The 56,151-nt window shown below is 71.1% G+C and carries 56 protein-coding genes (1 of these 56 cut by a window edge); 39 read left to right on the top strand and 17 right to left on the bottom strand.

Annotation, left to right across the window (positions count from 1 at the left end):
• Positions 1-104: 104 nt before the first annotated feature.
• Positions 105-749 (bottom strand): O-methyltransferase, encoded by a 645-nt coding sequence (locus ACH54P_RS24115; protein WP_489905647.1) that lies wholly within the window; start codon positions 747-749, stop codon positions 105-107.
• Positions 750-939: 190 nt separating this feature from the next.
• Between ACH54P_RS24115 and sigE the strand changes: the two genes are divergently transcribed.
• From sigE to ACH54P_RS24090, 5 genes are all read left to right on the top strand, one after another.
• Entirely contained in the window at positions 940-1,557 is a 618-nt protein-coding gene (gene sigE, locus ACH54P_RS24110) for an RNA polymerase sigma factor SigE (protein ID WP_489905646.1), read from the top strand.
• The gene (locus ACH54P_RS24105) at positions 1,554-2,204 is read left to right on the top strand and encodes an anti-sigma factor family protein (RefSeq protein ID WP_489905645.1); all 651 of its coding nucleotides are present in this window, start codon (positions 1,554-1,556) and stop codon (positions 2,202-2,204) included. Before sigE ends, ACH54P_RS24105 begins: the two co-directional genes overlap by 4 nt.
• 371 nt (positions 2,205-2,575) lie before the next feature.
• Positions 2,576-4,093, top strand: a complete 1,518-nt coding sequence (locus ACH54P_RS24100; protein WP_489905644.1) for a S1C family serine protease — start codon at positions 2,576-2,578, stop codon at positions 4,091-4,093.
• A 76-nt stretch (positions 4,094-4,169) separates the two neighbouring features.
• Positions 4,170-4,601, top strand: coding sequence for a Sec-independent protein translocase protein TatB (tatB, locus tag ACH54P_RS24095; RefSeq protein WP_489905643.1), 432 nt, complete (start codon positions 4,170-4,172; stop codon positions 4,599-4,601).
• A gap of 15 nt (positions 4,602-4,616) precedes the next feature.
• Entirely contained in the window at positions 4,617-5,096 is a 480-nt protein-coding gene (locus ACH54P_RS24090; RefSeq protein WP_489905642.1) for a GNAT family N-acetyltransferase, read from the top strand.
• A 681-nt stretch (positions 5,097-5,777) separates the two neighbouring features.
• Here ACH54P_RS24090 and ACH54P_RS24085 read toward each other — a convergent pair.
• Genes ACH54P_RS24085 through ACH54P_RS24070 form a run of 4 tightly spaced genes read right to left on the bottom strand, consistent with a single transcriptional unit; the run spans position 5,778 to position 9,626 of the window.
• Positions 5,778-6,923: an Mrp/NBP35 family ATP-binding protein gene (locus ACH54P_RS24085; protein WP_489905641.1), complete on the bottom strand. Its 1,146-nt coding sequence runs from the start codon at positions 6,921-6,923 to the stop codon at positions 5,778-5,780.
• A 10-nt stretch (positions 6,924-6,933) separates the two neighbouring features.
• Positions 6,934-7,434 carry a DUF1003 domain-containing protein gene (locus ACH54P_RS24080; protein WP_489905640.1) on the bottom strand — a complete coding sequence of 167 codons (501 nt, stop codon included), beginning with the start codon at positions 7,432-7,434 and terminating at the stop codon, positions 6,934-6,936.
• The gene (locus ACH54P_RS24075) at positions 7,427-8,704 is read right to left on the bottom strand and encodes a magnesium transporter MgtE N-terminal domain-containing protein (RefSeq protein ID WP_489905639.1); all 1,278 of its coding nucleotides are present in this window, start codon (positions 8,702-8,704) and stop codon (positions 7,427-7,429) included. The genes ACH54P_RS24080 and ACH54P_RS24075 overlap by 8 nt, the downstream gene beginning before the upstream one ends.
• A gap of 10 nt (positions 8,705-8,714) precedes the next feature.
• Positions 8,715-9,626, bottom strand: a complete 912-nt coding sequence (locus ACH54P_RS24070) for an aminoglycoside phosphotransferase family protein (RefSeq protein ID WP_489905638.1) — start codon at positions 9,624-9,626, stop codon at positions 8,715-8,717.
• A 92-nt stretch (positions 9,627-9,718) separates the two neighbouring features.
• Here ACH54P_RS24070 and ACH54P_RS24065 point away from each other — a divergent pair, with 92 nt between their 5' ends.
• The gene (locus ACH54P_RS24065; RefSeq protein WP_489905637.1) at positions 9,719-10,603 is read left to right on the top strand and encodes a slipin family protein; all 885 of its coding nucleotides are present in this window, start codon (positions 9,719-9,721) and stop codon (positions 10,601-10,603) included.
• Here ACH54P_RS24065 and ACH54P_RS24060 read toward each other — a convergent pair.
• Positions 10,600-11,322 carry a DUF4190 domain-containing protein gene (locus tag ACH54P_RS24060; RefSeq protein WP_489905636.1) on the bottom strand — a complete coding sequence of 241 codons (723 nt, stop codon included), beginning with the start codon at positions 11,320-11,322 and terminating at the stop codon, positions 10,600-10,602. The genes ACH54P_RS24065 and ACH54P_RS24060 overlap by 4 nt on opposite strands.
• A gap of 164 nt (positions 11,323-11,486) precedes the next feature.
• Between ACH54P_RS24060 and ACH54P_RS24055 the strand changes: the two genes are divergently transcribed.
• The 6 genes from ACH54P_RS24055 to ACH54P_RS24030 all read left to right on the top strand — a co-directional run bounded on the left by ACH54P_RS24055 (position 11,487) and on the right by ACH54P_RS24030 (position 17,879).
• Positions 11,487-12,683, top strand: coding sequence for an acyl-CoA dehydrogenase family protein (locus ACH54P_RS24055; RefSeq protein ID WP_489905635.1), 1,197 nt, complete (start codon positions 11,487-11,489; stop codon positions 12,681-12,683).
• A 111-nt stretch (positions 12,684-12,794) separates the two neighbouring features.
• Positions 12,795-13,319 carry a YflT domain-containing protein gene (locus tag ACH54P_RS24050; protein ID WP_489905634.1) on the top strand — a complete coding sequence of 175 codons (525 nt, stop codon included), beginning with the start codon at positions 12,795-12,797 and terminating at the stop codon, positions 13,317-13,319.
• A 244-nt stretch (positions 13,320-13,563) separates the two neighbouring features.
• Positions 13,564-14,886, top strand: a complete 1,323-nt coding sequence (locus ACH54P_RS24045; protein ID WP_489916327.1) for an ABC transporter substrate-binding protein — start codon at positions 13,564-13,566, stop codon at positions 14,884-14,886.
• Positions 14,883-15,854: a carbohydrate ABC transporter permease gene (locus tag ACH54P_RS24040; protein WP_489916325.1), complete on the top strand. Its 972-nt coding sequence runs from the start codon at positions 14,883-14,885 to the stop codon at positions 15,852-15,854. The genes ACH54P_RS24045 and ACH54P_RS24040 overlap by 4 nt, the downstream gene beginning before the upstream one ends.
• Entirely contained in the window at positions 15,854-16,693 is an 840-nt protein-coding gene (locus ACH54P_RS24035; protein ID WP_489916323.1) for a carbohydrate ABC transporter permease, read from the top strand. Before ACH54P_RS24040 ends, ACH54P_RS24035 begins: the two co-directional genes overlap by 1 nt.
• 4 nt (positions 16,694-16,697) lie before the next feature.
• Positions 16,698-17,879, top strand: coding sequence for an ABC transporter ATP-binding protein (locus tag ACH54P_RS24030; RefSeq protein ID WP_489916321.1), 1,182 nt, complete (start codon positions 16,698-16,700; stop codon positions 17,877-17,879).
• A 40-nt stretch (positions 17,880-17,919) separates the two neighbouring features.
• Here ACH54P_RS24030 and ACH54P_RS24025 read toward each other — a convergent pair whose 3' ends face one another.
• Positions 17,920-18,825, bottom strand: coding sequence for a hypothetical protein (locus tag ACH54P_RS24025; protein WP_489916319.1), 906 nt, complete (start codon positions 18,823-18,825; stop codon positions 17,920-17,922).
• A gap of 253 nt (positions 18,826-19,078) precedes the next feature.
• Between ACH54P_RS24025 and ACH54P_RS24020 the strand changes: the two genes are divergently transcribed.
• Positions 19,079-19,273 (top strand): PspC domain-containing protein, encoded by a 195-nt coding sequence (locus tag ACH54P_RS24020; protein WP_489916317.1) that lies wholly within the window; start codon positions 19,079-19,081, stop codon positions 19,271-19,273.
• Between the two features lie 103 nt (positions 19,274-19,376).
• The gene (locus tag ACH54P_RS24015; protein WP_489916315.1) at positions 19,377-19,541 is read left to right on the top strand and encodes a hypothetical protein; all 165 of its coding nucleotides are present in this window, start codon (positions 19,377-19,379) and stop codon (positions 19,539-19,541) included.
• A gap of 277 nt (positions 19,542-19,818) precedes the next feature.
• On the opposite strand, the gene ACH54P_RS24010 is transcribed toward ACH54P_RS24015, so the two are convergent.
• A complete protein-coding gene (locus tag ACH54P_RS24010; protein WP_489916313.1) occupies positions 19,819-20,484 on the bottom strand; it encodes a TetR/AcrR family transcriptional regulator in 666 nt (221 codons plus the stop codon).
• Between the two features lie 119 nt (positions 20,485-20,603).
• On the opposite strand from ACH54P_RS24010, the gene ACH54P_RS24005 reads away from it, so the two are divergent.
• The 3 genes from ACH54P_RS24005 to ACH54P_RS23995 all read left to right on the top strand — a co-directional run bounded on the left by ACH54P_RS24005 (position 20,604) and on the right by ACH54P_RS23995 (position 23,415).
• Positions 20,604-22,103 carry an MFS transporter gene (locus ACH54P_RS24005; RefSeq protein WP_489916311.1) on the top strand — a complete coding sequence of 500 codons (1,500 nt, stop codon included), beginning with the start codon at positions 20,604-20,606 and terminating at the stop codon, positions 22,101-22,103.
• 65 nt (positions 22,104-22,168) lie between these two features.
• Positions 22,169-22,663 (top strand): SigE family RNA polymerase sigma factor, encoded by a 495-nt coding sequence (locus ACH54P_RS24000; protein WP_489916309.1) that lies wholly within the window; start codon positions 22,169-22,171, stop codon positions 22,661-22,663.
• A complete protein-coding gene (locus tag ACH54P_RS23995) occupies positions 22,663-23,415 on the top strand; it encodes a hypothetical protein (protein WP_489916307.1) in 753 nt (250 codons plus the stop codon). The genes ACH54P_RS24000 and ACH54P_RS23995 overlap by 1 nt, the downstream gene beginning before the upstream one ends.
• On the opposite strand, the gene ACH54P_RS23990 is transcribed toward ACH54P_RS23995, so the two are convergent.
• From ACH54P_RS23990 to corA, 3 genes are all read right to left on the bottom strand, one after another.
• A complete protein-coding gene (locus ACH54P_RS23990) occupies positions 23,401-24,240 on the bottom strand; it encodes a chromosome partitioning protein ParB (RefSeq protein WP_489916305.1) in 840 nt (279 codons plus the stop codon). The two genes, ACH54P_RS23995 and ACH54P_RS23990, sit on opposite strands and share 15 nt — an antisense overlap.
• The gene (locus ACH54P_RS23985; protein WP_489916303.1) at positions 24,237-24,887 is read right to left on the bottom strand and encodes a metallophosphoesterase family protein; all 651 of its coding nucleotides are present in this window, start codon (positions 24,885-24,887) and stop codon (positions 24,237-24,239) included. Before ACH54P_RS23985 ends, ACH54P_RS23990 begins: the two co-directional genes overlap by 4 nt.
• A 271-nt stretch (positions 24,888-25,158) precedes the next feature.
• Complete coding sequence (gene corA / locus ACH54P_RS23980; protein ID WP_489916301.1) at positions 25,159-26,241, bottom strand: magnesium/cobalt transporter CorA; 1,083 nt, start codon at positions 26,239-26,241, stop codon at positions 25,159-25,161.
• A 320-nt stretch (positions 26,242-26,561) separates the two neighbouring features.
• Here corA and ACH54P_RS23975 point away from each other — a divergent pair, with 320 nt between their 5' ends.
• Both ACH54P_RS23975 and ACH54P_RS23970 read left to right on the top strand, forming a co-directional pair.
• Complete coding sequence (locus ACH54P_RS23975; RefSeq protein WP_410675195.1) at positions 26,562-27,065, top strand: MaoC family dehydratase; 504 nt, start codon at positions 26,562-26,564, stop codon at positions 27,063-27,065.
• 7 nt (positions 27,066-27,072) lie between these two features.
• On the top strand, positions 27,073-28,164 hold the full coding sequence (locus ACH54P_RS23970) for a DUF2332 domain-containing protein (RefSeq protein ID WP_489916299.1): 1,092 nt from the start codon (positions 27,073-27,075) through the stop codon (positions 28,162-28,164).
• Positions 28,165-28,203: 39 nt separating this feature from the next.
• Here ACH54P_RS23970 and ACH54P_RS23965 read toward each other — a convergent pair whose 3' ends face one another.
• The gene (locus ACH54P_RS23965) at positions 28,204-28,617 is read right to left on the bottom strand and encodes an NUDIX hydrolase (protein ID WP_489916297.1); all 414 of its coding nucleotides are present in this window, start codon (positions 28,615-28,617) and stop codon (positions 28,204-28,206) included.
• Positions 28,618-28,812: 195 nt separating this feature from the next.
• On the opposite strand from ACH54P_RS23965, the gene ACH54P_RS23960 reads away from it, so the two are divergent.
• From ACH54P_RS23960 to ACH54P_RS23930, 7 genes are all read left to right on the top strand, one after another.
• Positions 28,813-28,977, top strand: coding sequence for a hypothetical protein (locus tag ACH54P_RS23960; protein WP_489917163.1), 165 nt, complete (start codon positions 28,813-28,815; stop codon positions 28,975-28,977).
• A 20-nt stretch (positions 28,978-28,997) separates the two neighbouring features.
• Complete coding sequence (locus ACH54P_RS23955) at positions 28,998-29,558, top strand: PH domain-containing protein (RefSeq protein ID WP_125307077.1); 561 nt, start codon at positions 28,998-29,000, stop codon at positions 29,556-29,558.
• A gap of 58 nt (positions 29,559-29,616) precedes the next feature.
• Positions 29,617-30,480: a PHP domain-containing protein gene (locus tag ACH54P_RS23950; RefSeq protein WP_489916295.1), complete on the top strand. Its 864-nt coding sequence runs from the start codon at positions 29,617-29,619 to the stop codon at positions 30,478-30,480.
• A 1-nt stretch (position 30,481) separates the two neighbouring features.
• Positions 30,482-31,111 carry a MarC family protein gene (locus ACH54P_RS23945; RefSeq protein WP_489916293.1) on the top strand — a complete coding sequence of 210 codons (630 nt, stop codon included), beginning with the start codon at positions 30,482-30,484 and terminating at the stop codon, positions 31,109-31,111.
• Positions 31,112-31,245: 134 nt separating this feature from the next.
• Positions 31,246-33,717, top strand: a complete 2,472-nt coding sequence (locus tag ACH54P_RS23940) for an alpha-L-rhamnosidase-related protein (RefSeq protein WP_489916291.1) — start codon at positions 31,246-31,248, stop codon at positions 33,715-33,717.
• Positions 33,718-33,799: 82 nt separating this feature from the next.
• Entirely contained in the window at positions 33,800-34,651 is an 852-nt protein-coding gene (locus ACH54P_RS23935; RefSeq protein WP_489916604.1) for a RecB family exonuclease, read from the top strand.
• 12 nt (positions 34,652-34,663) lie between these two features.
• A complete protein-coding gene (locus ACH54P_RS23930) occupies positions 34,664-35,440 on the top strand; it encodes a hypothetical protein (RefSeq protein WP_489916289.1) in 777 nt (258 codons plus the stop codon).
• Between the two features lie 8 nt (positions 35,441-35,448).
• Here ACH54P_RS23930 and ACH54P_RS23925 read toward each other — a convergent pair whose 3' ends face one another.
• Positions 35,449-36,795, bottom strand: a complete 1,347-nt coding sequence (locus ACH54P_RS23925; protein ID WP_489916287.1) for an Rv3212 family protein — start codon at positions 36,793-36,795, stop codon at positions 35,449-35,451.
• Positions 36,796-36,819: 24 nt separating this feature from the next.
• A complete protein-coding gene (locus ACH54P_RS23920; protein ID WP_489916285.1) occupies positions 36,820-38,295 on the bottom strand; it encodes a DEAD/DEAH box helicase in 1,476 nt (491 codons plus the stop codon).
• Between the two features lie 555 nt (positions 38,296-38,850).
• Here ACH54P_RS23920 and ACH54P_RS23915 point away from each other — a divergent pair.
• A complete protein-coding gene (locus ACH54P_RS23915; protein ID WP_489916283.1) occupies positions 38,851-39,504 on the top strand; it encodes a ferritin-like fold-containing protein in 654 nt (217 codons plus the stop codon).
• Between the two features lie 119 nt (positions 39,505-39,623).
• Positions 39,624-39,854 carry a DUF3107 domain-containing protein gene (locus ACH54P_RS23910; protein ID WP_013223016.1) on the top strand — a complete coding sequence of 77 codons (231 nt, stop codon included), beginning with the start codon at positions 39,624-39,626 and terminating at the stop codon, positions 39,852-39,854.
• 230 nt (positions 39,855-40,084) lie between these two features.
• Here ACH54P_RS23910 and ACH54P_RS23905 read toward each other — a convergent pair whose 3' ends face one another.
• Together ACH54P_RS23905 and ACH54P_RS23900 are read right to left on the bottom strand one after the other, a co-directional pair.
• Positions 40,085-40,402 (bottom strand): DUF4873 domain-containing protein, encoded by a 318-nt coding sequence (locus ACH54P_RS23905; protein WP_489916281.1) that lies wholly within the window; start codon positions 40,400-40,402, stop codon positions 40,085-40,087.
• Positions 40,399-41,169, bottom strand: coding sequence for a TetR/AcrR family transcriptional regulator (locus ACH54P_RS23900; protein WP_489916279.1), 771 nt, complete (start codon positions 41,167-41,169; stop codon positions 40,399-40,401). Before ACH54P_RS23900 ends, ACH54P_RS23905 begins: the two co-directional genes overlap by 4 nt.
• Before the next feature lie 54 nt (positions 41,170-41,223).
• On the opposite strand from ACH54P_RS23900, the gene ACH54P_RS23895 reads away from it, so the two are divergent.
• Complete coding sequence (locus ACH54P_RS23895; RefSeq protein WP_489916277.1) at positions 41,224-42,132, top strand: AurF N-oxygenase family protein; 909 nt, start codon at positions 41,224-41,226, stop codon at positions 42,130-42,132.
• Positions 42,129-43,049, top strand: coding sequence for an alpha/beta fold hydrolase (locus ACH54P_RS23890; protein WP_489916275.1), 921 nt, complete (start codon positions 42,129-42,131; stop codon positions 43,047-43,049). The genes ACH54P_RS23895 and ACH54P_RS23890 overlap by 4 nt, the downstream gene beginning before the upstream one ends.
• Before the next feature lie 60 nt (positions 43,050-43,109).
• Here the strand turns inward: ACH54P_RS23890 and ACH54P_RS23885 are convergent, their stop codons facing one another.
• Positions 43,110-43,736, bottom strand: coding sequence for a TetR/AcrR family transcriptional regulator (locus ACH54P_RS23885; RefSeq protein ID WP_364556813.1), 627 nt, complete (start codon positions 43,734-43,736; stop codon positions 43,110-43,112).
• A gap of 113 nt (positions 43,737-43,849) precedes the next feature.
• On the opposite strand from ACH54P_RS23885, the gene ACH54P_RS23880 reads away from it, so the two are divergent.
• From ACH54P_RS23880 to nirD, 9 genes are all read left to right on the top strand, one after another.
• On the top strand, positions 43,850-44,827 hold the full coding sequence (locus ACH54P_RS23880) for an alpha/beta fold hydrolase (protein WP_489916272.1): 978 nt from the start codon (positions 43,850-43,852) through the stop codon (positions 44,825-44,827).
• A gap of 80 nt (positions 44,828-44,907) precedes the next feature.
• Positions 44,908-46,062, top strand: a complete 1,155-nt coding sequence (locus ACH54P_RS23875; RefSeq protein ID WP_489916270.1) for a DUF3152 domain-containing protein — start codon at positions 44,908-44,910, stop codon at positions 46,060-46,062.
• A 92-nt stretch (positions 46,063-46,154) separates the two neighbouring features.
• Positions 46,155-47,330 (top strand): adenylyltransferase/sulfurtransferase MoeZ, encoded by a 1,176-nt coding sequence (moeZ, locus tag ACH54P_RS23870; RefSeq protein WP_364463537.1) that lies wholly within the window; start codon positions 46,155-46,157, stop codon positions 47,328-47,330.
• A gap of 130 nt (positions 47,331-47,460) precedes the next feature.
• Positions 47,461-48,258, top strand: coding sequence for a TIGR02569 family protein (locus ACH54P_RS23865; RefSeq protein ID WP_489916268.1), 798 nt, complete (start codon positions 47,461-47,463; stop codon positions 48,256-48,258).
• Between the two features lie 283 nt (positions 48,259-48,541).
• Positions 48,542-50,590, top strand: coding sequence for a molybdopterin oxidoreductase family protein (locus tag ACH54P_RS23860; protein WP_489916266.1), 2,049 nt, complete (start codon positions 48,542-48,544; stop codon positions 50,588-50,590).
• A complete protein-coding gene (locus tag ACH54P_RS23855; protein WP_489916264.1) occupies positions 50,587-52,014 on the top strand; it encodes an FAD-dependent oxidoreductase in 1,428 nt (475 codons plus the stop codon). The genes ACH54P_RS23860 and ACH54P_RS23855 overlap by 4 nt, the downstream gene beginning before the upstream one ends.
• Positions 52,011-53,405, top strand: a complete 1,395-nt coding sequence (locus ACH54P_RS23850; protein ID WP_489916262.1) for a nitrate/nitrite transporter — start codon at positions 52,011-52,013, stop codon at positions 53,403-53,405. The genes ACH54P_RS23855 and ACH54P_RS23850 overlap by 4 nt, the downstream gene beginning before the upstream one ends.
• A 1-nt stretch (position 53,406) precedes the next feature.
• Complete coding sequence (gene nirB, locus ACH54P_RS23845; protein WP_489916260.1) at positions 53,407-55,911, top strand: nitrite reductase large subunit NirB; 2,505 nt, start codon at positions 53,407-53,409, stop codon at positions 55,909-55,911.
• A protein-coding gene (gene nirD / locus ACH54P_RS23840; protein ID WP_489916258.1) for a nitrite reductase small subunit NirD crosses the window boundary here: on the top strand, positions 55,908-56,151 show its 5' portion. The gene runs 101 nt beyond the window's last position; the window shows 244 of its 345 coding nt (coding positions 1-244); its start codon is at positions 55,908-55,910; its stop codon lies beyond the right edge, outside the window. The genes nirB and nirD overlap by 4 nt, the downstream gene beginning before the upstream one ends.

The following is a 56,151-nucleotide window of genomic DNA, read 5'->3' as shown; positions in this document are numbered from 1 at the left end:
TGCCTGCGACTGGGGGCGTAAGTCATCCCGGGCCCACCGCCGCCCCCGGCGAAACCGGCGCCGAACAGCCGGTTGTCCACAGGCGAACCACCCTGTGGACAACTTCAGATCGCGGCGGCCACCAGCAGGCCGCCACCTACCGGCAGCAGGGCCGGGACCAGGCGTTCGTCCTCCCGGAAAGCCCGCGCCACCTCGCGCAGCGCCAGCGTCTCCGGATCCCGGTGCGACGGGTCGATCACCCGCCCGCCGGCCAGCACGTTGTGGAACGCGATGATCCCGCCGCGCCGCAGCAGCGACACGCCCAGCTCGTAGCACCCCGGGTACTCGATGTGCGCCGAATCGACGAACACCAGGTCGTAGCCACCCGGCGTGAGCCGCTGCAGCACGTCGAGGGCCCGTCCGATGATCAGCCGCGTCCGGCCCGGCGGGAAGCCGGCCTCGCGGAACGTCGCGCGCGCGGCCCGCTGGTACTCCGGCTCGACGTCGATCGACGTGAGGATGCCGTCGGGCGCCATTCCGCGCAGCAGGCTCAGCCCGCTGACCCCGGCACCCGTGCCGACCTCGACGACGGCCTTCGCGCACAGCGTCGCGGCCAGGAACCGCAGGGTCGCTCCCGCACCCGCGCTGAGCGGGGTGCAGCCCAGGTCCTCGGCCCGTGCCCGCGCCGAAGACAGCACCTCGTCGTCGGGCAAGTACCCGTCGACGAACCCGGAATCGGCCGGTGCGGCCGCAGGGGTGGGCGTGTTCACGCACGGAGGTTAGCGTTGGTTGTCGATAAATCCGCGCAGGCTCCCTGGTAAGCACCCGGGAAGAAGTTCTCAGCCTGCTCTCAGTCCAGTCTCACTAGAACCATAAGGAACCCGGACAGACTGAAATCCGAACACACGGGAACACCGTGCCGACGACCCGCGTTGGGTGGAGCAGACAGGAGATACGCAGATGGAGGTGCCTGCTCCCGCGATGCAGAACGCCGTTGCCGACGACGACGCCGCGGTTCAGCCCGTGACCCTGGACGAAGCGGCCTGGACGCCGCCGTCCTGGGACGAGGTCGTGCGCGAACACGGTGACCGCGTCTACCGGCTCGCCTACCGCCTGACCGGCAACACCCACGACGCCGAGGACCTGACGCAGGAGACGTTCATCCGCGTGTTCCGGTCGCTGGCGTCCTACAAGCCCGGCACCTTCGAGGGCTGGCTGCACCGGATCACCACCAACCTGTTCCTGGACATGGCCCGCCGCCGCTCGCGCGTGCGGATGGAAGGCCTGCCCGACGACACCGACCGCATCGTGGGCGACGACCCGAGCCCCGAGCAGGTCTACACCGACACCCACCTGGACCCCGACCTGCAGGCCGCGCTCGACGAGCTGCCCCCGGAGTTCCGCGCCGCCGTGGTGCTGTGCGACGTCGAAGGTCTCTCGTACGAGGAGATCGGCGCGACGCTGGGTGTCAAGCTGGGCACCGTCCGCAGCCGCATCCACCGCGGGCGTCAGGCGCTGCGCGCTTCACTCGAGCGCCGGCGCGCTTACGCACCGCAGTCTGCGAAGGTGTCGGTATGACCGCACCGCGAGGCTGGGGACTCCCCGAGTCGCACCTGCTGCCGGACGTCGTGGTGGCGTTCGTGGACGGCGAGCTTTCGCACGGCGCCCGCGACCGCGCGGCGTCGCACATCACCCGCTGCGCGGCGTGCGCCGCCGAGGTCCGCGCGCAGCGGCAGACCGTCGACGCGATCCGCCGCGCGGGCGCGCCGTCGATGTCGGCCGGCTTCCTCGCGAGCCTCCAGTCCATCCCGGAGCACACGGAGCTGCCGAGCAGCCCCGACAACCTGGCGATCACGGCCGACGGCCAGCTGGTCGCGGTCCAGCGCCCCGACCGGGTCGCGGGCCTGCGCGACTCGGGCGTCCTGGGCGGCGTGGCGCCGCTGGGATCGTCGGCACCGCTGGGCCAGTCCCCGAACGTCCTGGGCGGCGGCCGCTTCAAGCGCCGCGCGGCGCAGGGCGCGGGCGTGGTGGTGTCCGGGCTGGTGCTGAGCGCACTGGCCCTGGTGGGAACCTCCGCGGACGGCGACGGCACCCCCGAGACGGGCGGCGGCACACCGGCGAACGCGAACCTGCTGCCCGCCCAGATGGCGGTGCCGCAGCCGTTGGCGCCGACGTCGACCCCGGCGAGCACTACGCCTGCCGCGGTTCCGGCCGGGATCCGCTGAGCTTCGACCCCGGCGAGCGCTACCCCTGCCGCGGTTCCGGTCGGGATTCGCTGAGGTTCGACCTCGGCGAGCACTACGCCGGCCGCGGTTCCGGTCGGGATTCGCTGAGGTTCGACCTCGGCGAGCGCTACCCCTGCCGCGGTTCCCGCCGGGAACCGCTGAGGTTCATCTGGCTTTGAAGGCCGCGCGGCCTTCGGTGTGTGGGGGCCGGGGGCGAGCTGGGCGCGTGGTGGCCGAGCCGGTCTGCGGGCAACCCGGACAAACCCCGCCCCGCGCCGCAAGAAACAGCCATTTCACTGGCGGACCGGCAGACTCCCAGCACTGGGCTTGGGTATCGTCACGCCCAGCCACCTGATCTTCTGCACCGGGGAATGATGACCGAGCCGAACGTGAATCCCGAGGAGCCCGGCGCGCGCGATGCCGACCGGCTGGCGCCGCGGCCGCTCGCGCGGCCGGTCGTCGATCCGGCGCAGGCCGCCGTGTTCGGGAGGCCGCAGGGCGTCGACGGGGCGTTCGACAAGCTCTACACCCCGCACAAGACCAACGGCGTCAACCTCGCGCCACCCGCGCCCGAATCGCTGGCCGAGGCCTTCCGACGGCCGCCCGGGGCCGAGGGTGTGCTGCTCGAACGGCCTCGCGAGGCCACCGGTGAGCCGCCGCAGGCCGATCCGCCGCTCTGGACCGGGACCAGTGACCCGTGGCGCGATCCCGGCGCCGGGGCCGTCCTCGCCGGGCCCGCGGTGCCCGCCGAGGACGAAGAAAAGCCCGCCAAGAGGCCACCGGGTGCCCTGCTCAGCCTGCCCGAGGTGCTGTTCGGGCGTCGCGTGCAGACGAAGGCGCTCGTGCTGCTCGGCGTCGTCGCGCTGCTCGTCGGCGCGGCCGGCGGCCTGGTCGGCTGGTGGGTCGCCGACACCGGCACCGAGCTCACCGGTTCCGCGACGATCTCCGAAGCCGAGGCGGGCAAGGAACGCCCGGCCGGCTCGGTCGCCGAAATCGCCAAGCGCGTCGCCCCGGCCGTCGTCTCGCTCGAGGTGTTCAAGCCCGGCGCCGAGTCCGGCGAGCAGGGCTCCGGCGTGATGATCGACCCCCAGGGCTACATCCTCACCAACGAGCACGTCATCGCGTCCGCCGCCGCGGACCCGGGCGTCAAGGTCACGGCGGTCTTCATCGACGGCACCCGCACCGAGGCGAAGCTCGTCGGCGCCGACCAGAAGACCGACCTCGCCGTCGTCAAGGTCAACGTCACCAACCCGACCGTCCTGCAGGTCGGCAAGTCCTCGGAACTGCAGGTCGGCGACACCGTGATGGCGATCGGCTCGCCGCTGGCGCTGCAGAACTCCGTGACCGCCGGGATCGTCAGCGCGCTGAACCGCCCGATCACCGCGGGCGGCGACAACGGCGCCCCGCCGGTCACCTACGAGGCCATCCAGACCGACGCCGCGATCAACCACGGCAACTCGGGCGGCGCGCTCGTCGACTCGACCGGCGCGCTGGTCGGGATCAACTCGTCGATCCGGTCGTCCAGCGCGGACGGCGGCAGCATCGGCATCGGCTTCGCCATCCCGAGCGACTACGCGATCAAGATCGCGAAGGCGCTGATCAAGGACGGCAAGGTCAAGCACGCCGACATCGGCATCAACGCCTCCTCGACGGTCGCCGGCTCGTCCACGATGGGCGCGCAGGTGAAGAACGTCGCGCCCGGCGGCCCCGCCGCGAACGCGGGCATCAAGGAGGGCGACGTGATCACCAAGATCGGCAACCGGCTGGTCCGCGACTCCTCGGAACTGACGGTCGCGGTGCGCGCCCACGACGTCGGCGAAGTGGTCCCGGTGCAGCTGGCCCGCGACGGCGCGAGCTTCGTCGTCGACGTAACCCTGGCTTCCGACTGAGTTCCCGTGTTCGGCCTGCCGGAACGCGGCGGGCGGCGGGTACCCTGGGCGGGTAGGTTCCGAGCGGAGGTAGACGGTGTTCGACAGTGTCGGATGGGGGGAAATCCTCGTCCTCATCATCGCCGGTCTTTTCATCCTCGGCCCGGAACGGCTTCCCGAAGCGGCTTCCTGGCTCGCGAAGAGCGTGAAGAAGGTCCGCGACTTCGCGACGGGTGCGAAGGAGCAGCTCCGCGAGGAGATGGGCCCGGAGTTCGACCAGCTGCGCAAGCCGCTGGAGGACCTGCGCGGGCTGCGCAACTTCGACCCGAAACGCGTGGTGACGCAGCACCTGTTCGACGGCGACGCGGACCCGCTCGGCCTGAAGGGCATCACGAACGGCAGCCCTTCCGTCGCGAACGGGACGAACGGAACCAACGGCTCGAACGGCTACACGGTCGGCCAGACGCAGTCCCAGCCCGAGCCGCTGAAGCCCGGCGAGCGCCCGCCGGTCGACCCGGACGCCACGTAACCGCCGCAGCGGTCGATGGTGGAGATCAGCTTCCTGACGGAGTCGGACCGCGCGCGCTGGGAAGAACTGGCCCGCGGCAAGGACACGCACTTCGACGTCGAACGCGGCGACGACGCCTACGAACGGACCTGGCGGCGCCTGCTCGACGACGAGCGGATCCGCGGGATCGCCGCCCGGCTGGATGGCGAGATGGTCGGCGTCGCGCACTACTTGTTCCACGCGAGCATCTGGTACGCCGGAAAGTGCTACCTGGCGGACTTGTTCGTGGACGCGAAAGTCCGGCGGCGGGGTGTCGCGTCGGCGATGATCGCGTGGGTGGCCCGGGACGCCGAGGAGCACGGCTTCCCCAGCCTCTACTGGAACACGCTGGAAGACGCCCCGGCCCGCGCGCTGTACGACAAGGTGGGCAAGTTCCACGACGGTTTGATCCACTACAGCTACCGGCGTGACGCCCACGGCGGCTCCGGAACAACCGACGGAGTGCCCCCCACGTGAGGTGACTCAGACCGGTTGTCCACAACCCGGCGGCGGTGTGGACAACCGAGCCGGACGGCCCCCTTTTTCGGCTTTCCGTCGGGCAGTTCCGATAAAATGGACACGGGGGGACCCCCGGAGAGGGTGGGCTGTTTGGGGACGGCGGCTGGCTGGGTGGGCTCCACGCGAAAGCCAGGACCGCCACGGCCGGCCCGATGATCGGCCCCCCGATAGCCGACGTGACGGGATGGTCGCGGTGGATGTTCGGGATCGGCAGGTGCCGCGCGGCGAGCTCGCCGCGCTGTTCGTACTCGTTGAGCAGCTCCCGCGAGCGGCGTCGCATGTCGGCGAAGACAACGGAGATGCCGCCGTGCCACAGCACCGCGGCCGGTGGCACGTTGCCGATCGAGCGGGAGCCGGCGGCTGCCCGAGATGCGGAGCTGCTTGGGGGTGGCAGTTTGGGCGCGGCGGCTACTCGGGGGCAGGAGCGGCTTGGCGGCGGCTGATTGAGAGCGCAGGGGGCCGGGGACGGCTGCCTCGAGGGCGGTGAGGGGTTCCGGGCGCACGGAAGCCCACTTCGCAGGCCCCGGAAACACGGAAGGTCACCCCGTAGGCGCCGGGCACACGGCGGCTGAGAGCGGCGAGGCCCCGGACACACCGAAGGCCAACCCCGCAGGGTGGCCTCCAGCGACAAACCCAGGCTCAGCGACCCGCAGGGGTCACGTTCAGCATCATCCCCGCCAGCCCGCGGGCCCGGACCGTCAGCTTCTTCGCCGCTTCCTTCAGCACCAGCGAAGCCGGCGCGTCCGGCGCCGCCAGTACCAGCGGCTCACCAGCGTCGCCCTGCTCGCGGAGGCGGGGGTCCAGCGGTACCTGACCCAGGAGCGGCACCTCGGACCCGATCGACTTCGTCAGCGACGCGGCCACCGACTCGCCGCCGCCGGAACCGAAGATCTCCAGCCGCGAGCCGTCCTCCTGCTCCAGCCACGACATGTTCTCGATGACCCCGGCCACGCGCTGACGCGTCTGCAACGCGATCGCCCCCGCGCGCTCGGCCACCTCGGCCGCCGCCTGCTGGGGGGTGGTCACCACCAGGATCTCCGCGTTCGGGATCAGCTGCGCCACCGAGATCGCGATGTCGCCCGTGCCCGGCGGGAGGTCCAGCAGCAGGATGTCGAGGTCGCCCCAGAACACGTCCGCCAGGAACTGCTGCAACGCCCGGTGCAGCATCGGGCCGCGCCACACCACCGGGGTGTTGCCCGGGGTGAACATGCCGATCGAGATCACCTTCACGCCGTGCGCCTGCGGCGGCATGATCATCGTGTCGACCTTGGTCGGCTTCTCGCGGGCGCCCAGCATGCGGGGGATCGAGTGGCCGTAGATGTCCGCGTCCACCACGCCGACCGAAAGGCCGCGCTGGGCCATCGCCGCGGCCAGGTTCACCGTGACCGACGACTTGCCGACGCCGCCCTTGCCCGACGCCACGCAGTACACCCGCGTCATCGAGCCCGGCTGCGCGAACGGGATCACCGGCTCCGCCGCGTCGCCGCGCAGGGACTTCCGCAGCTCCGTGCGCTGCTCGTCGCTCATCACGTCCAGCTCGACGCGGACGTCGACCACGCCCGGGAGCTTCGAGACGGCCGCCTGGGTGTCGTTGGTCAGCGTCGCCTTGAGCGGGCAGCCGGCCACCGTGAGGTAGATGCCGACCGTCACGACGCCGTCGTCGCCGACGACCACGTCCTTGACCATCCCCAGGTCCGTGATGGGTTTCCGGATCTCCGGGTCTTGCACGCTCTTCAGCGCGCTGCGGACGTCGTCGACGCTGGGGAGCTGCTGGGTGCTGGTCACCCCGTCCATGTTACGAGCCGGTAGGAGTGCGCGGCTTCCTGGGCTTCACCGCGAGGTCCTCCCGCAGCCGGTCCAGCTCGCTGCGCAGGTAGTCCCGCGTCGCCACCTCGCCGATCGCCAGCCGCAGCGCCGCCAGCTCCCGGGCCAGGTACTCGGTGTCGGCCTTCGTCTGCAGGGCCCGGTTCCGGTCCTCCTCCAGGGAGACGCGGTCGCGGTCGTCCTGCCGGTTCTGCGCCAGCAGGATCAGAGGCGCCGCGTACGCCGCCTGCGTCGAAAACGCCAGGTTGAGCAGGATGAACGGGTACGGGTCCCACTGCAGGGACACCGCCGTGATGTTCAGCACGACCCAGACGATGACGAGCAGCGTCTGCCAGAACAGGTACTTCCCGGTGCCGAGGAACCGCGCCAGCCGTTCGGACAGCCTGCCGAACGTGTCCGGGTCGATGTTCAGCCTGAACCGGTTCTGGCCGCGGGGCTGGTCGAGCCGCCGTCCCGAAGTCGGCTCAGGCACGGTCTTCCTCCAAGGTGTCGTGCAGCCCGGTTTCGCGCCAGTCCTCCGGCAGCAGGTGGTCGAGGACGTCGTCGACGGTGACGGCGCCGATCAGGTGGTCCTCGGCGTCGATGACCGGCCCGCAGGTCAGGTTGTACGCCGCGAAGTACCGCGTGACCTCGGCCAGCGAAGCGCCCGGTTTCAGCGGCGGCAGCCCGGTGTCCACGGCGCTCGCGACCAGCTCGGCCGGCGGTTCCCGCAGCAGCCGCTGGAAGTGGACGACACCGACGTAGCGCCCAGTCGGGGTCGCCGTCGGAGGCCGGCAGACGAACACCATGCTGGCCAGCGCCGGCGGCAGCTCGGCGTTGCGGATGTGCGCCAGCGCCTCGGCGATCGTCGTGTCCGGGGTCAGCACCACCGGCTCCGGTGTCATCAGGCCGCCCGCGGTGTCCGACGAGTACTCCAGCAGCCGCCTGACCGGCGCGGACTCCTCCGGCTCCATCAGCTCCAGCAGCCGGCTCTGGTCGGCCGGCGCGAGCTCGGCCAGCAGGTCGGCGGCGTCGTCGGGGTTCATCGCCTCGAGGACGTCCGCGGCGCGCTCCTCGGCCAGGTACGCCAGCAGCTCCTTCTGGTCGTCGTCGGGCAGCTCCTCGATGACGTCGGCGAGGCGCTCGTCGTCCATCGCGTCGGCGACCTCGTGCCGCCGCTTCAGCGGCAGGTCCCGGACGGTCGCGGCGACGTCGGCCGGGCGCATGGTGTCGAACAGCATGAGCAGCTGCCCGGCGCCCTGGGGCTGGCCGGTGAGGTCGGTCAGGCTGAGCCCGGCCACCTCCGACCACGGCAGCACCTGCATCGCCGAGCGGCGGCGGCCGAGCCCGATCCGGCGTTCCCGGATGGCCAGCTTCGCCAGCACCCAGTCGCGGGTCCGGGTCGGCTCCATCCCGGCGTCGACGACGGTGATCCGGGTGTCGGACCCGGCCAGCGTGGCGTGCGCGTCGAGCAGCTGGCCGAGCACCAGGACCTCGTTGGGCCGCTGGTTGAACTGGCGCATGTTGACCGAGCCGGTGGCGAGCGTCACGGCGGTGGGCTCGATCGAGGTGACGCGCAGCATGGGCACGAAGACGCGGCGCCGCGTGGTCAGCTCGACGACCAGGCCGAGGATCCGCGGCGGCTGCGCGTCGAGGCGCAGCCCGGCGACCAGGTCGCGGACCCGGCCGATGGACTCGCCGTCCGGGCCGAAAACCGGCAACCCGGACAGCTGAGCTGCGAAAACCCTGTTGACCGCGGCCATGCCGCTGACACTATCGGCTGGCTGCCCAGACAGCGATTTCCGGCACTGTGATGAAGGCCGGGTCGTCGCTGTCTTCGCCGGACTCCTCGTGCTCCTCGAGCATCCAGATCCAGTTCTGCACGGCTCGCACGAGCGTCCAGGCGCGGGCCTTCGCAGCGTCCAGCTCCTGCGAAGCCACGACCACCGCGAACCGTTCGTCCAGTGTGGACTCGGTGAAGCGGTTCCAGAACAGCGGGATGACGCCCCATTCGAGGTCGCCGGCCAGGGGCTTCGGGTCGATGACCAGCCACGGCTCGCGCGTGCCGGCCAGGACGTTCTGGAAGTGCAGGTCCTCGTTCACCAGCACGTCACCCGCCGCCGGGCCCAGTTCGCGGCAGATCGCGACGGCGTCGTCGACCAGCCGCCGCTCGAACGGCTCGCCCAGCTCGGCCCACCGCTGCGGCAGTTCCTCGACCGACGCCGCCGCCTCGGCACGCAGGTGCCGGGCCAGCGACGGCGGCGCGGGGACGGCGAGGCGCCGCGCCAGCCCGCCGATGAGCGGGATCGCGTCGCGCAGCGGCAGGTCGTCGAGGGTGCGCCCGGCGTCGAGCCGCTCGAGCAGCAGGACGCCGTCGTCCGGCGCGGAGTCCAGCAGCAGCACCGCACCCCGACCGGCCCATGTGGACAGTGCGAGCGGCTCGTCGGCGGACTCCTCGTCGCGCCAGCCCAGCTTCAGCGCCACCGGCGTGCCGTCGGCGAGGCGCGCGGGCTGCACCACGCCGACGTAGCCGTGCATCGCCTCACCCTCGAACGTCAGGCCCCACTTCCGCGCATATCGCGCGGCGAGCGACGGCAGGGCGGCCAGCCAGGGGACGGCGTCGGCGCCGAGCACCCGCGGCGCGCGGGTGGCGAAGAGCGAAGGGACGCGAAGATCGGTCACCACCCCAGGCTGACAGCGACGTCCAGCGCATTTCTTCGGGGTCCGCACGGGCGTACGCTGGGATTTCAGGGGAAACGCCAACCCCGGGAGCAGCCATGGTGGTGGAGATTCTCAGCGCCGTCGTCGTCGCGGGTGGAGCCTGGCTCGCCGCCGGCGTGCGCGTGGTGAAGCAGTACGAACGCGGCCTGATCTTCCGGTTCGGCCGCGTGCGGGGACACGTCGCGGATCCCGGCCTGAAGCTGCTGGTGCCGTTCGTGGACCGGATGCAGAAGGTCAACATGCAGATCGTGACCATGCCGGTGCCCGCCCAGGACGGCATCACCAGGGACAACGTCACGGTCCGGGTCGACGCGGTCGTCTACTTCAAGGTGATCGACCCGGTCCTCGCGGCGGTCAACGTGCAGGACTACCGGTCCGCCGTCGGCCAGGTCGCGCAGACGTCCCTGCGGTCGATCATCGGCAAGAGCGACCTCGACGACCTGCTCTCCAACCGGGAGCGCCTCAACGAGGGCCTGGAGCTGATGATCGACAGCCCGGCGCTGGACTGGGGCATCCACATCGACCGCGTCGAGATCAAGGACGTCGCCCTGCCGGAGGCGATGAAGCGCTCGATGTCGCGGCAGGCCGAGGCCGAGCGGGAACGGCGCGCCCGCGTCATCTCCGCCGACGGCGAGCTGCAGGCGTCGTACAAGCTCTCCCAGGCCGCCGCGCAGATGGCCGACACCCCGGCGGCGCTGCAGCTGCGGCTGCTGGAGACGGTCGTGCAGGTGTCGTCGGAGAAGAACTCGACGCTGGTGCTGCCGTTCCCGGTGGAGCTGCTGCGGTTCCTCGACGCGCAGACGCCGAAGCAGGCCGCCGCCCCGCCGGCCGCCCCCGCGCCCGAAGCGGTCGAGACGGCGGAGGCGAAACCCGAGGCGAACGGCCACGCGACGCCGTCTCCGCGCAGCCCCGGCGACGCCGTGCTGCCGGCCGCGGACTAGTCCAGGTAGCCGTTCACGCCGAGGATGATCAGGGTGGTGAAGAAGCCGACCCAGAGCGCGACCACGACGTAACCGACGATCACGGCGGCCGTGGCGAGCCCGCGGCCGCCCGCTTCGCCGCGGTTGGTCTTGCTCAGCGCGATGTGGCCCATGACGACCCCGGCGAGTGCGGTGACTCCGGAGCAGAAGCCGAGGATCGAGCAGACCAGCGCGCCGATCGCCAGTGCGTTGTCCTGCTTCTGCGGCGGCATGGCGTAGGGCCGCCCGTACGCCGCCGGCGCCGCGAACGGCTGCTGGTGGCCGGGCGGCTGGTACATCGGGTGCTGGTACACCGGCTGCGGCCGGCCGGGAGCGGCGTACGGCGTGCCGGGGATGTGCGCGGCGGGCGTCTCGAACGCGCCGGGCGGCAGCTGACCGGGCTGCGGCGGGGCGAAAGTGGTGTCGGCGACGGTCGTGTCCCCGGCTCCGGGAGCGGTGACGGTCGTGTCCCCGGCTCCCGTAGCGGTGACGGTCGTGTCCCCGGCTCCCGTAGCGGCGACCGTGGTGTCGGCCGCGGAGGTCGTGTCCGCGATCGTCGTGTCGGAGACCGTGGTGTCCGCGGTGGCCGGCGGGTCGTAGTTCTCCGGCGCGTAGGGCGCCGGGTCCGCGGTCGGCGGCGGGTCGTACGACACGGCCGGATCGGCGGCCGGACGGTCCTTGTCCCCGGACGGGTCGGTCATGACGGATCCCCTCGGTGCGTGCTGGACCTCAACCTAGTGGACGACGCCCCGAAGCCGGGACACCGGAGCGTGAGCGCCCTCATAGCAGGGTGGCGCGTTTGGGGTCATACTCACCGGTAACCCAGCGCCGGGAGCCGGCGTCGAACTCCGGAAAGGGAGCCGTGATGGCCCGTCTCGCCCAGACCGCCGGCCTCACCGACGTGCAGTCGGAGATCCTCGCGACCGTCCGCCAGTTCGTGGACAAGGAGGTCATCCCGCACGCCCAGGAGCTCGAGCACGCCGACGCGTACCCGGCCGACATCGTCGAGGGCATGAAGGAGATGGGCCTGTTCGGGATCACGATCCCGGAGGAGTACGGCGGCCTCGGCGAGTCGCTGCTGACCTACGCGCTGGTCGTCGAGGAGATCGCGCGGGGCTGGATGAGCGTCTCGGGCGTGATCAACACCCACTTCATCGTGGCGCACATGATCTCCCGCCACGGCACCGAAGCGCAGAAGCAGCACTTCCTGCCGCGGATGGCCACCGGCGAGGTCCGCGGCTCGTTCTCCATGTCGGAGCCCGACCTCGGCTCGGACGTCGCCGCGATCAAGACCAGGGCGAAGCGGGACGGCGACGGTTACGTCATCGACGGCTCGAAGATGTGGCTGACCAACGGCGGCTCGTCGAACCTGATCGCGCTGCTGGTGAAGACCGACGAGGGCGCGGAGAAGCCCCACCAGAACCTGACGACGTTCCTCGTCGAGAAGCCGGAGGGCTTCGGCGAGGTGGCGCCCGGCCTCACCATCCCCGGCAAGATCGACAAGATGGGCTACAAGGGCGTCGACACCACCGAGGCGGTCTTCGACGGCTTCAAGATCGGCGCGGACATGGTGCTCGGCGACGCGCCGGGCAAGGGCTTCGCGTACATGATGGACGGTGTCGAGGTCGGCCGGGTGAACGTCGCGGCGCGCGCGTGCGGCATCGCGATCCGGGCGTTCGAGCTGGCGGTGGAGTACGCCCAGCAGCGCAAGACGTTCGGCAAGGCGATCGCCGAACACCAGGCAGTGGCGTTCAAGCTGGCCGAGATGGCGACCAAGGTCGAGGCGGCCCACCTGATGATGGTGAACGCGGCCCGCCTCAAGGACTCCGGCGCGCGCAACGACGTCGAGGCCGGCATGGCCAAGCTGATCGCGTCCGAGTACTGCGCGGAGGTCACGCAGGACGCCTTCCGCATCCACGGCGGTTACGGCTACTCCAAGGAGTACGAGATCGAGCGCCTCATGCGCGAGGCGCCGTTCCTGCTGATCGGCGAGGGCACCAGCGAAATCCAGAAGACGATCATCAGCCGCGGCCTGCTGCGGGAGTACAAGTCCCGCTCCTGACGCGATTGTCGCCGAATCGACAATTCGCGCCCGGCCTTTCGGGGCAAGCGGCTCGCACGGTCCGGGCGTTCTTGACAAGATGGACGCCCAGGACCCACGAGTGCGCAGGTGATGATGGTGAGTAGTCCCTTTGGCGGGGGCCGGGCCCCCGGTGGGCTGCCGCGGCTGCCGACCCCGCCGACCGGCTGGCCGATCGGGTCGTACGCGACCTACGGCGAGGCGCAGCAGGCCGTCGACTTCCTCGCGGACAGCGAGTTCTCCGTCGGCGACGTCACGATCGTCGGGGTCGACCTGATGCTCGTCGAGCGCGTCATCGGAAAGCTCAGCTGGGGCCGCGTCCTCGGCACCGGCGCGGTTTCCGGTGCCTGGTTCGGCCTGTTCGCGGGGCTGCTGCTCGGCCTGTTCGTCAACCAGGGCTTCGCGCTGCAGCTGCTCACCGGGCTGGTGCTCGGCGTGCTGTCCGGGCTGATGTTCGCGGCGATCGGGTACAGCATGTCGCGGGGGCGGCGGGACTTCTCCTCGGCGAGCCAGCTCGTCGCCGGCCGCTACGACGTCCTGTGCCAGCCGCGCTCGGCCGAACAGGGCCGGGAACTGCTCGCCAAACTGGCGCTCAAGCCGCCGTCCGTGAACCCCTGAAAAACCCCTCTTCTACCAGGGGAAAATCACGATTCGACGCGCGGTGCGCTGAATCGTTACCGATACTGCTTGCGGGGTGTGATCGCCCGGCATAAGTTGTCCGACACCAGTCGGGCGGCCTCGCCCAACCAGCGTGGCGGCCCGAGCACTAGCACGTCGGGGTGCTGGCGCGGTTTCGCCTCATCGCGTCGCGGTGCCCACCGGGTACCGCGGTAACCGGCGTGCACGCGGGTGAGGAGGCCTTATGGGGAAGAGGATCGGCGCGGGCAAACGGGGACGCTCGCCCGGCCGCACCGCAGTCCTGCTGGGGGCAGGGGCTTTGGTGACCGGCATGCTGGCCGGTTGCGGTTCGGGTGGCGGGCTGAAGATCAACGTCTACTACGCGCCCGAGGACAGCTTTCAGAAAGTCGTCGACAACTGCAACCAGGCGGCGGGCGGCCGCTACGAGATCGTCTACAACAAGCTGCAGCGCGGCTCCGACGACCAGCGGCTCCAGATGGCGCGGCGGCTGGCGGCGGGCGACACCGCGATGGACGTCCTGGGGCTCGACGTGACCTGGGTTTCGGAGTTCGCCGAAGCCGGGTGGATCGACGAATGGAAGGACCAGAACAAGGCCGCGGCGTCCGCGGGCGTCCTGCAGGGTCCGCTGGAAACCGCGACCTACAACGGGAAGCTCTACGCGGCGCCGAAGAACACGAACGTCCAGCTGCTCTGGTACGACGACCGGATCACGCCCACACCCCCGAAGACGTGGGACGAGATGATCGCCAAGGCGCAGGAGCTGAAGGGCCAGGGCAAGCCCCACAGCATCGTCTTCACCGGCGCGCAGTACGAAGGCCTGGTCGTCTTCTACAACACGCTGGTCGAGTCGATGGGCGGGCACATCCTGTCCGAGGACGGCAAGTCCGTGGTGATGGACGACGGCGCCGTGAAGGCGCTCGCGCTGCTGAAGACGATCGCGTCGTCGGGGATCACCGACCCGTCGCTGACCAACTCGAAGGAGGACGACGTCCGGCAGACGTTCCAGCGCGGTGACGCCGCGTTCGAACTGAACTGGCCGTTCGTCTACGCCTCCTACGCGAAGGACAAGCCGCAGGACGTTTCGCACATGAAGTGGGCGGTCTACCCCGAGGCGAAGCCGGGCACGCCGGCCAAGACCACGATCGGCGGCTACGACCTCGCGGTCAGCTCGTTGTCGGCGCACAAGCCCGAGGCGTACGAGGCGGCGCTGTGCCTGCGGAGCGCGGAGAACCAGAAGTTCTCGGCGATCAACGACGGCGTGCCGCCGACCATCGAATCGGTGTACCACAACGACACGCCGCTCGACCCGTCGAAGCCGGCGGGTGACGACAACCCGAACATGGCGAGCAAGTACCCGATGCGCGACTCCATCCTGGACGCGCTGAAGGACGCCGCGGTGCGGCCGCTGACCCCGGCGTACCAGAACATGTCGACGGTGATGTCGAAAATCCTCTCGCCGCCGGCCGAAATCGATCCGCAGGCCACCGCGGACAAGCTGCGCGAGCAGCTCAGTGACGCGCTCCAGTCGAAGGGAGTGATCCCGTGACCGTTCAGGACTCGACCCCGGCCGACACCGCCGGGGCCACGGTCGCCGAGGGAGCGGCCACCCGCAAGAAGGGCAAACCCGCGCTCTCCGAAGGCAAGAGAGCCGAACGACGGCTCGGGCTCTGGCTGTGCGCGCCCGCGTTCATCGTCATGATCGCGGTCACCGGCTACCCGATCGTCTACTCGATCTGGCTGTCGCTGCAGCGGTACGACCTGCGGTTCCCGGCGCAGCAGGAGTTCGTCGGCTTCGACAACTACGCGGCCGTGCTGTCCAATTCGTACTGGTGGACGGCGTTCGGCACCACGATGTTCCTCACCGTGGTGTCGGTGGCGATCGAGTTCGTCCTCGGCATGGCGCTGGCGCTGGTGATGCACCGGACGCTGGTCGGGCGCGGGCTGGTCCGCACCGTTGCGCTGATCCCGTACGGCATCGTCACGGTCGTCGCGGCGTTCTCGTGGTACTACGCGTGGACGCCGAAGACCGGCTACCTGGCGAACTTCCTCGCCGCCGACGCGGCGCCGCTGACCCAGCAGTGGCCGTCGCTGTTCATCATCATCGGCGCCGAGGTGTGGAAGACCACGCCGTTCATGGCGCTGCTGCTGATGGCGGGGCTGGCGCTGGTGCCGGACGACCTGCTGAAGGCCGCGGCGATGGACGGCGCGAGCGCGTGGCAGCGGTTCACGAAGGTGATGCTGCCGGTGATGAAGCCGGCGATCCTGGTGGCGCTGCTGTTCCGCACGCTCGACGCGTTCCGGATCTTCGACAACATCTACGTGCTCACCAGCGGCGCGCAGGACACCGGGTCGGTGTCCATGCAGACCTACAACAACCTGGTCAAGGGCCTCAACCTGGGGATCGGCTCGACGATGGCCGTGCTGATCTTCATCACGGTGGCGATCATCGCGTTCATCTTCATCAAGGTGTTCGGCACGGCCGCACCGGGTTCGGACAACGGGGGTAAGCGCTGATGGTGATGGGAACCGTCACGACGGGCCGCAAGGTCAGGTGGGGCCTGGTCGACATCCTCGTCCTGGTGTTCGCGCTGGTGCCGGTGCTCTGGGTGGTGTCGCTGTCGTTCAAGACCAAGGACACGCTGACCGACGGGTACTTCATCCCGCAGTCGTGGACCTGGCAGAACTACGCGGACATCTTCCAGACGTCGGAGTTCCTGCTGGCGCTGGTGAACTCGATCGGCATCGCGATCATCTCCACGGTGATCGCGGTGGTGCTGGGCACGATGGCCGCGTACGCGATCGCGCGGCTGGACTTCCCCGGCAAGCAGCTGCTGGTCGGGCTCTCGCTGCTGATCGCGATGTTCCCGCAGGTGTCGCTGGTGACGCCGCTGTTCAACATCGAGCGGAACCTGGCGCTGTTCGACACGTGGCCGGGGCTGATCCTGCCCTACATCACGTTCGCGCTGCCGCTGTCGATCTACACGCTGTCGGCGTTCTTCCGGGAAATCCCGTGGGAGCTGGAAAAGGCGGCGAAGATGGACGGCGCGACGCCGGCCCAGGCGTTCCGGAAGGTGATCGCGCCGCTGGCCGCGCCGGGCGTGTTCACCACCGCGATCCTGGTGTTCATCTTCTGCTGGAACGACTTCCTGTTCGCCATCTCGCTGACGTCGACCACGGCGTCGCGCACGGTGCCGGCCGCGCTGTCGTTCTTCACCGGGTCCTCGCAGTTCGAGGACCCGACCGGGCAGGTGAGCGCGGCCGCGGTCGTGATCACCATCCCGATCATTGTGTTCGTCTTGTTCTTCCAGCGTCGCATCGTGGCGGGGCTGACCTCCGGTGCGGTGAAGGGGTAGCGCTATGGCAGAGATCGTGCTCGACAAGGTGTCGAAGAAGTACCCCGACGGCGCGCTCGCGGTGTCCGAAGTGGACATGACGATCGGGGACGGCGAGTTCCTCGTCCTGGTCGGGCCCTCCGGCTGCGGGAAGTCGACCATGCTGAACATGGTGGCCGGGCTGGAGGACATCACGTCCGGTGAGCTGCGTATCGACGGGCAGCGCGTCAACGAGAAGGCGCCGAAGGACCGGGACATCGCGATGGTGTTCCAGTCGTACGCGCTGTACCCGCACATGAGCGTCCGCGAGAACATGGCCTTCCCGCTGCGGCTGGCCAAGGTGGACGACAAGACCGTGCGGGCGAAGGTCGAGGAGGCGGCGAAGATCCTCGACCTGACCCAGCACCTGGACCGCAAGCCGGCCAACCTTTCGGGTGGCCAGCGGCAGCGCGTCGCGATGGGCCGGGCCATCGTCCGCAACCCCAAGGCGTTCCTGATGGACGAGCCACTGTCCAACCTGGACGCCAAGCTGCGCGGCCAGATGCGGACGTCGGTGTCGAAGATCCAGAAGCAGCTCGGCACCACGACGCTGTACGTGACGCACGACCAGACCGAGGCCATGACGCTGGGCGACCGGGTCGTGGTGCTGCGGGCCGGGTACGTGCAGCAGATCGGCTCGCCGCAGTTCCTCTACGACAACCCGGCGAACCTGTTCGTGGCCGGGTTCATCGGCTCGCCGTCGATGAACTTCGTCCCGGCGACGCTGGAGAACAACGAGCTGCGGAGCGCCCTGGGCACGACACCGCTGACGGACCGCGTCCGGCAGCTGGTGGAGAAGGCGAACTCGCCCCGCGACGTCATCGTCGGCATCCGGCCGGAGCACTTCGAGGACGCGGCGGTGGTCGAGGCGGGCCAGAAGACCCACGGGGCGACGTTCACCGCGCACATCGACGTGCTCGAGTCGATGGGCTCGGAGAAGTACGCCCACTTCACGGTGGAGGGCGAGGCCGCCACCGCCGCGGAGCTGGCCGAGCTCGCCGCGGACAGCGGTTCGGCCGACGTGCCGGGCGCGGAGTCCCAGATCGTGGCCCGCCTTTCGGCGGAGTCGTCCGCGGCGGAGAACGCGGACCTCGAGGTCTGGTACGACGCGGACAAGATCAAGCTGTTCGACCCGTCGAACGGCAAGAACCTCACCTACGAGGACTAGGCGAGTCCGTGAAGGCCACCTCGAGCGATCGAGGTGGCCTTCACGGCTTTCCGGCCGTCGGCAGCCGGGGGAGGATCGACGTCGCGGCCGTGCGGGCCAGCGCGCACGTGCCGTCGCCCGCCGTGCCGGCCGTTTCCACCACGCTGATCTCCGCCAGCTCGCGGCGTCCCGGCAGGCCCGGCGCCGGCTGGGTGGTGTCGATCAGGCAGAACGCGCCCGAGACCCGGACCCGCGCCTCGCGGCCGCCGAGCGTTTCCACCTGACCGGCCGGGTCCGCCGTCTCCACCGTCAGCTTGAAGCTCACCTTGCCGCGGATGCAGGTGTGCCCGGACAGCCCGGTCGTCGGCTTGCTGCCGGGGCCGGCGGCGTCGTCGAGGTCGTGGTTGTCCAGCAGCACGCACGGCGCCACCAGGCCCCACGAGCGCTCCGGGAACGTCAGGTGCCCGACCTTGCCCGCGGTGATCGCGCTCAGCGCCGAGCCGACGGCCGCGTCCGCGACGTCGCAGCGGCCGGCCTGGTCGTCGCCGTCGTCGGTGACCGACAGGTCGAGCCGGTTCCCGTCGGCGAAGGTGATCGCGCGGGTGCACGCGCTCTGGTCGTTGAACATCGACTGCTGGACCGCGACGCCGTCGGGCACCGGCCCGGGGTAGGCGTAAGGCCTGATGTTCGGGTCGGAGTCGAAGGCGAGCGGCCCGACGAGGATCGTGCGCGGGCCGAGCCGGGCCTGGCAGTTCTCGAACGTCGGGACGGCGGCCGCGCCGGGCGCCACTTCGCGCACGTTCAGCAGGCTGCAGTAGTCGACGGTGCCGAAGTCTCCGAGGGCGGCGGAGGCGGTCAGCGGGGTGGGCCCGGTGGCCGGCTCGGGCGCGGCCTGGGTGCGGGCGCAGCCGGCGGTGAGCAGGGCGCACAGCATCGCGACGACCAAGGTTTTCGGGCGCGGGTACACGGGGTGCAAGTATCACCACATCGGAGCGAAAAACCAGCCCTGACGGGGACATCTCTCACTATTTTCCGCACCCCGGCGCACGAACGCGCAGGTCACCGGATTTCCGGCCCGGCAACACCGGTTTCCGCCGACTCCCGAACGATTTTCGCTTTTGCCGTCCCCTAAGGGAGCGATCCTTCCCGCGAGCGATGCGGAAGCCGGTACTCCGGTGGTGAAGTGGAGCTATCGGAACTTCGAGGAAAGGGAAACGACGATGAGCGCACCGGTCACGCGACGGCTGTCCCGTCCCCGCCACGGCCGCATGATCGGCGGCGTCTGCGCGGGTCTGGCCCAGCGGTTCGACATGAAACCCAACACCGTGCGGCTGCTGGCCGTGCTGTCCTGCCTGCTGCCCGGCCCGCAGTTCGTGGCCTACCTCATCATGTGGGCGGTCATCCCGTCCGAGTAAGCCGTCGACGGCGAACCGCTCAAGGGCTTTCTGGACCTGGCCGGCGCCCTCGACATGCCGCCGGGGCACTGGCTTCCGACGCCGGGCCCGAGCTGCTCCGCACTTGGTGCTCAGCGTCGCGCGGGCCGCTCGCAGCGCCGCCGCGACTACCTTCGCCGACGAACTCCTGGCCGACGGCCTGGCCCGGGGTGACCGGGCCGCCCTCGAGCGGGTCGCGACGCTCGGCCCGGCGGCGGCACGTCCCGGCGGTGCGGGCGTTCGACCGTGAGGGACGGCGGGAAGAGGTGGCGGTCGCCCGTGCGCTGGCCCGGCTCACGGGGGACAGCGCGGAGGCGACGCCGATCCTGCTCGGCGTGCTCGCCGAGGCCGAAGCCGAGGCAGTGCGGACACTCGCGGAACTGGGGCCGCTTCCGGAGGAGGCCACGCCGGGCTGCGCGAAATCCTGGCCGCGGACGAGCCGTGGTTCTGGACGGGCGGCGGGGGCAGCGTCGCCCGGGATCGGGGGTTCCGCCGGGCCGCCGCCCGGGCGCTCGCGAACTGCTGAGTCAGGGCTGCCAGCAGGACATCGCCTCGTCGACGCCTCGCTCGTCCAGCGGCGGGTGGGGCAGCTCCGACGCCTTGCCGGGTTCGGCGCGGAGGCCGTCGAGCAGCATGGCAAGGCAGCGGCGCCACAGGTCCGGGTCCACCGCGCACGTGAACTCGACCACCGAGCCGACCATCATGTGCAGCAGCGGGATGTCCGTGGGGGCGAAGTCCGACCGCAGCCCGCCCGCCGCCTTCGCGCGCTCGACGAGCTGTGTGATCAACGGCACCATGCGGGCTTTCTCTTCGGCGACGTGCTCGTGGCCGAACTTGTTGGACAGCATGATCTCGCGCAACCCGCGGTCGGCGGAGTGCAGCTCGGCGGCCTTCCACGTGAAGTCGACGAACGCCTGCCACGCGTCCTCGGCCTTCAGCGCCTCCGCGGCGAGGTTGCCGATTTCCTCCATCCGCTCCGCGAACATGGCCTCGACCAGGTGTTCCTTGCTGGGGAACCGGCGGTAGACCGTGCCGACGCCGAGGCCGGCGTGGTGGGCGATGTCGTCCAGCGTGGCTTCGAGCCCGCGCAGGCCGAACACTTCGCGGGCCGACGCGAGGATGCGACGGCGGTTGAGTTCAGCGTCACGCCGCAGCGGCCGCGCCGGTGCGGCGGGACCAGCGTCCCGTGCCATGTCGTCCAGTCTAGCTCCTCAAGTAGAGGCACCATCTCCGGTTCTTGTGTACCTTGGGTCGCGTAAGGGGAGATACCTACTCCACATAGCGTCTTGATCACCCTCTGTGAGGACACTCCATGACCGAGTCCACGCTCGCCGCCGCGCCGCCGGGGGACGTGCGCGCCGGCGAAAACCCCCACCACGCCAGACGGTGGCTGATCCTGGTGATGATCGGGATCGCGCAGCTGATGGTCGTGCTGGACGCGACCGTCGTGAACATCGCGCTGCCGTCCGCCCAGATCGACCTGGGCTTTTCCAACGACGCCCGCCAGTGGGTGGTGACGGCGTACGCGCTCGCGTTCGGCAGCCTGCTGCTGCTCGGCGGGCGGCTCGCGGACCTCTTCGGCCGCAAGAACGCGTTCCTCGTCGGCCTCGCCGGCTTCGCGGCGGTGTCCGCGCTCGGCGGCGCGGCCGCCAACATCGAGATGCTGCTGCTCGCCCGGGCGGCACAGGGCGTGTTCGGCGCGCTGCTCGCGCCGGCGGCGCTTTCGCTGCTGACCACGACGTTCACCGACCCGAAGGAGCGCGGTCGCGCGTTCGGCGTGTTCGGGGCGATCGGCGGTGGCGGCGCGGCGATCGGCCTGCTGCTCGGCGGCGTGCTCACCGAGTACCTCGACTGGCGCTGGTGCATGTTCGTCAACATCATCTTCGCCGTGGTCGCGTTCGTCGGCGGCACGATCCTGCTGCGCCGCCAGGAATCCGGCGGCCCGCGTCCGAAGCTCGACCTGCCGGGCACGGTCACGGCGTCGGCGGGTCTGTTCGCGCTGGTCTACGGCTTCGCGAACGCCGAGGCGGACTCGTGGTCGGCGGTGTCGGTGTGGGGCTTCCTGACCGCGGGCGTGGTGCTGCTGGGCGTGTTCGGGTGGCTGCAGCAGCGCGTCGAGCACCCGCTGCTGCCGCTGCGCGTGCTGCTCGACCGCAACCGCGGCGGTTCCTACCTGGCGATGTTCCTGCTCGCCATCGGGATGTTCGCGATCTTCCTGTTCCTGACGTTCTACGTGCAGCAGAACCTGCACTTCACGCCGATCGAAAGCGGCGTCGGGTTCCTCCCGATGGTGGCGACGCTGATGCTGGCCGCCACGACGGCGACGAGCGTCCTGCTGCCGCGGTTCGGCCCGCGTCCGCTGGTCCCGACGGGCATGGCGATCGCCGCGGTCGGGCTGTTCTGGCTGAGCGGCATCGGTCTCGAGAGCACGTACGCGTCGGGGGTGCTGGGCCCGCTCCTGGTGATGGGCCTGGGCATCGGCCTGGCCATGGCCCCGGCGATGAGCGTCGCGACGTTCGGCGTGGAGGCCCGCGACGCGGGTGTCGCCTCGGCGGCGGTCAACACGATGCAGCAGGTCGGCGGTTCGATCGGCACGGCCCTGCTGTCGACGCTGGCAGGCAACGCGGCAACGGCTTACGTGGCGGGCAAGGTCCCGACCCCGCAGCTGGCGGCGGAGGCGTCGATCGAGAGCTACACGACGGCGTTCACGTGGGCGGCCGTGATCTTCGCGGTGGGCGCGGTGCTGAGCGGCCTGCTGCTGCGGCCGGGCGTGCCGAAGGGGGAAGCGGCGCCTGGCGCCGTGCACATGTAGGTCCGCTTGAACCTTCCCGGCCCTCCGCGCACTAGTAACACTGAGAACGTGCGAAGGAGGGCCGGGTGGGGGCGTCGAGAGACCTCGATTTCAGCGAGTACTTCGCCGCGCGCGTGCAGCGGTTCCGCCGGGTCGCCTTCGCGTTCTGCGGCAACTGGCACGAGGCGGAGGACCTGGTCCAGGCCATGTTCGTCCAGCTGTACCGGCGCTGGCGGCGGGTGCGGCCGGACACCGTCGACGCGTACGCGCGCCGCATCCTGCTGAACCTCTTCCTGGCTCGCCGCCGGACCTCCGGGCGTGAGTACGTGACCTCTTCCGTACCCGAGCGGGAGTCACCACCGGGCCGCGACAGCCACGTGCGTCTCGACGTGGAGCGCGCCTTGGACGACCTGACGCCGAGGCAGCGCGCGATGGTCGTGTTGCGGTTCCTCGAAGACCTCCCGGTGGCCGAGGTCGCTGCGCTGCTCGGCGTCGCCGAAGGCACGGTCAAGTCCCAGACGGCCCGCGGGGTCGAGGCCCTGCGCGCGGTTTTGCCGGCGCCGACGGCGGAGGAGTGGTGATGGAAGACATCCGGGCCGCACTGACGGCGTACGTGACCGAAGACGAGCCTCCGATCGGCCTCTCCGGCGACGAGGTCTTGGCGGCGGCCCGCCTCTCGCGCCGCCGTCACCTGCTCACGGGGGCCGTGGCGCTCATCGTGGTGGTGCTCGCGCTGGGGCTGGCGGTGGTGGCGCTGCCGCACCGGGCCGAAGTCGCGAGCCGCCCGTGCCCCACGGCGTCGGACACCCGCGAGCAGATCACCGACCGCCTGAGCTGCCTCGTCGGCAACGCCGTCCGCTCGATGCTCGACCCGGACGTGCGGATCGAGCGCCTGACGATCCCGGGGGAGACCCCGCCGGCGGACCCGTTCCACCTGATCGCCGACGCGATGGGGCAGGCGCCCGGCGAGGCGATCTTCCACATGGGGGTGCGGGTGACGGACGCGCGGGGCGCCGGGTCGGTGTACGTGCTGATCCTGCCCGGCGGCGTTGGCGGCCCGGCGTGCGGCGAACCGGGGGAGCTCACGTGCCGCACGGAGCAGACACCCCAGGGCCTTCTGCGGTTGTCGACGGTGCGCACCGGTGACGCGGTGAAGAACCGGGTGGCGCTGGCCGCCCCGGATGCGCAGGTGCAGTTCTGGTCGACCAGCAGCGGGGTGCTGGAACAGCAGGGCGTCCGGTTGCCCGAGCAGCGCCCGGAGCCGACTTTGACGCTCGCCCAGGTGCGGGAGCTGGCGCTGACGCCGGGACTGGAAGTTCTAGCGACCCCGTGAGCGCAGCCGCTCGATGACTTCGTCGTCCCAGCGGTGGGTTCTGATCAGCCGGTACCGTTCCGCCGCCACCCACATGTACGCCTCCGCCTCCGTGCGCTCGCCGATCAGGTGGGCCTGGCGGAGCATGCCCACCACCGGGACGAACTCCTCGTCGAACCAGCGCTGGGCGATGCTCGCGCGGTCGCAGAACTTGCCTTCGTCCTGCATCAGGCGGAATCCCCAGGCCTCCACGTGTTCGCCCAGCTTCGCGTAGTCCCACGGGTCCGAGACGATCACCGACGCCCGTGCGTGGCCCGTCAGCGGGACGCGCTCCAGGAACAGCCGGCGGTAGTCCTTGACGATCAGGTCGCCCCGGTGGCGGATGCCGCTCGGGTCCAGTTTGGTCCGGACGACCGTCACCGATGCCTCTATTGTGGACAGTCCGTGGGCGAAGGCGACCGAGACCCGGTGGTGGCCGTCGATGATGAAGTGCAGTTCGCCCACCCGGTACACCTCGATCGGCGGGATCTCCTCGCCGCGGCGAGCCGCCAGTGCCAGGCGCTCCCAGCGCTCGCGGACCCGGCCGGACGTCGGGCGGAAGCGGCGGTCGAAGTCGCGGCTGCGGTCGACCGTGCCCACGATCGAGTCCAGCTTGATCACCCGCAGGCCGATCCGGTGCTCGCCGAGGTAGCCGAGCGCCTCCACCACCTCGTGGAACGGCAGCATGATGTTGACGTCGTCGGGCTCGCGGCGCAGCCACGTCGAAAGCCGCGAGAGCACCTGGCCCCGGCGTGCGCGGAGGAAGTCGTTCTCCGCGTCCGCGCGGGGGAATCCCGTCTCTTTCATGAGAACTCCATGATCCGGTGGCCCACCACGTTGCGGATCCGGGTTTCGCCGACGACGCGGTCCGGCACCGGCTCGCCGTGGGGGTGGATGTGCCCGTGCAGCAGCCACTTCGGGCGCAGCGCGGCGATCGTCCGGTGCAGGCAGGCGAACCCGCGGTGCGCCGGGTCCGGCCGGTCGCCGAGGTCCAGCGGCGGCGAATGGGTCAGCAGGACGTCGACGTCGCGGCCGTCCCGCCAGCGCCGCACCCGCGCCCGCCGCACCAGGCCGCGGGCCCGGCGCGCCTGCTGGCGCTGCGTCCACTGGTTCGGCCCGTCGTTGTAGCGGATCGAGCCGCCGAGCCCGGCGAACCGGAGCCCGGCGACGTCGACGACCCGGCCGTCGGCGTTGACGCCGCCGTCCGGGCCCGGCCAGACCGTGGGGAAACCGTCCTTCATGGACAGCCCGCCGTAGCGCGTGTAGCCGCTCAGGTCCGGGTCGTGGTTGCCCGGCACGAACACGCACGGCGCGTCGAGCGCGCCGGCCAGGAACGCGAGGTAGTCGTACGGGAGGTCGCCGGCGCCGATGACGAGGTCGACGGAGACGGCGCGGACCGCGTCGGTCCACAGCCGCTCGTCGACCTCGTCGGAGACGACCAGCGCTTTCGGCATGACCCCAGGATAGGACTCCCGGGCGTCATTTCATCCCGTGCGCGAACCCCGGGTCGGCGACGATGACGAAAGTGATGACGACAATCCACAGGACGCTGAGCGCGAGGGCCCAGAACTTGAGGTTGGACAGCATGCGAGGCATCACGAACTCTCCGAATACGGTGGGGAAGGAGGCTTGTTCCGGTCAGGCCGGCGCAACGGACGAGAGTTCTCATCACCAGCAGCTACCCCGCGCCGGCCGACGGCTGAACAAGCCTCACCGAAGGGGGACCTAGAGCCAGCCGTTCTTCCGGAATATTCGGTACAGCAACAGGCAGATCGCCAGGATCACGCTGATCACCAGCGGGTACCCGAACTTCCAGTGCAGCTCGGGCAGGTAGTCGAAGTTCATCCCGTAGATACCGGCGATCATCGTCGGCACGGTGATGATCGCCGCCCACGACGTGATCTTGCGCATATCGGTGTTCTGCTGCAGGGAAATCTTCGCGACCGTCGCGTCGACCAGGGTGGACAGCAGTTCGTCGAACGCCGCCACCCGCTCGGACACGGTCGTGAGGTGGTCGGCGACGTCGCGGAAGTACGAGCGGACGTCGTCGGGCACCAGCCGCGTGTAGCCCTCGGCCAGGCGCTGGATCGGCGTCGCCAGCGGCATCACCGCCCGGCGCAGCTCGAGGACCTCCCGCTTCATCAGGTAGATCTGCTCGGCGCTGACCTGTGACCGGGGCGCGAAGACCTGCGCCTCCATCACGTCGATGTCGTTTTCGATCCGGCCCGTGACGTCGAGGTAGTGGTCGACGACGTGGTCGGCGATCGCGTGCACGACCGCGGACGGCCCCAGCTGCAGCCGTTCGGGGTCCTCGTCCAGCTCACGGCGCAGCCGCGCGAGCCCCGAGTGGTTCCCGTGCCGCACGGTGATCACGAAGTCGCGGCCGAGGAACACCATCAGCTCGCCGGTCTCGACGATCTCGTTCGCCGTCGTCGGCGACTCGTGCTCGACGTACCGGACGGTCTTGACCACCAGGAACAGCGTGTCGTCGTAGCGCTCGAGCTTCGGCCGCTGGTGCGCTTCGAGCGCGTCCTCGACCGCCAGCTCGTGCAGCCCGAACGTGTCCGCGACGCCTTGGATCTGCTGGGCGTCCGGTTCGTGCAGGCCGATCCAGACGAACCCCTCGTGGCGCTTGCGGACCTCCTTGATCGCCTCCGAGTGGGTCCAGCGGCCCGGCAGGCGTTCACCGCCGACGTACACCGCGCAGTCGACGACGTACGCGGACAGCGGAACCGGGATCGGGCGGACGGGTACGGCGCCCTTGTTGCCGCGGCCGCGGAGGCCGCCGAGCGAGGGAATGGCAGGCATGGGATCTCCTGGGCGTCGTGCGTGGTCGTGCGAGACGACTGACCAGGGGCGGAAATGCGTCCGCCCGGCGACACACCAGCGTTCCCGGGGGAGAAGGCCTACCGAGAGATGAGCCGGCCGGCCGGTGAGGTGGGAACGCTGGGACTACTAGGGAGCGGACTATCGCCACTACTCATCGGGGTTCCTCACCTCCTTCGGGCCGGGTGCGACAGTGGTGGGGCTCGCGTTGACGCGCGAACACCAATGGTTGAGGGTACTCCTCACTACGGATGCGTGTCGTACCAGCCTCACGCGGTGTTACGCGGAACGGGAGAAGACGAGTGCAGTTCGGTCGGTACTACGAGGAGTTCGAGGTCGGTGCGGTCTACAAGCACTGGCCGGGCAAAACGGTCACCGAATACGACGACCACCTGTTCTGCCTGATCACGATGAACCACCACCCGCTGCACCTGGACGCGCACTACGCCGGAGAGACCACCGACTTCGGCAAGAACGTCGTCGTCGGCAACTACGTCTACTCGCTGCTGCTCGGCATGTCCGTGCCGGACGTCTCGGGCAAGGCCATCGCGAACCTCGAGGTCGAGTCCCTCAAGCACGTCAAGCCGACCTTCCACGGCGACACCATCTACGGCGAGACCGAAGTCCTGGACAAGACGCCGTCGAAGTCCAAGGACGACCGGGGCGTCGTGTACGTCGAGACCCGCGGCTACAAGCAGGACGGCACGATCGTGTGCACCTTCCGCCGGAAGGTGATGGTGCCGAAGCGCTCCTACGGGGAAACCCGCGGCGGGGAGCAGCCGGGCCGCCCGACCCCGCACGAATGAGGCTCTGATGGACTTGGACGGGATCAAGGGCGTACTGCGCACGTTCGCGGAAGCCGAGGCGCGCGGGGTGTCGCCGCTCTACGAGCACCTGGCGCTGCAGGCGGCCGAGGACGACGACGTCGCCGGGCTGCTCGCGTCGGCCCGCGACGGCGAGGTGCGCGCGACGCTGCTGATGGCGACCGCGCACCGGCTCGTCCAGGCCGACCCGATCCACCCGCTTTCGCGGTACTACCCCTCGCTGGGCGGCTTCGACGGCGTCGACTCCGAGACCTGGCCGCTGTTCCGGTCGTTCCTGCTGGAGCGGGCGGACAAGGCGCGGGCGCTGATCGCCGCCCGGTACACGCAGACGAACGAGGTCCGGCGGGCCGCGCTGCTGTACCCGGGCGTCGCGCGCGCGGCGAAGGAGGCCGGCGGGAAGGTCGCCCTCCTGGAGGTCGGCTGCAGCGCCGGGCTCCTGCTGGGCCTCGACCGCTTCGGCTACCGCTACCAGTGCGACGGCGGCGAGCAGCTGACGGCGGGCCCGGCCAAGGCCGCGGTCGGGCTGCACTGCGCCCTCGACCTGGCGCCGGGCGCGGTGGCGCCGAAGCTGCCGAAGAAGCTCGCGGTGACCGGCCGGGCCGGGCTCGACCGGGCGCCGGTCGACCTGTCCGACGAAGACGAGCTGGCCTGGCTCGAGGCCTGCGTGTGGGCCGACCAGCCGGACCGCATCCGGCTGCTGCGCACGGCGGCGGCCGAGCAGGCCAAGCACCGGCCGAAGCTGATCACCGGCGACGGCGTGGACGACCTGGCGGCGGCGGCCTCGACGCTCGACGGGCCGCTGGTGGTGCTGACCAGCCACGTGCTGGCGTACTTCGCGCCGGAACGGCGGGCGGAGTTCGTCTCGCGCCTCGCCGAGCTGGCGGCGGAGCGGCCGCTGTGGTGGGTCTCGGAGGAGTTCTACGGCGCCGCGCTCGAGACGGTGCTGCCGGGCCGCTCGGACCTGGCAGGCGACGGGCTGGCGACGCTGGGCGTGGTCCGCTGGGACGGCGGGAAGCCGGAGGCGCACGCCCTGGCGCGGACGGCACCGCACGGCCAGCGGATGACCTGGCTGCCGCTGTAGGGCCCCGGGAACCGCCCGGAGCCGCTCGGAGGCGGCCGGTCAGGCCCGGGGAAGGGCGTTCCAGTCACGCAGGGTGACGTAGAGGAGATCCACCAGCTCCCCGGCCGTCTCCAGGGCCGAAAGGTCTGCCGCATCGGACCAACGGGCGTCGGAGGCGTCGTCACCGGCGGTGAGAACGCCGCCCGCGATTTCGCAGGCGTAGTCGTGGATCTCGAAGGGCCCGCGGGTCACCGTCCCGATCAGTGTGCCCGGAATCACGTCCAGCCCGGTTTCCTCCCGCAGCTCCCTGATGACGGCTGTTTCGTCTGATTCGCCCGGTTCGACTCGGCCACCTGGCAGCGACCACTGCCCCGAACCGGGGTCGTTGGCCCGCCGGATGAGCAGCAGCCGGCCGTGTTCGTCGTGCGCGATCCCGCCGACACAGCGGATCGTGGCGCTGGTGAGGCCCTCCATGTCCCGAAGGGTAGACGTGACCGACTTGAAAACCGATGTCCTGTACACGGAGAGTAGCCGTGCGGTACACTTCGGACCGCGTGCTGACCCAAGCGCGGGACTTTCCTCCCCAGCGCCTGTTCAGTGCGGTACAACGTAAAAAGTCAGGATTGAGCTGTTGTCCGGTGTCACCGTAAGAGACGGGATTTGATCGCGGTGAACGTGAAGAAGATTGCGGGCCTCGCCGGTATCGCGTTGGTGCTGTTCTTCGTCATTGCCCAGCCGGGGCAGGCCGCTGGCCTCGTCGGCACGATCGTCGACTTCCTCCGCGACTCGGCCGAATCGGTGATCACCTTCGTCAGCAACGTCTTCAAGGGCTGATCGGGGGCTACCCTCGAACCATGTTCGCGCCACGCGACCCCGACGAGTACCTCCTCGACACCGAGCGGCGGGTCATCCGGATCCGCCGCCACTGGGCGGTGCTGCTGTGGGACACCTTCGAGGCGGCCGCACTGCTGGCCATCTGCGTCCTGGTGTCCTACCTGCTGCCACCGGCGCTGTACATCGGCCAGAACATCCTCTGGTACGTCGCGCTGCTCGTCGTCCTGCGGTTCGCCTACGTGGTGATGGAGTGGTGGGTCGAACGCCTGGTGGTCACGGACAAGCGCTTCGTCATGACCACCGGGGTGTTCACGACCAAGGTGCTGATGATGCCGATCAGCAAGGTCACCGACCTCAGCTACGTCCGCACGGCCACCGGCCGCATGATGGGCTACGGCACGATGGTGGTCGAGTCGGCCGGTCAGATCCAGGCGCTCAACAAGATCGACTTCCTGCCGCGGCCCGAAGAGTTCTACGACACGATCTCCGAGCTGGTGTTCGGTGACAAGCAGAAGCAGGCCGAGCGCTTCTCGATGATCAAGGCCCAGCGGGCCGCCCGCGGCAAGAAGCCGGTCGGGTGACGCGCGCCGGGGAGTCCCGGCGGCACTGTGACGCACCGCATCGTCGACAATGGACACGATGCGCATCGACCTGCACGCCCATTCCACCGCCTCCGACGGCACCGACACGCCGGCCGGGCTCGTCGCCGCGGCCTTCGACGCCGGGCTCGACGTCGTCGCGATCACCGACCACGACACCACCGCCGGCTGGGCGCCCGCCAGCGAGGCGATCCCGCCGGGGCTGACCCTCGTCCCCGGTGCCGAGCTCTCCACGGTCTCGATCGACCCGGAGACCGGTCGCCAGATCAGCGTCCACCTGCTGGCCTACCTCTTCGACCCCACGGCCGAGGCCGTCGTCGTCGAGCAGACCCGGCTGCGGGTCGAGCGCCGCACGCGGCTGCGCCGGATGGCCGAGCGGATGGCCGCCGACGGCCTCCCGATCGACATCGACGAGATCTTCGGCCTGCTGCCGGAGGACTCCCCGCCCGGGCGTCCGCACCTCGCGCAGGCCCTGGTCCGCGCCGGGCTGGTCAAGTCCGTCGACGAGGCCTTCGCCGACTACCTGAGCCCCCGCCGCGGCTACTACGTCGCCCGCCGCGACACGCCGGTCGAGGAAGCCATCGACATGATCGCCGCGGCCGGCGGCGTCACGGTCATCGCGCACCCCTTCGCCTTCAGCCGCGGCGCCACGATCAGCGAGGACACCCTCGCCGGGCTGGCCGCGCGCGGGCTCACCGGCGTCGAGGCCGACCACCCCAACCACGACGCGCCGACGCGGGCCCGCACCCGTGAGCTCGCCGGCGAGCTCGGCCTGCTCGTCACCGGGTCCAGCGACTACCACGGCACGAACAAGTCGATCGCGCTCGGCGAGTGCACCACCGACCCCGGCCAGCTGGAAGAGCTGGTGGCGCGCGCGACGGGGTTCCAGGTCGTGAAGGGCTGAGATGGCGATCGCCGACGTCTTCGACGCGAAGCTCTTCATGAGCGCGACGATCACCTTGATCGTCATCATGGACCCGCCCGGCACGGTGCCGGTGTTCCTCAGCCTCGTCGGCCGCAAGCCCCTGGCGACGCGGGCGCGCGCGGCCCGGCAGGCCGTCCTCGTGTCGCTGCTGGTCATCAGCCTGTTCGCGGTCGCCGGCCAGGCGATCCTGGCCTACCTGGGCATCGGCATCCCCGCGCTGCAGGGCGCGGGCGGGCTGCTGCTCCTGCTCATCGCGCTGCAGCTGCTCACCAGCAACGGCCACGAGCCCGAGGCGGCCGCGGAGGACGTCAACGTCGCGCTCGTGCCGCTCGGCACGCCGCTGCTGGCCGGGCCCGGTGCGATCGCCGCGACCATCGTGTTCGTCCGCCAGGCCGACGGGCACCTCGGCGCGTACATCGCGCTGGCGCTGGCGATCGTCACGACCCACTTCGTCATCTACCTCTGCATGCGCTACTCCGGCGTCGTCATCCGGCTGATCAAGGAAAGCGGCATCACGCTGCTGGCCAAGGTGGCCGGCCTGCTGCTCGCGGCCATCGCCGTGGAGCTCGTCGCGAACTCCGTGCGCGGGTTCATCGCCGGCGGCAGCTGACCCGCCACCCGGGTTGTCCTGCCGGACAGGATGGGCCGGGTTCGTTGACATCGTTGGCACCGCTCCCGCAGCCTGAATCTCAGCTCAGCGATTGAAACGATTCAAGTACGCGGAAGTTCCTCTCGGAGGCCTCGATGAAGTGGCTCAGAGCTTTTCTGCCGGTGACGGTGCTGGTGGCGAGCGGCGTGGTCGCCGCCCCCGCCGTGTCGGCGATGCCCGGCCCCGGCTGGCAAAAGTACGTCGTCGCGCCGGCCGGCCGGGACGTGCGACCGGTGCGCGTCCTGTCGACCGCCGGCGACGTCACCAACCCCGACGGCCTGCTCGGGCGGGGTGTCGCGACGTTCAAGCGGCAGGCGCCGCCGCCGAAGCCGGCGTGGCCCGCCGGGACGACGGCGGCCGCGTCGTCGTTCCACGCGCCGAACAACGGCGGGAACGGCCAGCCGCGCACGTACGAGCCCGGCAACGCCGTCGACGGCAACACCGGAACCTTCTGGAACGACGACACGATCGGGGCCTACCCGGACGTCCTGACGATCACCGCGGCCGCGCCGGTCGCGCTCCCCGGCGTCACCGTGCTGTCCAGTGTGGACGGCGTGCCGCAGGACTTCACGGTGGAAGTGCTGGACGCGGGCGCGTGGCGGGTGGCCGCGACCGTCAGCGGCAACACGGCGGTGCAGCGCGCGGTGGCCTTCGACCGTGCGGTGACGACCACGCAGGTGCGGATCACCGTGACGAAGGACCAGAACACGCCGTCGGGCGAGTTCAGCCGCGTCACCGAGGTCTGGCCGGGCCTGGTCGCCGACCCGCCGGTGCCGGTCGCCGTGCTCGACTTCGGCAAGGTCGTCGCCGGCTACCCGAAGATCGCCTTCGCGGGCGCGTCGGCGAACCGGCCGGGGGTCCGGCTGTCGTTCTCGGAAACCCAGCAGTACCTGGGCGAACGCTCCGACTTCACGCGGTCGGACTTCTCCGGCGGGCCGGGCAGCGACCAGTACGCCGTGCCCGGGACACCGACCGTCTGGCGGGACACGAAGGGCTGCGCGGCCGGGACCCAGGTGTGCGCGGACGGTCTGCACGGGTTCCGCTACCTGCGGATCAGCCTCGACGCCCTCGCGTCGGACGCACCTGCGGCCCAGCCCTCCGGTGAGGTGCGGATCAGCGGCGTCTCGCTCGACTTCACGCCGTTCCTCGGGACGCCGGACACCTACCGCGGCTGGTTCGAGTCGTCGGACGAGGACCTGAACAAGTACTGGTACGCCGCGTCCTACACGAACGAGCTGGGCATGGACACCTTCCGGGAGTCCGATGTGGACCCTCGCGGCGCGTTCTCGCCGTCGCTGGACGGGAAGCTCGTGCTGCACGACGGCGCGAAGCGGGACCGGGACCCGTACGTCGGCGACGTCGCGGTGTCGGGACTGACCGAGTACCTGACCCACCAGGACGGGACGGCGGCGCGGAACGTGCTCGCCGACCTGGCCGACCACCAGCGCGCGGACGGCTGGATCCCGCCCGCGTCGATCAACGACTACACGCTGCCGCTGTTCGACTATCCGCTCTGGTGGGTGACTTCGAGCTGGGACTACGTGCTCTACACGGGCGACACCGCGTACGCGGCTTCGTACTACTCGCACCTCGTGAAGACGCTCGACGCGTGGTATCCGTCGGTCACCGATTCGCGCGGGTTGCTCTCGAAGGGGCTTAACGGCACTGGCGGCTACGGCGACTACGCCTTCCTGCCGCGTACGGGCGAAGTGACGTACTACAACGCGTTGTACGTGCGGGCTCTTCAGGGCGCTGCGGGCTTGGCGCGGGCGACCGGGCATCCCGCGGACGCCGACCGGTGGCTCGCGCGGGCTTCCGGCGTGGCGACGGCCGTGAATGCTTATCTGTGGGACCCGGCGGCGGGCGCGTACCTCGACTCGGCGACGGGCGCGGTGCGCCACGGCCAAGACGGCAACAGCCAGGCGGTTCTGGCGGGTATCGCGTCTCCGGCGCAGGCCTCTTCCGCGTTGGCGCGGCTCGCGGCGGGGGCGTTGCCGTACGGGAACCCGTTCATGGACAACGACACCCTGGTTTCCGACGGCACGAAACGCGTGTACGCGTTCACGTCGTTCCCGGAGCTGCAGGCGCGGTTCCGGACCGGGCAGGCGGCGTCCGCGATCGACCAGATCAAGCGGATGTACGGCTGGATGGACACGCACGACCCGGGCATCACGGCGTGGGAGGGCATCGGTGCGGGCGGTTCGCACTACGAGCAGGGCTACACGTCGGCGGCGCACGGCTGGTCGACCGGCGTCGTGCCGGCGCTGACGAACGAGCTGCTGGGCGTCTCGCCGACGTCGCCGGGCTTCGCGACGTGGCAGGTTGCGCCGCAGCCGGGTTCCGTTGCCTGGGCACGGGGAGCGGTGCCGACGCCGAAGGGCGCGTTGTCGGCTTCGTGGTCCCAGCAGGGTTCGGTGTTTTCGCTGACGGTGACGGCGCCGCACGGGACGTCCGGCTCGCTGGTGGTGCCCGCGGGGCACCTGGTGCTGCTGGACGGGCGGCCGATCCGGACGGGCGGCGCGCTGGCCGTTTCCGGCGGGACGCACACGGTGCTCGTGGTGCGGTAGCGGCGCTTTCCGCGCGGGGCGGCTCGCCCCGCGCGGAAAGTGTCGGTGGTGGTGCGTAGCGTGGGGACCCGTGAAGGAGCAGATGGGCTTCGATTTCGGCGTCGCGCAACCGGTGCGGCTCACGAAGGTGTCGCCGGCGCGGCTGGCGACCTTCGACGACTGCCCGCGCCGGTACCGGCTCGCGTACCTCGAACGGCCGACACCGCAGCGCACCGGGCCGTGGGCGCACAGCACCCTCGGCGCGGTGGTGCACAACGCGCTGCGGGCGCTGTTCGACCTGCCGGTGCTCAAGCGGGTGCCGCAGCGGGCGGTCGCGCTCGTGGCCGAGCACTGGAAGGACGCGGGCTTCGAGAGCGACGAGCAGGCGGCGCGGTACCGGGCGCGGGCCAAGGGCTGGGTGGCGGAGTACGTCGAGGACAACGACGTCACCCACGACCCGGTCGGGCTGGAGCGGTGGGTGTCGGCGCCGGTCAGCCCGTCGCCGGGGGAGCGGCCGTCGATGATCATCGAGGGCCGCGCGGACCGGATCGACGCGCGGGAGGGCGCGCTGGTCATCGTGGACTACAAAACGGGACGGCGGCCGCCGGACGAGTACGAGGCCCGGGCGTCGCAAGCGCTTGCGCTGTACGCGGTCGCGGCGGCGCGGACGCTGCGGATGCCGTGCACGACGGTGGAGCTCCACCACGTCCCCAGCGGCACGATCGCGGCGGCCGAGCACACCCCGGAGAGCCTGCGGCGGCACCTGCAACGCGCGGAAGAGACCGCCGCGGACTTGAGGCTGGCCACGGATACCCTGGACGCGGGCGGCGACGCGGACGTGCTGTTCCCGGCCCGCCCGGACCGGCGTTGCGCCTGGTGCGACTTCAGGCCGAGCTGCGCGGTGGGCCGGCAAACGGCACCCGCGGCGCAGCCCTGGGACCTGCTCGCGCCCTGAACAGGAGGGAACGTGGCCTCACCGGACACCGACGAACTGGCGACCACGCCGCTGCCGACCCCGGCAGCGGGTTCTGTGGCGGAGGAAAGGGCGGCCGAGGCGGGACCGGAGGAACGGGGCCGGCCGAAGCGGATGGAGTCGGCTGCCGGCACTCCGGCGAATGCCTCGCCTGCAGCCAGCGCTCCGGCGGATGCCTCGCCGACTGCGGCCACGGCGGCCGCTGGTGCCGCGGCGGCGAATGCCTCGCCGACTGGGGCCACGGCGGCCGCGGGCGCTGCGGCGGAGGCCTCGCCTGCCGCCGGCGCTCGGGCCGAGGCCTCGCCGGTCGCCAGTTCTCCGGCGGGCGCCTCGCCGGCCGCTGATGCTCCGGCCGGTTCTGCCTTGGCGGAAGCCGAAACCGCGCCGCACCGCCTGGTTGAGCCCGGCTCGGCCGAAGCCGAGACCTCGCTGCGGGAGCGGGTTGAGCCTGAGCGGATCGAGCCCGTTGCCGAGGCCGCCCCTGCTTCACCCGCCAAAGAGCGCGGGCGTTGGTGGCGGGGGTTCACCGGCTCGCTGGCCGCCGGGCTCGCCGTCCTGGCCGTGGGGGTTCTCGCCGTGGCGGGGATCGACCTGTACACCGGTGCGCCCGGGCCTGGACCGGTGCTGCTGATCGGTCACCCGGTCGCGGCCGTGCTGGCCCTGCTGGCTCAGCGCGTCGCCGACCGGCGGAACGGGTCCGCGGCCGTCGGGGCCAGCGTTGCCGTCGTGCTGTTCACCGTCTCGGCGTTGACCCTCTTCTGGCTCGCCTGAGCACGTCCCTACTTCAATGCGGTGAGGGTCGTGCCGCGTTGCTCCAGGAGTACTGGGCCCGCTGCGCCCAGGCGGACGACCCCCGTGTAGCCGCGGCGCTCGACGCCGACCGTGCGGATCGTTGAACCGTCGTTCTCGTTCAGCACCGCCAGGCCGCCCTTGATCGGGACCACCAGTTGCTGCGCGAACGTGATGCCCGGGCCGAGCGCGCTGCTCAGCGTCCAGCGCGGCGAAAGGTTGTCGCGGGACAGGGCGAGCACCTTCGAACCGCTGAACCAGTACACGTTCTGCGTCGTCTGGGTCGTCGCCTCGGTGCCGCCGGGCGGGACCTGGGCCAGGTCGGCAGGCGGCACGTCCAGGGGGTAGGCCGCGCGCTGCGTGCCGTCGCCGTTGTAGATCACCAGGAGCTTCTGGTCCGGGAGCACCACCGCCGTCAGCTCGCCGGACATCGCGACCACGCGGGCCCGCTTGCCCGCCAGCACGCTGCTGAACGACACCTGCGGCTCGTCGTCCTTCTCCGGCGTCGCCTTGTAGACCGTCAGGCGGTCGGCCGGGTCGCCCGGGCAGCGCTCGATCACGCCGACCTTGCCCGACGCCGCCGCGACCGTGCCGTACGTGCAGCCGGTGCGGGGCTGCTTGCCCGCGTTGACCAGCGCCGGGACCTGGCCGTATTCGGCGCTCTTCACCAGGTTGTCGCGCCAGGTGTCGAGCAGCTTCTTGCCCGTCGTGGTCACGTGGGAGCCGTCGCTGACCAGCTGCGTGCCGAGCTCGGCGTTGCCGTTGCGCTGGGCCGTGATCCGCCCGGTGCCCGGGTCGAGCTGCGTGACCTCACTGCAGTTCAGGCTCTTGTGGTAGACGGCGTTGAGCCGCCCCCACGTCTCGTTGACCGTGCACAACGGCAGGTCGCGCGTGTAGTGCCAGCGGATCTGCCCGGTGAGCGGGTCGCGGCCGGCGACTTCGCCGCCGTCGGCGGTGGCCACCGCGTCGCCCGCCGTCGCCGGGACCGGCGTCGCGCCGCTCGGGGCGCTCCACAGCTCGGTCAGCGAGCCGGGCACCTTGTCCGGTGCCGCGGGCAGCGGCGGTGGCGGGGCCGCCTCGGTGTGGTCGGTCGCGGCGCTGTCGCTCGTCGCGCCGACGACCAGCGCGACAGCCACCACGACCACCGCGATCAGCGCGGCGATCACCCGGTCCCGCCCGCGGTTCCAGGGCGAACGACGCGCCTTGACCCGCGGTGCGGCCGGAGTGGTCTCGACGTCCTCGAGGACGTCCTCGGAGCCGTAGTCAGCAGCAGCGTCGGTGGCTTCCGCCGGTACCTCTTCGGGCGCGCTTTCGGGCGCCTTCTCGACGTCGCTCACGTACTCGACCCCCGCTGCTCAGCCTCAGTCTGCCGACGCAGGTGTATCAGACGTGGCCGCGGGACGGCGACGGCGGCGCCGCCGGGCCGGCCGCTCGGCGTTGTCGCCGGCTTCCTTCTCGGTGGCCGGGCCGGTCGCTTCCGGGGCGGTGCCGCGGGTGCGGCGACGCGTCCGGGTGCGGCCTTCCGAAGCGGGTGCTTCGCCGGACTCCGGGGCGGCCGCGTTGTCCGCGGCCTCGATCGCCTCCGCCGCCCGCGAACCGCCGCGGGTCCGCTTGCGCGGGGTGCGGTTGCGCTTGCGCGGGGCGTCTTCCGACGGCTCGGTGGCGGCAGCGGCGGGACCGCGGCCCTGGCCCCGGCCGCGGCGCTTGCCGCCCAGGTCCTCTTCCACCTCGGCGCCCAGGCCCGCGCGGGTGCGCTTGGCCAGCGGCAGCCTGCCTGTCGTGCCCTCGGGGATGCCCAGGTCCTCGAACAGGTGCTTCGACGACGAGTACGTCTCCACCGGCTCGGGCTTGTCGAGGCCGAGGGTGTCCGAGATCAGCTTCCAGCGGGGCATCTCGTCCCAGTCGACGAGGGTGACCGCGACCCCGGTGCGGCCCGCGCGGCCGGTGCGGCCGATGCGGTGGACGTAGGTCTTCTCGTCGTCCGGGCACTGGTAGTTGATCACGTGCGTGACGTCGTCGATGTCGATGCCGCGGGCGGCGACGTCGGTCGCCACCAGGACGTCGACCTTGCCCGAGCGGAACGCGCGCAGGGCCTGCTCACGCGCGCCCTGGCCGAGGTCGCCGTGCACGGCCGCGGCGGCGAAGCCGCGCTCGACCAGGTTGTCGGCCACCTTCTGCGCGGTGCGCTTGGTGCGGCTGAAGATCATCGTCAGGCCGCGGTCGGCCGCCTGCAGCACGCGGGCGATGACCTCGGGCTTGTCCATCGAGTGCGCCCGGTAGACGAACTGGGTGGTGCGCTCGTGGATCGCGCTCGCGTCGTTCTCTTCGGCGCGGATGTGCGTCGGCTGGCGCAGGAACGTGCGGGCCAGCGTGATGATCGGGCCCGGCATGGTGGCCGAGAACAGCATGGTCTGCCGCTCGTCCGGCACCATCCGCAGGATGCGCTCGATGTCGGGCAGGAAGCCCAGGTCGAGCATTTCGTCGGCCTCGTCCAGCACGAGCCCGCGGACCTTGCCCAGCACCAGGTGCTGCTGCTCGGCCAGGTCGAGGAGCCGGCCCGGGGTGCCGATCACGACGTCGATGCCCTTGCGCAGGGCCTCGATCTGGGGCTCGTACGGGCGGCCGCCGTAGATGGCCAGGGTGCGGATGCCGAGGTGCTTGCCGGCGCCCTTGAGGTCGTTGGCGACCTGGATGCACAGCTCGCGGGTCGGGACCACGACGAGCACCTGCGGGGTGCCGTCGCCCGGGACCTGCACGCGGTGCAGCAGCGGGACGCCGAAGCCCAGGGTCTTGCCCATGCCGGTGCGGGCCTGGCCGATGAGGTCGTCGCCGGCCATCGCCAGCGGCAGGGTGAGCTCCTGGATCGCGAAGGTGCGCTCGATGCCGGCCTCGCCGAGGGCCTTGACGATCTCCGGCTTGACGCCGAAGGACGCGAAGGTCGGGGCTTCGGGCTCGACCTCGACGCCCGCCTGCAGCGGGTGCGACGTGTCGAGCGCGGCCGGGCCGGTCTCGCTGTGCTCCAGCGCGACGGCGGGGGTCTGTTCGGTTGTGGGAATTTCTGCGGTCAGGGTGATCGCCTCTCTCGTGACCAGCGCGCACAGCCGTGGGTCCGCTCGACACTCGACCGGGAGTAAACCCTGGTCCCTGGCGCTGAACTGGAGCGCGGAACCGGTCCGTCCCGGGAATGCCGGAAGAGGCGTGCACGCACATTGCAGTACGTCGACAGGCCACGTGACCTGCCTGTTTCCCGACGCCGGTATGACGTACGGAAGCTTCTATATCAAACGCAGTGTACCTGGTCAGCCGTTTTTCGACAGTACCCGGCACGCCGGAACCCGTGTGATCGGTCTCGTCCCGACACGCCCGGGTGCTTCGGCGATACCCTGGCCGCCGTGACCGAGCCGAAAGAGATCAGCGAAGGCGTAGTCGACCTTCTGGGTGTGATCGCCTATCTCGAACTGTCCGCCTTCGACCGGCTGGCGGAGGACGCGCGCAGCGCGCCCACCCTGGCCGGGCGGGCCGCGCTGGCGACCATGGCGGCCGCCGAGATCGGTCACTACGGCCTGCTGTCGGAGCACCTGGCCGCGCACGGCGTCAAGATCGAGGACGCGATGGCGCCGTTCGTGGCCCAGGTCGACGCCTGGCACGCCTCGACGCCGCCGAAGTCGTGGCTGGAGTCGCTGGTCAAGGCCTACGTCGGCGACGGGCTGGCCGCCGACCTCTACCGGGAGATCGCCAGCTGGCTCGACCCGGAGACCAAGGACCTCGTGCTCACCGTGCTCGCCGACACCGGTCACTCCGCCTTCGCCGAACGCGAGGTGGCGGCCGGCATCGAAGCCGACCCCAAGACCCGCGACAAGCTCGCCCTGTGGGGGCGCCGCCTGCTGGGCGAGGCCCTGACCCAGGCCCAGTACGTCGTCGCCGAGCGCGACGGGCTGGCCGAGCTCATCATCGGCGGCTCGGGTGACCTCTCCGGAATTGCCGCGCTGTTCCGGCGGTTGCAACAGGGGCACACCAAGCGCATGCAGGCGCTCGGCCTGGGTTGATCCCGATGGAGTTCCAAGACGCGACGACGCGGCCGGGTGCGGACATGCGCCACCGCAACGACCCGGTTCGGTTAGCCTTGCCGGGCACATCCCTTTCGAATTTCCAGCGGAGGTCCCACGTGGAGGTCAAGATCGGCATCAAGGACACCCCGCGCGAGCTGGTGGTGTCCAGTGGCCAGTCTCCCGAAGAGGTGGAGAAGCTGGTCGCCGAGGCCCTGACGGCCGGTGACGGGCTCTTCCGCATCAACGACGAGAAGGGGCGCAAGTACATCGTCCCCTCCGACCGCATCGCGTACGTCGAGATCGCCCCCTCCGACGTCCGCAAGGTCGGCTTCGGCGTCGGCGACTGACCCACTCTTCAAGCCGGTGAAGGCCACCTCGGGACGTTCCCGGGGTGGCCTTCACCGGTTCGTTCACGGCCCTGGCCTCGATCGGCGGGGTCAGTCGCCGCAGGGCGCCGACCGCGGTGGCCGAACACGCCCGGGTGCCCCTCGCGGCGGGCCGCACGGGACCGGCCCTCCCCAGTTGCGATCGCAGGCTGGGGCCCCTGCCGGTGAGCCACCCCGGCCCTCGCGGGCTTTCAGGCGTTGAGTTCTTCCAGCGTCGTCGGGACGTGGAACGGCGGGGTGCTCGTGCCCATGATCCGGTACCGCCCCCACGGGTCCGGGTCCGACAGCTCGCCCGTCGCCGAGTGGGCGCCCGCCTGGATGGACACCGCCTTCTTCTTGCCGCCCGCCAGGCGGGTCAGCTCCTCGTTCACCGCTACCCGGCCGTACCAGCGGTAATACCCGTCGATCGGCTGGAAGTAGCCGCGCAGCTCGACCTCCGCCGTCAGCGAAACCCCGTCGACCACCAGGGTCGCCGGTCCGCTGTAGCCGTCTTCGTCGTGCTCGCTCATGACGTCTCCTCCAAGGACTCCGAGGTGCGGCCCAGCTGGACCACCTTGTTGGCCTCCAGGGGCTGGTTCGGGTCGATGACCACGCCGTTCTGGCGGGTCAGCCCGTCGATGGCCGCCCAGATGATCTGCGTCAGGTACTCGACGACGGCGTCGCGGCTCATCGAGCGGCGGTCCAGCCACCACTCGCCCGTGTTCTGGACCATGCCGACGATGCCGTGCGCCCACGGCTCGGCCGCGCCGGAATCCATGTTGAACATCCGCATGTAGTCGCCGAGCAGCGCGGTCAGCGCGGACGCGATCAGCTCCTTGTCCTCGGCCACGACGTCCGACGACACCGGCTTCTCCGGCCGCCCGTGCGCGAGCAGCCGGTACAGGTTCGGGTGCTCCTCGATGACCGTGAAGAACGCGTCGAGCGCCATGCGGATCCGCGGCACCGGCGCCAGCTCGGCGTTGATCGCCGGGATCAGGCGCTCGAAGAGGATCTCCGTGCCGCGCTGGCCGAGGGCCACGTAGAGGTCGGCCTTGTCGTCGAAGTGCCGGTACAGGACCGGCTTCGTGACGCCGGCCTCCGCGGCGACGTCCTCCATGCCGAGGTCGGGGCCGTGGGTGTCGAGTGCCCGCAGCGCGGCCTCGACGAACTCCTTGCGCCGCGCGATCCGGTGCTTGCGCCAGCGGTCGCGCCGGGCGTCGCCGGTCGCCTCCTCGTCGCGCGACGAGTGCTTGGACGGCTTGCCGGAGCGCTTGACACGTTCGATCACGGAGGTCATGCTACCAGAGGTAACTGTTACCTCAAGTTACAGGTTGCGGAAGGGGTGTCGGCGATGACGCGGACGCTGAAGGAACCGGATCGCGAAAAGACCGCGGACCGCCTGCTGAAGTCGTCGGCGAACAAGTTCTACGACCCCGACGTCGACATCGACTGGACGGCGCCGCTCGTCGAGGGCAAGCGCTTCATCCTGGACGAACGCTCGTCGCTCTACGGCACCGACCTCTGGGACAAGCTGACCCCCGAGCAGCGCATCGAGCTGGGCAAGCACGAGGTCGCGAGCATCGCGACCACCGGGCTGTGGTTCGAGATCCTCCTGATGCAGATGCTGCTCAAGGAGGTCTACGAGCAGGACCCGACGTCCGCGCACGCCCAGTTCGCGCTCACCGAGATCGCCGACGAATGCCGGCATTCGACGATGTTCGCGCGGATGGCGACGCGGATCGGGTGCCCCGCCTACGGCCCCGTGTCGTGGCTGCGGCGCCTCGCGAAGCTGATGCCGTCGATCTCCTACGGCCCGGCGCGCTACGGCGCGATCCTGGTCGCCGAGGAGGTCCTGGACCGGCTGCAGCGCGAGCAGATGAACGACGAAGGCGTCCAGCCGCTGGTCCGGATGGTCAACCGGATCCACGTGCTGGAAGAGGCGCGGCACGTCACCTTCGCCCGCGAAGAGGTCACGCGCGGGATGGCGAAGCTGTCGAGGGCCGAGATCGCCTACCAGCAGTTCATCATCGCGCTCATCTCGTACTTCGTGACGCGGGCGTTCATCAACCCGCACGTCTACAAGGCGGTCGGCATCCGGCCGCGTGACGGCGTCGAAGCCGCCCTGAACAACCCGCACTGGCAGGGGACGATCGCGTGGGCCGGGGAAAAGATCATGCCGTTCCTCGAGGAGTCCGGCCTGGTCGGGCTGCCCGGGAAGTACTTCTGGCGCAAGTCGTTCCTGCTCCCGGCGGGCCGATGACGACCGCCGAGCGGCTCCGCAACCCGTCGAGCGAGCACCGGTTCGTCGCGAGCGACGGCGCCGCGCTGCACGTCTCGCAGTCGGGGCCCGACGGCTCCGACGGCTCCACTGCGACGCTCGTGCTCGTCCACGGCTGGACCCAGGACCACCGGACCTGGGACTTCGTGCTCCCGCACCTCGACCCCGGCGTGCGCGTGCTGCGCTACGACCTGCGCGGTCACGGCGGTTCGGCACCGGCCCGGCCGGGCACGGCGTCGATCGCCCGCCTCGCCGACGACCTCGCCGAGCTGATCGCCGACCGCGTCCCGCAGGGCCCGCTGGTGCTGGCCGGGCACTCGATGGGCGGCATGACGCTGATGGTGCTCGCCGAACGGCACCCGCAGCTGGTCGCCGGCCGGCTGGCGGGCGCGGCGTTCGTCGCGACGTCGTCCGGGGACATGGACCGGCTGACGCTCGGGTTCCCGGGCCTGGTCGGCCGGAGCGTGACGCGGTTCGAGCCGCGGCTGGCGAAGCTGCTGGCCGGGCTGAAGTCGGACACGCTGCGGCTGCGGCCGGGGATGGTCCGCTCGGGCGCCCGGCGGCTCGTCTTCGGCGACCGGCCGGGGCGGGCGCAGGTGGACAGCGTCGTCGAGCAGCTGCTGTGCACGCACCCGGCGAGCGCGGGGCTGTTCCTGGACGCGATCGCGTCCCACCGCGGCGTCGGCGGCCTGGGCGCGCTGTGCGACGTGCCGTCGGTGGTGCTGGCGGGGGAGAAGGACCGGCTCTGCCCCCTGTCCCACGCGAAGGTGATCGCGGACGAGCTGCCGCACGCGGAGTTCGTCCGGTTCCCCGGTGCCGGGCACATGCTCCCGCAGGAACGCCCGTACGAAGTGGCCCGCCGGATCTCCGCGCTGGTCCGGGTGGCCGCCACCCGCTGACCCGAAGCCGTGAAGGCCTCCTCACGGTCATGAAGCCGGGGAGGAGGCCTTCACGGCTTGTCAGGAGTCCTTGAGCGGGAAGCCGCCGCCGATGCCGCGCCAGGCCAGGTTGGCCGTCAGCGCCACCGCTTCCTCGCGGCTCATGGACTGGTGGTGCTGCAGCCAGAACCGGGCGCTGACCTGGCTCATCCCGACCAGCCCCACGGCCAGCAGCCGCGCCTTGTCCTCGTCGAGGCCCGCGTCCGCCGTGATCGTCTCCGTGATCGCGTCCACGCTCGCCGACGTCGCCCGGTCGACCGCCTCCTGGACCGCCGGCTCGCCGCGCAGGTCGGACTCGAACACCATCCGGAACGCGCCCGCGTCCTCGCTGACGAAGTCGAAGAACGCGCCGACCGTCGCCGGGACGCGCTGCTTGTTCTCCGTCGTCGAGTCCAGCGCGTTCTGCACGCGCTTCACCAGCTCGTCGACGTGGCTCTCCAGCAGCGCGATGTACAGGTCGAGCTTGCCGGGGAAGTGCTGGTAGAGCACCGGCTTGCTGACACCGGCCACTTCGGCGATCTCGTCCATCGCGGCAGCGTGGTAGCCGTTCTCGGCGAAGACCCGCTGCGCCGCCGCGAGGAGCTGGGCCCGGCGCTCCGTCCGGGGCAGGCGCACCCCTCGTTGCTGCAACCGCGTCATCTCCGTCATGCGCTTCCTCCCGTCTTAGGCCCTTCGACGGGCGGGGTCGCCACCGCGTGAAGTCGTCCTGAAGATTACTCGTCGGTACGCATGCCTTGCCAAGGGTCGGGCATCCTGGATTCGTGAACACCCCCGTGACCACGCGGGCGCCGCTGACGCACGTGCCGCTTTCGACCAGGGAACTGCCCTCGCTCGACCCGGTCCCGCCACCGTGGCCGGCGACGTTCGAGGAGGTCGGCACCGCCCGCCTCCACGTCCGCCGCACGCCGGGCCCGGACGGCGTGCGCGCGGTGTACGTGCACGGCCTCGGCGGTTCGTCGACGAACTGGACCGACCTGGCCGCGCTGCTCGCGCCGGTCGCCGGCGGCACCGCGCCCGACCTGCCCGGCTTCGGCTACTCCGAGCCCGAAGAGGGCTTCGACTTCAGCCTCCAGGCCCACGCCGAGGTCGTCGCACGGCACATCGAGGACGTCGGCGCGCCCGTCCACCTGCTCGGCAACTCCATGGGCGGGGCGATCGCGCTGCTCATCGCGGAACGGCGGCCGGAGCTGGTGAAGACCCTGACGCTCATCTCGCCGGCCATGCCCGACCGGCGGCTCGACCCGCGGCGGCTGTCGGACCCGCGGATGGCGCTGGCCTACCTGCCGCTGATCGGCGCGCGGGTGCGGGCGCAGCTGGCCGCGCTCGGGCCGCGGGAACGCGCCGCGCAGGTCATCAAGCTGTGCTTCGCGGACCCGTCGCGGTTCCCGGAGAGCCGGCTCGACGAGCTGACCGAGGAACACGGCGCCCGCGCGGGGTTCGCCTGGGCCGCGCCCGCGATGGCGCGCAGCACGTTCGCCATCTTCCGGGCGTGGTCGACCCTGGGGAAGGCGTCGCTGTGGGCCGCCGCGCCGCGGGTGCGGGCGCCGACGCTGGTCGTGTGGGGCCGCGAGGACCGCGTGATCTCCGTGCGCCGCGCCGTGCGCACCGCGCGGGCGCTGCCCCGGGCGCGGCTGCTGGTGCTGCCGCGCACCGGTCACGTGCCGCAGATGGAACGCCCGGTCGCCGTCGCGAAGGCCGTCCTCGGGATGTGGGAGCACGTCGAAGCGGGCACCTGGTAGCCCGATCGAGTGACAACAACCCCCGGGCGGCTCCGCCAGTCGCCGATAACGGTTCGGTGGCGCTGTGGCACCCTGGTGCGGTGGACCGGGTGAAGCACGACGCGCGAGGCGAAGATCGGCGGGCTCCCCACCGTGCGTCCGCCCGCCGCGCGGCGCCGGACGCCCAGGAGCCCGAAGCCGGGCAGTACCGCCCGTCGAAAGCGCCGGCTCTGCGCGTCAGCGAGGACCGTTACCGCCCCGGCGGCCGCCGGACCAGCGCCGAGCCGCTGAGCGCCTCCTGGAAGCCGCGGGTCGAGGCGCCGCGGGAGAAGAAGGAACCGCCGCCGAACACCGGCCTGTCGAAGCTCACCAAGACCTACGGCTGGCGCGTCTACGCCCTGCCGATCCTCGTCGTGCTGACCGTGCTCGTGGTGGTCAACACCGCCAACAGCCCGGCCCAGCCGATCGCCGAGCAGGGCGCCGGGCCCGCCGTCGAGTCGGCGGGCGGTGACACCTCCGGCGGCGCCATCGACGGCAACGGCGAGCAGGCCATCCCGGAGAACCCGGCCACCCCCGTCGACCTCAAGGTGCCGACCGCGGACCTGCCGAACGGCAGCCCGTTCACCCAGGCCGGCGCCGGGAAGTGGCACGTCGTGCCGGGCAGTGGCCCGAAGGTCGGCACCGGGAAGCTGTACACCTACACGATCGAGGTCGAGGACGGCATCGACCCGGCCAGCTACGCCGGCGACGACGCCTTCGCGGCCGCCGTCGAGGGCACCCTGTCCGACCCCCAGAAGGGCTGGACCTGGGACGGCAAGATCGCGCTGCAGCGCGTCGACGCCAGCTTCCCGAACCCGTCGTTCAAGGTGAGCCTCACCACGCCCGAGACCACCCACCGGGCCGACGCCTGCGGCTTCCAGATCAAGTTCGAGGCGTCCTGCTACCGCAAGAGCCTCGGCCGGGTGCTGATCAACCTCGCCCGCTGGGTGCGCGGCGCCAAGGCGTTCAACGCGGACATGACCGGCTACCGGCAGTACGCCATCAACCACGAGGTCGGGCACGCCCTGGGCAACCAGCACGTCGGCTGCGGCGGCGAGGGCCAGCCGGCGCCGGTGATGATGCAGCAGTCCTTCGGCGTGGACGACAACTACGTGTCGATGCTCAACGACATCCCCGGTGGCGACAAGGGCAAGGTCGCCAAGGACGGCCGCACCTGCGTCCCCAACGCCTGGCCGAATCCCACTCCGAAGTCGTAGGCCTTCTCAGCATCCGGGACAGGGAAGGCTTATTTGCCTGCGCGCGTTGTGCATAGTGGGATGGACGCGATCCGCGCGAGATGGAGGACCCGATGTCTGCACTGCCGCCGCTCGTCGAGCCGGCTGCCGAGCTCACCAAGGAAGAGGTGGCCCGGTACAGCCGTCACCTGATCATCCCGGACGTCGGGGTGACCGGGCAGAAGCGGCTGAAGAACGCGAAGGTCCTGGTCATCGGCGCCGGCGGCCTCGGCAGCCCCGCGCTGCTGTACCTGGCCGCCGCCGGCGTCGGCACGCTCGGCATCGTCGACTTCGACGTCGTGGACGAGTCGAACCTGCAGCGCCAGGTCATCCACGGCCAGTCCGACGTCGGCAAGCTCAAGGCCGCGTCCGCGCAGGAGTCGATCGCCGACGTCAACCCGTTCGTCAAGGTGCACCTGCACACCGACCGGCTGGACTCGTCGAACGCGCTCGAGATCTTCGAGCAGTACGACCTGATCGTCGACGGCACCGACAACTTCGCCACCCGCTACCTGGTGAACGACGCCGCCGTGATCCTCGGCAAGCCCTACGTCTGGGGCTCGATCTTCCGGTTCGAGGGCCAGGTCAGCGTGTTCTGGGAGGACGCGCCGAACGGCAAGGGCCTCAACTACCGCGACCTCTACCCGGAGCCGCCGCCCCCGGGCATGGTCCCCTCCTGCGCCGAAGGTGGCGTGCTGGGCGTGCTGTGCGCGTCCATCGGCTCGATCATGGTGACCGAGGCGATCAAGCTCATCACCGGCATCGGCGAGCCGCTGCTCGGCCGCCTGATCAGCTACGACGCGCTGGAGATGAAGTACCGCGAGGTCAAGATCCGCAAGGACCCGGAGACCCCGAAGATCACCGAGCTGATCGACTACGAGGCGTTCTGCGGCGTGGTGTCGGACGAGGCCGCGCAGGCCGCGTCGGGCAGCACCATCACCCCCGCCGAGCTCAAGGCCAAGTTCGACAGCGGCGAGAACTTCGCCCTGATCGACGTCCGCGAGCCGCACGAGTACGAGATCGTCAACATCAAGGGCGCGACGCTGATCCCGAAGGACCGGATCCTCTCGGGCGAGGCGCTGGCGGAGCTGCCGCAGGACAAGCCGATCGTCCTGCACTGCAAGTCGGGCGCGCGCTCGGCCGAGGCGCTGGCCGCCCTGCACGCGGCCGGCTTCAAGGACGCGACGCACCTCGGCGGCGGCGTGCTCGCCTGGGCCAAGCAGATCGACCCGAGCCTGCCGACCTACTGACAGTGGTGCCCGTGAAGGCCGCCTCCGGCTCCGGAGGCGGCCTTCACGGCGTTTGGCGGGCGCCGAGAAACCCTGCGTGACCAGCGCGTCTTCTCGAACGTGGAACACCCGGCCGGGTAACGTCACCAGCGTGCGGTCAACCCTCGAACGTCCTCCGGGCCACGTCTGCGCGGCCTTCGGGGGGCGCGCCGACGGCAGCGAACCGCTGCCGGATTCGGCGGCGTGGCGCTGCGGCGACCTCGTGCTCAAGCCGGTCACCGACAAGGCCAGGACCCTGTGGACCGCCCGCGCGCTCGACTACGTCGACGAGCCGGGACTGCGGGTCGCGAAGCCGGTCCGGTCGACCGACGGCCGCTGGATCGTCGGCGGCTGGACGGCGTCGAGGTTCGTCACCGGCACCCCCGAGCACCGCGGCGACGAGGCGGTGCTGGCGGCGGTCAAGCTGCACCGGGCCACCACCGGCCTGCCCCGGCCGGACTTCCTCGCCGCCCGGCAGGACGTCGACGCCGTCGCCGACCGCGTCGCCTGGGAAGAGCTCGAGGTCCCGCTGGAGGAGACGAAGGGCGGCCGCTGGTTCGAGGTCCTCGCCGGCGCCCGCCGCCCGATCCGGCTGCCCGCCCAGGTCGCCCACGGCGAGCTCCTGGCCGGGCTCCTCTTCGACGGCGACGCGGCACCCGGCGTCGTCGACTTCGTCCCGTACTACCGCCCGGGCGAGTACGGCGCGGCGATCGTCGCGGTCGACGCCCTGGCGTGGGGCGGGGCGACGCGGGAGCTGCTCGAACGCTGGGCGCACCTGCCGGAGTGGCCGCAGCTGCTGCTGCGCGCGGTGCTGTTCCGGTTGGCGTCCAACGCACTGAACCCGCGGTCGACGCAGGCGTCGCTGGACGGCCTGCGCGCCGCGGCGCGCGAGGTTTCCGGCGTTCTCTGAGCTCGCTTTCGCCGATGTGGACGCCGAACTGTGGCCAGGAGCCGTGGGCTCCGCGGGTGACCTGGGCGACATCCGGCGCCCGTTGTGACCGACGTCGCAACGGGCGCCGTTACGTCCGGAGCCGGTCCCCCTGACCTCCGGACTCCCGTTCCGTGGACACTTATCTCACCGGGCGGGCGGCGGACACACCGCCGTAATGTCAACTGCCTGAAACATTCGGTCGAATCCGGTTAACAAGGCCTCCTTAGCGTCAGGGCAACCCCGAAACGCCGAGGAGGTGCCCGTGCCGCAGGTCGACACCCACTGCCCGTACTGCGCGCTGCAGTGCGGGATGAGCCTCGACGGGGCCCGCGTGACCCCGCGGGACTTCCCGGTGAACGCCGGCGGCCTGTGCCAGAAGGGCTGGACCTCCGGCAGCCTGCTCACCTCCGCGGCGCGGCTGACCACCCCGATGATCCGCGTCGACGGCGCGCTCGAGCCGGTCGGCTGGGACTTCGCCCTCGACCACGTCGCCCGCAAGCTCGCCGAAATCCAGGGTGAACACGGTCCGGACGGCGTCGCGATCTTCGGCGGCGGCGGGCTGACCAACGAGAAGGCCTACCTGCTCGGCAAGTTCGCCCGCGTCGCGCTCGGCACCTCGCAGATCGACTACAACGGCCGGTTCTGCATGTCCTCGGCCGCCGCCGCGGGGATCAAGGCCTTCGGGGCCGACCGCGGGATGCCGTTCCCCGTCACCGATCTCAAGAACGCCGACGTCGTGCTGCTCGCCGGGGCGAACCCGGCCGAGACCATGCCGCCGTTCACCCAGCACCTGCGCGGCACCGACCTGATCGTCGTCGACCCGCGGCGCACCCCGACCGCCGAGCTGGCGAGCCTGCACCTGGCCCCCGCTCCCGGCACGGACCTCGCGCTGGCGCTGGGCATCCTGCACGCCGTCGTCGCCGACGGCCACCTCGACCAGTCCTATGTGGACGACCGGACGAACGGCTTCGGAGAGATGTGGCGGATCGCCGCGTCGTGGTGGCCGGAACGCGCCGAGCGCGTCACCGGCGTCTCGGCCGCCGACATGCGCCTCGCCGCCGCGAAGCTCGCCACCGCGCGCAACGCCTACATCCTCACCGCGCGCGGCACCGAGCAGCACGCCACCGGCACCGCGACCGTCGGCGCCTGGATCAACCTCGCTCTCGCGCTCGGCCTGCCGGGCCGCCAGGGCTCCGGTTACGGCTGCCTCACCGGCCAGGGCAACGGCCAGGGCGGCCGCGAGCACGGCCAGAAGGCCGACCAGCTGCCCGGCTACCGCAAGCTCGACGACCCCGCCGCGCGCGAGTACGTCGCCGGGGTTTGGGGCGTGGAGCCGGACAGCCTGCCCGGGCCCGGCCGCTCGGCGAGCGAGCTGCTGGAGGCGCTCGGCCAGGAGAACGGCCCGAAGGCGCTGATGGTCTTCGGCAGCAACGTCGTCGTCTCGGCGCCGCGCTCGCAGCGCGTCCAGGACCGGCTGGGCGCCTTGGACTTCCTGGTCGTCGCGGACTTCGTCCTGTCGGAGACCGCGGCCATGGCCGACGTCGTCCTGCCGGTCACGCAGTGGGCCGAAGAGGACGGCACGCTCACCAACCTCGAAGGCCGGGTCCTGCTGCGGCGCAAGGCCTTGAACCCGCCGGTCGGCGTCCGGTCCGACCTGGACGTCCTCGCCGGGCTCGCGTGCCGGCTGGGGCAGCCCGAGGAACGCTTCCCCGTCGACGCCGAGACCGTCTTCGAGGAGCTGCGGATCGCGTCCAAGGGCGGGATCGCCGACTACTCCGGCGTCAGCTACGACCGGCTGCGCGCGGGCGAGGCCCTGCACTGGCCGGTCCCGGAAAACGACCACCCCGGCACCCCGCGGATGTTCCTCGAGTCGTTCGCCCACCCGGACGGCCGCGCGCGGTTCGTGCCGGTCGAGCACACCGGCCCGGCCGAGCTGCCCGACGAGGAATTCCCCTTGCAGGCCACCACCGGCCGCGTCCTGCAGCACTACCAGTCGGGTGCGCAGACGCGGCTGATCGGGGAGCTCAACGACGTCGTCCCGGAGGTGTTCGTCGAGGTCCACCCGGACACGGCCAAGCGCGCCGGGCTCGAAGAGGGCGACCCCGCCCGGATCCGGTCCCGGCGCGGCGAAACCGTGGCCAAGGTGCGGTTCGTCCAGAGCCTCAAGCCGGACCTGGTCTTCCTGCCGTTCCACTTCCCCGGTGAGCAGCGCGCCAACCTGTTCACCAACCCGGCGCTCGACCCGGTCTCCCGGATGCCGGAGTTCAAGGTGTGTGCCGTGTCCTTGTCTACTGTGGATGGTGCCGCATGAGCCCCCGTGAAGTTGTCATCGTCGGCTACGGCATGGCCGGCGCCCGGCTCGCCGACGAGATCCGCCGCCGCGACCCGATCGCCGAACGCGTCCGCCTGACCGTGCTCGGCGCCGAAAAGCACGCCGCCTACAACCGGGTGCTGCTGTCCGCCGTCGTCGCGGGCGGGATGAGCGCCGAGAGCGTCCGCCTGCACGACGACGAGTGGGCCGCGCGCCACAACATCGACCTGCGGCTCGGCGTCGACGTCACCCGCATCGACCGCGAGAAGCGCTGCGTCGAGCTCGGCGACGGAACCTGCGTGGACTACGACGCCCTCGTGCTCGCCACCGGCGCCAACCCGTGGATCCCGCCGGTCGAGGGCCTCGAAGCCGGCCCCGGCGTGGTCGCCTTCCGCAGCCTCGACGACTGCGCCAAGATCCTCGACGCCGCCCGCTTCGGCGCGCCCGTCGCGGTGCTCGGCGGCGGCCTGCTCGGCCTCGAAGCCGCCCGCGGCCTGGCCGGGCGCGGCAACCAGGTGACCGTCGTGCACCCGCTGGGCCACGTCATGGAGCGCCAGCTCGACCCGGCCGCCGGGCACGTGCTGGCCCGCCAGCTCACCGACATGGGCGTGACGTTCAAGTTCGGCGCCACCGCCGCCCGGTACCTGCCCGGCGACGGGCTCAAGCTCGACGACGGCAGCCTCGTCCCGGCCGACCTCGTCGTGGTCGCCGCCGGCGTCCGCGCCGAGACGAGCCTGGCCGCCGAAGCCGGCCTCGACGTCGACATGGGCATCCTCGTCGACGACGTGCTGCGCACCAGCGACGGCCGCATCCACGCCCTCGGCGACTGCGCCCGCCACCCCGGCGCCCCGGCCGGGCTGATCCAGCCCGCGTGGGAGCAGGCCGAGGTGCTCGCCGACGTCCTCACCGGCACCAACGCGGCCGCCCGCTACCGCGGCACCACGGCGGTCACCCGGCTCAAGGCCCGCGGCATCGACCTGGCCGCGCTGGGGGAGACCCAGCTCGAGGTGGGCGACGCCGCCACCGAGGTGCTCACCTTCAACGACCCCACCGGCGGCCGGTACGGCAAGCTCGTCGTCCGCGAAAACCGCGTCGCCGGGGCGATCCTGCTCGGCCTGCCCGACGCGGCCGCGACCATCACCCAGTTCCACGACCGCGGCACGCTGCTGCCCGACAACCGGCTCGCCGTCCTGCTGGGCCGCGCGCTGCCCAGCGGCAGCACCCCGGCGGCCAGCCCGGCCGACCTGCCCGCGGCGGCGGTGATCTGCCGCTGCAACAACGTCACCAAGGGCCGGCTGATCGAGGCCTGGAAGGCCGGGGCCACCGATACTCCCGCACTGGCGCGGGCCACGCGAGCCACGACGGGCTGCGGCGGGTGCACCGACACCGTCGGCGGCATCGCGAACTGGCTCGCCGCGCAATGACCATCCCGAACCGCCGCACGAAGGAGAACCCCGTGGCCCACCAAGGAAAGCACTGGATCGAGCACTGGGAACCGGAAAACGAGGAGTTCTGGGAGTCGACGGGCAAGAAGGTCGCCCGCCGCAACCTGTGGTTCTCGGTCTTCGCCGAGCACATCGGCTTCTCGGTCTGGACCCTGTGGTCGGTCATCGTCCTGTTCATGGGCAAGGACTACGGCTTCTCCGCCGCGGACAAGTTCCTCCTCGTCTCGACGCCGACGCTGATCGGCGGCCTGATGCGGCTGCCCTACACCTTCGCCGTGGCCAAGTTCGGCGGCCGCAACTGGACGGTCGTGTCCGCCGCGCTGCTGCTGATCCCGGCCGTGCTGGCCGCGGTCGTGCTGCACCCTGGCACGTCGCTCGGCACGTTCCTGCTGGTCGCGGCCCTCGGCGGCGTCGGCGGCGGCAACTTCGCGTCGTCGATGACGAACATCAACACCTTCTACCCCGAGAAGCACAAGGGCTGGGCGCTCGGCCTCAACGCCGGCGGCGGCAACCTCGGGGTCGCGGCGATCCAGCTGGTCGGGCTGCTGGTGATCGGCACGGCGGGCGCCACCGCCCCGCGGATCGTGCTCTACACCTACATCCCGCTGATCGTGGTTGCCGCGGTGTTCGCGTACTTCTACATGGACAACCTCGCCACCGTGAAGGGCGACACCAAGGCGATGCGCGAGGTCGTCAAGGAGCCGCACACCTGGGTGATGTCGTTCCTCTACGTCGGCACGTTCGGCTCGTTCATCGGCTACAGCTTCGCCTTCGGCCTGGTGCTGCAGAACCAGTTCGGCCGCACGCCGCTGCAGGCGGCCGCGGTGACGTTCCTCGGCCCGCTGCTCGGTTCGCTCTCGCGGCCGGCGGGTGGCTGGCTGTCCGACCGGATCGGCGGCGGCAAGATCACCTTCACGACGTTCATCGGGATGGCGCTGGCGACGGTCGTGCTGATCCTGGCGTCGACGTCGAAGTCCCTGACGCTGTTCACGATCTCCTTCATCGTGCTGTTCGTGCTCGCCGGGGTCGGCAACGGCTCGACGTACAAGATGATCCCGGCGATCTTCCGGGCGAAGGCGAAGATCGCCATCGCGAACGGCGCCGAGGAGGCGGCCGAGCTGCTCAAGGCCCGGCGCCTCTCCGGTGCCCTGATCGGACTGGCCGGCGCGATCGGCGCCGAGGGCGGCCTGTTCATCAACCTGGCGTTCCGGCAGTCGTTCGCCGACGCCAAGAGCGGGGTGCCCGCCTTCATCGGGTTCCTGGTCTTCTACGGGCTCTGCTTCGCCGTCACCTGGGCGGTGTACCTGCGGAAGCCCGCCGAACAGCCCACGAGTGAGCGCGGTCTGGCGCTCGCGGGAGCGGAGGTCTGACATGCCCACCTTGGTCGTCGCCGGACACGGCATGGTCGCCCACCGGCTCGTGGAGGCGGTGCGCGCGGAAGACCCTTCCGGCAGCTGGCACGTCGTCGTCCTGTCCGAGGAGCCGCGCCCGGCGTACGACCGGGTGGCCCTGACGTCCTACGTGGACGGCTGGGACCCGGCTTCGCTGGCGCTGCCCGGCTCGGACTACGCGGACGACCCGCACGTCGAGCTGCGGCTCGGCGCGCTGGTCACCGAAGTGGACCGGGCCGCCAAGACGGTCACGATCGCGTCCGGGGAGTCGCTGCCCTACGACGCGCTCGTCCTGGCCACCGGCTCGCGGCCGTTCGTGCCGCCGGTGCCCGGGCACGACCTGCCCGGCTGCTTCGTCTACCGGACCATCGAGGACCTCGACGCGATCCGGGCGGCGGCGCAGAAGCCGGGCCGGGGGCGGCGCGCGGCCGTCGTCATCGGCGGTGGCCTGCTCGGCCTGGAGGCCGCGAAGGCGTTGCGGGACATGGGTCTTTCCCCGCACGTCGTCGAGATGGCGCCGCGGCTGATGCCGCTGCAGGTCGACGAGGGCGGCGGCTCGCTGCTGCGGCGGCTCATCGCGAACCTCGACGTCACCGTCCACACGGGAACGTCGACCGACGCCATCGAGGCCGACCGCGGCCGGCTGCTGGCGAAGCTGGGCAACGGCACCGAGCTGGACGTCGACCTGGTCGTGTTCTCGGCCGGCGTCCGGCCGCGCGACGACCTCGCGCGGCAGTCCGGGCTGGAGGTCGGCCCGCGCGGCGGGGTGCTCGTGGACTCCTCGTGCCGGACCAGCGACCCGTCGGTGTACGCCGTCGGCGAGTGCGCGGCGGTCGAAGGCAAGGTGTACGGCATCGTGGCGCCGGGGTACGCGATGGCGGAGATCGTCGCCGCGCAGCTGACCGGCGGCTCCGGGACGTTCCCGGAGCCGGACACGTCCACGAAGCTGAAGCTGATGGGCGTCGACGTCGCTTCCTTCGGCGACGCCCACGCGGCCACCGAGGGCGCGCTGGAAGTCGCCGTCAACGACGCGGTCGCCGGGACGTACAAGAAGCTCGTGGTCACCGACGACGGCAAGACGCTGCTCGGCGGCGTGCTCGTCGGCGACGCGACCGAGTACAACACCCTCCGGGCGCTGGTCGGCCGTCCGCTGCCGGCCGAGCCGGGCGCGATCCTCGCCCCGGCGGGCGGCGGCGCCGCGGTGGGCGTCGACGCGCTGCCCGACGCGGCGCAGATCTGCTCGTGCAACGCGGTCTCCAAGGGCGCGATCACCAAGGCGATCCACGAAGACGGCTGCGACACCGTCCCGAAGCTCAAGGCGTGCACCCGGGCGGGCACGGCCTGCGGGTCGTGCGTCCCGCTGCTGGGCAAGCTGCTCAGCGCGGCCGGTGTCGAGCAGTCGAAGGCCGTCTGCGAGCACTTCCCGCAGTCGCGCGCGGAGCTGTTCGAGATCGTGCAGGCCACGCGGATCGCGACGTTCAGCGAGCTGATCGCCCGCTACGGGTCGGGCAGCGGCTGCGCGGTCTGCAAGCCGGCGGTCGCGTCCATCCTCGCCACCCTCGGCAACGGGCACGTGCTCGGCGGCGAGCAGCTGACGCTGCAGGACACCAACGACCGGTTCCTGGCGAACCTGCAGCGCAACGGCACCTACTCGGTCGTCCCGCGGATCCCCGGCGGCGAGATCACGCCGGAGAAGCTGATCGTGATCGGCGAGGTGGCCAAGGAGTTCGGGCTCTACACCAAGATCACCGGCGGCCAGCGGATCGACCTGTTCGGGGCGACCGTGGACCAGCTGCCGCTGATCTGGCGCAAGCTGGTCGACGCCGGGTTCGAGTCCGGGCACGCGTACGGCAAGGCGCTGCGCACGGTGAAGTCGTGCGTCGGGTCGACGTGGTGCCGCTACGGCGTGCAGGACAGCGTCGGGCTGGCCATCGAGCTGGAGCTGCGCTACCGCGGCCTGCGGTCGCCGCACAAGCTCAAGTCCGCGGTTTCGGGGTGCGCCCGGGAGTGCGCGGAGGCGCGGAGCAAGGACTTCGGCATCATCGCCACGGAGAACGGCTGGAACCTCTACGTGGGCGGCAACGGCGGCACCACGCCGCGGCACGCCGACCTGCTGGTGTCCGATGTGGACACCGAGACGCTGATCCGGACCATCGACCGGTTCCTCATGTTCTACGTGCGCACGGCCGACCGGCTGCAGCGCACCGCCCCGTGGATCGAAGAGCTGGACGGCGGGCTCGACCACCTGCGCGCGGTGATCGTCGACGACTCGCTCGGCATCTGCGAGGACCTCGACGCGGCGATGGCCAAGCACGTCGACAACTACGCCGACGAGTGGAAGGGCGTCCTGGAGGACCCGGAGAAGCTGGCCCGGTTCACCTCGTTCGTCAACGCGCCGGGCACGCCCGACCCGGCGATCTCGTTCCGCTCGGAGCGGGAGCAGAAAGTGCCCGTGATGCTGGGAGTTCCGGAGGTGCGCCGATGACGACGTCCATCGAACGAACCTGGACGGCGGTCTGCCCCGCCGGCGCCGTGCCCGAGTACGCCGGAGTGGCGGCGCTGCTCGACGGCGGGGTGCAGGTGGCGATCTTCCGGCTGCCGGGCGAGCGCTGGTACGCCTTGTCCAACTGGGACCCGTGCAGCGGCGCGGCGGTGCTCTCGCGTGGCATCGTCGGTGACGCGGGCGGGGTCGCCGTGGTGGCTTCGCCGGTCTACAAGGAACGGT

The organism is Amycolatopsis sp. N2S4-7, assembly GCF_058119595.1.
Note: the sequence above shows the minus strand (reverse complement) of the source record. Positions and strands in the feature narration are given on the sequence as shown.

Coding starts and splice junctions, on each gene's coding strand:
- ACH54P_RS24065 (WP_489905637.1), top strand. CDS start 9,719: ATGGTGGTGGAGATTCTCAGCGCCGTCGTCGTCGCGGGTGGAGCCTGG.
- ACH54P_RS23920 (WP_489916285.1), bottom strand. CDS start 38,295: ATGGCCGGCGACGACCTCATCGGCCAGGCCCGCACCGGCATGGGCAAG.
- ACH54P_RS24075 (WP_489905639.1), bottom strand. CDS start 8,704: ATGGCCGCGGTCAACAGGGTTTTCGCAGCTCAGCTGTCCGGGTTGCCG.
- ACH54P_RS24030 (WP_489916321.1), top strand. CDS start 16,698: ATGGCAGAGATCGTGCTCGACAAGGTGTCGAAGAAGTACCCCGACGGC.
- ACH54P_RS24100 (WP_489905644.1), top strand. CDS start 2,576: ATGATGACCGAGCCGAACGTGAATCCCGAGGAGCCCGGCGCGCGCGAT.
- ACH54P_RS24090 (WP_489905642.1), top strand. CDS start 4,617: ATGGTGGAGATCAGCTTCCTGACGGAGTCGGACCGCGCGCGCTGGGAA.
- ACH54P_RS23945 (WP_489916293.1), top strand. CDS start 30,482: ATGGCGATCGCCGACGTCTTCGACGCGAAGCTCTTCATGAGCGCGACG.
- ACH54P_RS23940 (WP_489916291.1), top strand. CDS start 31,246: ATGAAGTGGCTCAGAGCTTTTCTGCCGGTGACGGTGCTGGTGGCGAGC.
- ACH54P_RS23990 (WP_489916305.1), bottom strand. CDS start 24,240: ATGAAAGAGACGGGATTCCCCCGCGCGGACGCGGAGAACGACTTCCTC.
- ACH54P_RS24055 (WP_489905635.1), top strand. CDS start 11,487: ATGGCCCGTCTCGCCCAGACCGCCGGCCTCACCGACGTGCAGTCGGAG.
- nirB (WP_489916260.1), top strand. CDS start 53,407: ATGCCCACCTTGGTCGTCGCCGGACACGGCATGGTCGCCCACCGGCTC.
- ACH54P_RS24020 (WP_489916317.1), top strand. CDS start 19,079: ATGAGCGCACCGGTCACGCGACGGCTGTCCCGTCCCCGCCACGGCCGC.
- ACH54P_RS23985 (WP_489916303.1), bottom strand. CDS start 24,887: ATGCCGAAAGCGCTGGTCGTCTCCGACGAGGTCGACGAGCGGCTGTGG.
- ACH54P_RS24005 (WP_489916311.1), top strand. CDS start 20,604: ATGACCGAGTCCACGCTCGCCGCCGCGCCGCCGGGGGACGTGCGCGCC.
- ACH54P_RS24010 (WP_489916313.1), bottom strand. CDS start 20,484: ATGGCACGGGACGCTGGTCCCGCCGCACCGGCGCGGCCGCTGCGGCGT.
- moeZ (WP_364463537.1), top strand. CDS start 46,155: ATGTCTGCACTGCCGCCGCTCGTCGAGCCGGCTGCCGAGCTCACCAAG.
- ACH54P_RS24035 (WP_489916323.1), top strand. CDS start 15,854: ATGGTGATGGGAACCGTCACGACGGGCCGCAAGGTCAGGTGGGGCCTG.
- ACH54P_RS23970 (WP_489916299.1), top strand. CDS start 27,073: ATGGACTTGGACGGGATCAAGGGCGTACTGCGCACGTTCGCGGAAGCC.
- ACH54P_RS24105 (WP_489905645.1), top strand. CDS start 1,554: ATGACCGCACCGCGAGGCTGGGGACTCCCCGAGTCGCACCTGCTGCCG.
- ACH54P_RS23965 (WP_489916297.1), bottom strand. CDS start 28,617: ATGGAGGGCCTCACCAGCGCCACGATCCGCTGTGTCGGCGGGATCGCG.
- ACH54P_RS23890 (WP_489916275.1), top strand. CDS start 42,129: ATGACGACCGCCGAGCGGCTCCGCAACCCGTCGAGCGAGCACCGGTTC.
- ACH54P_RS24050 (WP_489905634.1), top strand. CDS start 12,795: ATGATGGTGAGTAGTCCCTTTGGCGGGGGCCGGGCCCCCGGTGGGCTG.
- ACH54P_RS23895 (WP_489916277.1), top strand. CDS start 41,224: ATGACGCGGACGCTGAAGGAACCGGATCGCGAAAAGACCGCGGACCGC.
- ACH54P_RS24060 (WP_489905636.1), bottom strand. CDS start 11,322: ATGACCGACCCGTCCGGGGACAAGGACCGTCCGGCCGCCGATCCGGCC.
- ACH54P_RS23935 (WP_489916604.1), top strand. CDS start 33,800: ATGGGCTTCGATTTCGGCGTCGCGCAACCGGTGCGGCTCACGAAGGTG.
- ACH54P_RS24045 (WP_489916327.1), top strand. CDS start 13,564: ATGGGGAAGAGGATCGGCGCGGGCAAACGGGGACGCTCGCCCGGCCGC.
- ACH54P_RS23955 (WP_125307077.1), top strand. CDS start 28,998: ATGTTCGCGCCACGCGACCCCGACGAGTACCTCCTCGACACCGAGCGG.
- ACH54P_RS23995 (WP_489916307.1), top strand. CDS start 22,663: ATGGAAGACATCCGGGCCGCACTGACGGCGTACGTGACCGAAGACGAG.
- ACH54P_RS23950 (WP_489916295.1), top strand. CDS start 29,617: ATGCGCATCGACCTGCACGCCCATTCCACCGCCTCCGACGGCACCGAC.
- ACH54P_RS23850 (WP_489916262.1), top strand. CDS start 52,011: ATGACCATCCCGAACCGCCGCACGAAGGAGAACCCCGTGGCCCACCAA.
- corA (WP_489916301.1), bottom strand. CDS start 26,241: ATGCCTGCCATTCCCTCGCTCGGCGGCCTCCGCGGCCGCGGCAACAAG.
- ACH54P_RS23905 (WP_489916281.1), bottom strand. CDS start 40,402: ATGAGCGAGCACGACGAAGACGGCTACAGCGGACCGGCGACCCTGGTG.
- ACH54P_RS23900 (WP_489916279.1), bottom strand. CDS start 41,169: ATGACCTCCGTGATCGAACGTGTCAAGCGCTCCGGCAAGCCGTCCAAG.
- ACH54P_RS23855 (WP_489916264.1), top strand. CDS start 50,587: ATGAGCCCCCGTGAAGTTGTCATCGTCGGCTACGGCATGGCCGGCGCC.
- ACH54P_RS23885 (WP_364556813.1), bottom strand. CDS start 43,736: ATGACGGAGATGACGCGGTTGCAGCAACGAGGGGTGCGCCTGCCCCGG.
- sigE (WP_489905646.1), top strand. CDS start 940: ATGGAGGTGCCTGCTCCCGCGATGCAGAACGCCGTTGCCGACGACGAC.